Raw genomic sequence first — 54,487 nt, forward strand, 5'->3', positions numbered from 1 at the left:
GTATCTGGGGGGTGGCCGGGGGGGCCCCGGTGGGGTGTGGGGCTGGGGGGGCCGGCGTGGTGGCTTGGCGCGCTGTCCCCCGCGCCCCTGCGGCCTCGGGGGCGCGGGGAACTGCGCGAGCGACCACCCACAACCCGCAGACTGCGACACACAGACAGGGGCAACCCCTGCCCAGCAGCCACAGCACAGGACAACACACCTAGGCTTCCCCCGGAATCCGCACACCCCGTAGACCGACCGGTCCCCGACCTCAGGAGCGCACCACGTGTTCGAGCCCGCGCCGGAGCACCCGTACCCCGACAGCACCACGCCGGGCGGGAAGCCCGCACCGCACGAGCTGCTCACGCCCGTACTGGGCCTGCTGGGCACCTGGCACGGGCGGGGCGAGGGCACGTACCCGACGCTCGCGGAGGACTTCGCGTACGCGCAGGAGGTCACCTTCAGCCACGACGGCCGCCCCTTCCTCCGCTACGAGGCACGCGCGTGGCTGCTCGGCGCCGACGGCACGCCCCTGCGCCCCTCAGCCCGCGAGAGCGGCTGGTGGCGGATTCAGCCCGGCGGGCGCGTGGAGGCGCTGATCACCCAGCCGACCGGCGTCGCGGAGATCGCCGTCGGCGAGGCGGCCGACGGGACCGTGGACCTCGCGACGCACGAGGTCGCGCTCACGCCCACCGCCAAGGACGTCGAGGCGACCCGGCGCCGCTACACCCTGGAGGAGGACGGCGGGGCGCTCGCGTTCGCCCACGAACTCGCGGCGGTGGGCCAGCCGTTGCAGCGGCATCTCACGGCGAGTCTGCGCCGCGCGGCGTAACCGGCCGTCGGCCGGGGGCCGTTCGCCTCTCCCGCGCCACCCCCGGCACGGGGGACCCTGGCGGGGTGCGCCCTCTCTCCGACCGGCCCTCGTCGCCGGGCAAACGGTTCGCGCGGCTCGCTTACTCCCGTATGGCGTACGTGGACGAGGGCGCCGGGCCGCCGGTCCTGCTGCTGCACGGGTGCCCGTTCTCCTCGTCCGTCTGGCGCGGCGTGAGCGCGCGGCTGGCCGGGCGGTACCGCTGCCTCGCGCCCGATCTGCTGGGCGCCGGGGACACGGAGACGCATCCGCGCGGCGACTGGCGTCTGCCGGAACAGGCCCGCGCGGTGCGCGGACTGCTGGACGCGCTCGGTGTGGAGCGGGCCGCCGTGGTGGGGCACGGCCACGGGGGCGCGGTCGCGCAGCTCATCGCCCTCCGGTACCCGGAGCGGGTGAGCGCACTGGTGCTGGCGGGCTCCCAGGCGTACGACAACTGGCCGAGCACGATCGAGCGGCCCTTCTTCCACTTCGCCCAACAGCCCATGGTGGGACGGATGATGACGTGGAACTGGTCCCGGCGCCCGCTCTTCCGCCAGTGGCTCGTCAACCACCACCTCGTGCACGACACCCGCGCCCTCACCCCCGGACTCGTGGACGGCTGCGTCCGCGACAACCTCACCGGGTGGCGCCGCCGCGCCAGGACCCGCCGCCTGATGGGCGCCCAGCTCAACCGCGCCAACCAGGCCCACACCCGTACGGCCGCCGGGGAGCTGTCCGCCCTGACGCTGCCGACGTTGCTGCTGTGGGGCGAGGAGGACGCCCATTACCCGCCCCGCTGGGGCGAGCGGCTGCGCGCCGACATCCCCGGCGCCGTACGCCTGGAGCTCGTCCCCGGCGCCGGACACCTGCTGATGGCGGAGCGCCCCGACCACGTGGCGTCGGCCCTCGACGCGTTCCTGGGGGCCCACGGGGCGGACGGCGGCACGCGCTAGTTCACTCGATGCGCTGCACTTGTGCGTGCTTCGGCGAGTGCCGCGGGGGCCGGGGGTAGTGGGGAGCCGTACGAACGGAGCCGAGCGAACGGCGATCTGTGACTGCCTCCTTTTCCCCCGAACCCCCCGCATCCCCCGCGTCGGACGGCACCGGCGCCTTCGACCCCGAGGACCGGCGGCGGCTCGACCGGACCGTGGCCCGCGCGCGGGAGGCGCTGCGCGCCCGCCCCGGGGCGCTGTTCCCGCCCGCGCTGCGCGAGGGGCGGGCCGGGCGGCTGCTCGCGGAGCGCTGCCGCTTCGCGCACCACGCGCTGCTGCTCTTCCCCTCGACGGCGGAGGCGGCGCTCGCGTCGTTCACCGCCGCCGGGCTGGATCCGGTGCGCCCTGTGCCGAGCGTCGTGGTCAAGGCGCGGCTGGCGGCGCGGTACGGGCTCGATCCGGGGCGCTGCGAGGTGTGGGTGACGCGGCTGCGGCTCCGCGCGGAGGAGGCGGACGAGGCAGAGGAGGCCAGTCCCGCCGTGGAGGCGTTCCTCTTCCCCCGTTCCTGCCCGTCGCTCGACGCGCGCCTCGTCCGCGACGAGCGGCGGCTCGGGCTGGAGGATCACACGGCCCTCTCCGTCGCCGAGCCGACCGAACAGGTGCTGGCGGAGTTGCTGGACGCCCTGACCGGGGCCGGGCTCTGCTGGGAGGGCGGCGGGTTCAACCCGCACGAGGGCCCGTACGGCAGCACCGTCCTGTACTTCGCCGGTACGGAGCGTGGGGCGCTGCTGCGCTGGGAGCTGAGCTGCCCCGGCGACTTCCGCGCGCTGCTCTCCCGCCACCCGGTCGACGACGAGGCCGTGGCACGGGTCTACGCGGCTGCCGCCCGCGCCCGGTGAGCGGGTTCCCCCGGCGTCACTCGGCCGGGGGCCCACTCACCACCACAGGCCGACGAGGCAGCCGAGCAGCACGCACGGGGGCTGGAAGCTCGCGAGGTTGAACAGCCCGAGCGCCGTGGTGCCCGACGGCTCGCGCAGCAGCCGCACGGCGGGGGCCACGAGCAGCAGCACTCCGCTCAGCACGCCCGCCGCCACCCCGGCGGTCCCGAACGACGGCCGCGCGGCGAGGGTCAGCGCGACGCAGGACGCCGCCGCCACCAGCAGGCAGCCGCACGCGAACGCCGCGCTGCGGCGCTGTCCGTGCACGGTGGGCAGCGTGGTGATGCCGAGCCGCGTGTCCTCGTCGACGTCCGCCATGTCGTTCGGGACGTTGCGGCCGCCCATCTCCCACGCCGCCATCCACAGCGCGAACAGGGCCAGCCGCACGTCGACGGTGTCCGTGAACGCGAACCAGCCCGCGGCCGCGCCGCACGCCACCAGGACGCCGCTGAGGAAGACCTTGTACGGGCTGACCCGCGCGAGCGCGCAGTACGCGGTCTCCAGCAGCACCCCCGCGACGAAGAGCGCGAGCGCCGTCCAGCTGAGCGCCGCGAGCCCCACGGCGGCGACGGCGCCCAGTCCCGCGGCCCAGCACACCCCGGCCCGGAACGTCAGCCGTCCCCCGGCCAGCGGGTGCAGCCCCGCCCGCTCCAGGTCCCAGCCCTGCCCGGGACCGGCCTCGTCGCGGCGACGGCGGTCCAGCGGGGCGTCCAGCAGGTCGTTGAGCGCGAAGGCCGCGAAGAACCCCGCGACGATGGCCACCAGCGCCACGGCGAACCGCCCGGCGGGCGGCTGCGTGGTGGCCAGCAGCACCCCGAGCACGGGCTGCGCGATGCTCAGCGTCGCCTGCGTGCCCCGCGACAGCCGGTACAGGGCCTTCAACCGCTCGAACGCGACGCTCATGGACGGCCTCCCGCGAGCGGGCCGTGGCCCGCGTACTGGACGGCGAAGTCCATGGCGGCCTCGCCGGGTTCCGACAGACGGCGCAGCCGCTCCCGCTTCAGCCGCAGCCCGAACCGCCGCGCCCCCGCCGGGGCCGCCTGGTCGACGGTGAGCAGGTCCATGAGGCGGTCGGCGAACTCCTGGGTGCGCCAGATCTGTCCGGTCCGGTGCGCGCTGTAGGAGTCGAGGGCCGCGCTCTCGCCCGTACGGCAGAACGCGGTGAGCGCCTCGGCCAGGTGCGCGGCGTCGGCGACGGCCGCGTTCATGCCCTTCGCCGCCGCGGGGACGAGCCGGTGCGCCGCGTCGCCCGCCAGGAAGACGCGGCCGAAGCGGAGTTCGCGGCTGATGGTGCTGCCCATCCGCAGCACGCCGGTCTCCCGCAGCCGCCCCACGCGGGGCAGTCCGTGCCGGGCCGCGTCGAGCCGCCGCCGCAGCTCCGCGCGCAGCCGCGGCTCGGGCCACTCGGCGGCGGCGCCACCGGCGGGGATCTGGAGGTAGCAGCGCGCCACGCGGGCCGTGCGCGGCATCATCCCGGCGAAGCCGCGGTGGTGCAGCCCGTAGGTCACGCTCTCGGGCGGCCGGTCGACCTCGGCGAGCGCGGTGAGCCAGTCCGACGTACGGCGGACCGACAGGTCGCCGCGCACCCGCCACGGTACGGCCCGCCGGGTGACCCCCCGGTGCCCGTCGCACCCGGCGACGGCGTCCGCCTCGACGAGCAGGCCGTCGCAGCGCACCCGCGGCCGCCCCGACTCCGGCTCCTCGACGCCGCGCGCGGGCCGCGCGAAGTGGATGGTGCCGCCCCGCGCCTCGAACTCCCGGACGAGATCGGCGACGAGCAGGTGCTGCGGATAGACCCAGTGCGCGGCGCCGCCGGTGCGCGCGGCGTAGTCGATCCGGACGCGCTCGCCCTCGCACAGGAAGTCGCACCACCCGTGCCGTACGCCGTCGGCGAGCAGGCCGTGCGCGAGGCCGTGCGCGCGCAGATACGCGACGACGCGGTCCTCCACGAGCCCCGCACGGGCCCGCCGTTCGAGAGCCTCACGCGGCTGCCGCTCCACGACCTCGACGGCGACTCCGGCACTCAGCAGCACATTCGCCAGCACCAGCCCGGCGGGCCCCGCCCCGACCACCACCACGCGCACCCGCCGGTGCGCGACCGCCGGGGTCACCGGGCGTCCTGGGCGGGGGCCGGGTCCCGGTCCGGGGTCGCTGTCAGGGATACGGCGAGGTAGCCGGGGAGGCTGAAGCGGTGGCGGACGTGGAGTGGGGTCGGGCTCTGTCGGGCCAGGGCGGTCACGGCGCTCGCGCTGTAGACCTTTCGGAGGCTGATCAGTCCGTCGTGCGCCTGTGTGAGCCCGCCGGTCAGTACGAACAGCGGCACGATGCCGAGGAATCCGGGGTGCCGCCAGCCGTCGATCAGCAGCAGGCGCCGCGCGACGCGGGTCCCCTCCGTGATCAGCCGGACGACCTGGGCGGGAGCGAGGTGGTGGAGCGCGAAGCAGAAGACCGCCACGTCCCAGGTGCCGTCGGGCGCGTCGATACGGGTCCCGTCCACCACGCGCAGGTCCACGCGCGGCTCGTCGCCCAGCGGTCCGGCGCGCAGCGCGGCGACGGACTCGGCGCTGACGTCGCTGACCGTGACGCGTGCCGAGGGCCGGTCGGCGAGCAGCCGCCGGGTGAGCCTGCCGCGCCCGGCGCCCAGCTCCAGGATCCTCGGCGCCGCCAGGCCGTCGGTCTCCCCCAGGGTCAGCCGGCTGCACACCCGGTAGGCCCCGGTCAGCCGCTGGAAACGGTCGAGTCCGCGCAGCACCTTGGCCGCCTCGGCGGCCCGCGAGGGCTGGTCGATGTACTCCGGGCGGTCCGTCTCGTACAGCCGGTCCCACCACGCCGCGTCCGGTCCGCCGCGCGGCATCTTCACGTCCACGTGCCCGAGTGCCTTCCTGTTCATGAGAGTTCCTGGACCGCTCGCGTGCGGGCGGCCGCGGGGGCGCGCAGCGCCCACCAGGTGACGGCGGCCGTGAGCATGACGAGAGCGGCCGTGGCGTGGGCGGTCACGGAGAGGGCGTGGGTGAAGGAGTCCGCGACCACGGCCCGTACGGCCGGGGGCAGTTCGCCGAGGTGCGTCAGCGCGTGCAGGGTTCCGGCGGTGCCCTCCTGCCCCGGGGGCGGAGCGGCGCCCGACTGGTCGGTGAGGTGCCGCTCGAAGGCGGTCATCAGCACCGAGCCCAGCGCCGCGATGCCCAGCGCGGAGCCGACCTCGCGGGACGCGTCGTGCAGGGCCGAGCCCACGCCCGTACGGTGCTCGCCGACGGCGCCCAGGATCATCTCGTTGACCACCGTCGCCAGCAGCCCGGCGCCCGCGCCGCACAGCACCTGCACGACGGCGATCAGCCCGTACCCCGACTCCGGGCCGACCCTGCCGAGCAGCAGCAGTCCGGCGGCGACCAGGCCGAGCCCGGCGGCGGGGATCACGTGCAGCGGCCCCCGCTTCAGCAGGAACAGCGCCGCGCCCGCGCCCGGCAGCATCCCGGCGGTCATCGGCAGCGTCCGTACGCCCGCCTGCCAGGGCGTGCAGCCCAGCAGGCCCTGGAGGTAGAGGCTGATCAGGAAGAGCGTCCCGAAGACGGCCAGGCACATCACGACGCCGACCGCCACCGCGCAGCGCACCCCGACGTCGCCCCGCACCCGCCGCTCCAGCAGCGGCGCCGCCGCGCGCCCCTGCTGCCGCCAGAACGCCGCCAGCAGCAGTACGGCCAGCGCGTACGCGCCGAGCACCGGCCAGCTCAGCCAGCCGCGCGACGGGCTCTCGATCACCCCCCACACCAGCGCCAGGAGCCCTCCGGCCGACAGCAGGCAGCCGACGACGTCGACGCGCGGCGCGTCCGCCGAGCGGGACTCGGGCACGCACGCCCACACGGCCGCCGCCGCGAGCGCCGCGACGGGCAGGTTGATCCAGAACCCGGCCCGCCAGGAGTACGCCTCGACCAGCGCGCCGCCGATCACGGGCCCCGCGAGCCCGCCCGCGCCGACGACCACGGTCCACGCCAGGTACGCCCGCCGCCTCGACTCCCGTTCCCGGTAGAGGGTGGTGAGCACGGAGAGCGTCGCGGGCAGCACGATCGCCGCCCCGGCGCCCATCAGGCAGCGGGCCGCGATCACGGTGCCGGAGCTCTCGGCGGCGGCGCCGATCGCGGAGGTCGCGCCGCACAGCAGCACGCCGGTGACGAAGCAGCGCCGCCGCCCGAAGCGGTCCGCGACCGCGCCGCACGGCAGCACCGCCGTGGCCAGCACGAGCGGGAAGCCGTCGATGATCCACTGGACCTCGGCCATGCTCGGGTCCAGGTCGCGCTGGAGGTCGGGCACGGCCACGTTGAGGATCGTGGCGTCCATGCTCAGCAGGAACAGCCCGACGAGCACGGCGCTCGCCGCCACCCCGCGCGGCACGCGGACGCGCGCGGGTGCGGGCGCCGACAACTCGGCGCGATTCGTCGTCATGAGGGTTCTCGGCCCCTGTTCGTCCGTAGGGCGTTCGTCCGGAGGGCATTCGTCCGGAGGATCCCGGCGAGATCACCCACCCTCACTCAACGTACACACCCCGCCGCACGCGGTGACAGTCCGTCAAAAGGGTTACGGGGCACGCAGGTCAGGCTCACGGGCGGCGTGAACCGCGCTACCTTGCCTGTGTGTTCGAGACTGACGACGAGTCCCGCGACGGCATAACCGACCTGCCGACAGTGCGAGTTGAGACCGTGGATCTGGACTCACGCGGCGCGCGGCAGATCGGGGCGCGGCCCCGGGCCTCGGCCGCGCTGAGCGAACGGTCCGAGGACGTGCGGGCGGCGATCGTCCAGGCGTCGGAGATCGCCCAGCGGTCGGTGGCCGAAGTGCCGCGCCGCGACGGGTGGTCGGTGAGCACCATGGAGATCACGTTCGGGCTGACGCTCGCCGCCGAGGCGGGGGTGATCCTCTCCAAGGCGTCGGCGGAGGCGTCGTTCGAGATCACCCTCACGGTGGAACGGGACACGGGCCGCTCCGGTGACGCCCCCTCCGGCCCGCCGCCCCCGGACGCGGCGACGTGAGCGCCGCCGACTACTGGGTGCACATCCACGACGACGACCGCTATCTCGGCGCCGGGTTCCTCCTCACGCGCGGATTCGTCCTCACCGCGCTGCACTGCCTGGGCAGCCGCCCCTCGGACCAGTCGCTGCTGCGCCTCGAACTGCCCGACGGGCAGAGCGTCTCGGGCCGGGTGTGCGACGCCGTCAAGGAGTCGGACCTCGCCCTGATCGCGGTACGGAACGCGCACGCGCACGCGGCCTCCCTCCCCCAGGCCCCCGCGACGGACGCGCCACGGGCCGACGTCCGCTGGCACTGCCGCTACCTCCCGCCGAACGAGGACGCGGGCACCCGCCTCAGCGGCAACGTCACGCACGCGCCCGTCGACCACCGCTGCCTCGCGGGCGGCGTGGTCACGGCGCTGCAGCTCCAGGTGGACCAGTCGCTCGGCAGCTTCGCCGGGTACTCGGGCGGCCCCGTGGCGACGGAACCGGACCGTGCGGAGGAGGTCGAGGGCCCCGTCGTCGGCATCCTCCTGGAGGAGAAGCTCAACCGCCTCGACCCGGCACGGGGCAGCAACGTGCTCTTCGCCGCGACCGTGCGCCATGCCGTCGAGCGCTTCCCGCAGTTCGCGGTCGACCACCTCCGCGCCGTCGTCACGGACCCCGGCCGGGACCCGGCACGCCCCGCCGCTCCCCGCACGTCCGCCCGTGAGTCGGCGCTGAGCGGCATCACCGACATCCTCACCTCGCTGCGCCAGTGGGAGGAGAGCGGCCTCATCACGGCCGCCGAGGCCGAGGAGACCCGCGGCCGTACGCTGAAGCGGCTCACCGACGGCTCCCTCGACGGCCCCGGGGACGGCGGCCCGTGACCGGCCCCCACGGGGGCGGCGCCCCGTTCTGGACGGTGGCGGTCGAGGCCGCCGAGGCGGCCGTACGCGGCGACGCGCAGGCCCTCGCGCTGCTCGCCGACCCGGACGACCCCGTGCTCGCCGACGTGCTCAGGCATCCGGCGCTGCTGGACACCCCGGAGGACGCGGGGCGGTTCGCGTATCTGGTGGCGCTGCTGCGGGAGTCGGGGCGTACGCGCTCCCACGCACGGGCGCTGGACGAGGCCGAGGGACGCGTCGCGGCGGACGCGGTACCGGGGGCCGTGCGAGGTGCCGTGCACACCCGGGTGGCCGTGCTCCTCGACGAGGCCGGGCGGCACGAGGCGGCACAGGAGGCGCTCAGTTCCGCGCTCCCGGACGCGCTCGACGGCCCCGACGGCGCGCAGGCGCTCACGCTCCTCGGGGCCCTGGCGGGCCGGCGTCAGGACTGGAGGGCAGCGGCCTCGTACGCACGCCGGGCCACCCGCCACCTCTCCGCCGTGCCGGACGCCCGTGGCCGGCTGGAGATCCGGATGCGCTCCAGGTCCGTCCTCTTCCAGGCGGCGAGGGCCAAGGGTGACGGAGACGCCGCGCGGGAGCTGGCGGCCGAGCTGGAGTCCGTGTGCGAGGAGCTGATCGACGCGTGGGGCAGCGAACACCCGCGCGCGCTCACCGCGTTGGTGACGATGGCCTCGGCCCGGCGCGAGCTCGCCGTGCGGGACGGGGACGCCCGGAGCGCCGACCGGCTCACGCACGTACTGGCCGCCGCCGCGCAACGTGTCGCCGTCACGCTCGGCGCCCGGCATCCGCAGACCCACGCCGTGCGGGAGGCACTGGCCCGCGCGGAGGCTCCGGTGGCGGTACGGGCCGGCCACGAACCCGCGCCGCTGGACGTGCTCTCCCTGGAGCTGATCGTCCACGGCGTCGTCAACACCGACCCGGCGGAGATGCTGGGCGACACCCGTATCGAGCAGACGCAGGGCGACACCACCGCCGGGCTCTTCCGGCGTACGGAGGACGTGGACGCCGAGGAGCGCGGGGGCGAGGGTGAGGGGCCGCGGTCCGTCTCCGAGGCGTACACCTGGTCCAACGCCGTGACCGGCAGCCGCAGCCGCACCCTGTGGCTGCTCCTGCTGCCGTTCACGCTCATCAACCTCGCCCACTGGACGCGGCCCGCCGCGCGTGGCCACACGCGTACGGTGCGGCTGCACGGTGCGGTGGTGCGGACGCTGGCGCTCACCCTCACCGCGCTGACCGTCGCCGCCGTCTGCGCGGTGGCGATGGACGTCGTCGCGTGGCAGTGCGCGGGCACGTACGCGTGCGCGGACGACCGCTCCTGGCTGGCGTTCATGGCGACGGGGGCCGACGGCTCCGGGAGCTGGTGGAGCAGGCCGGGCTCGCGGCTGACGGTGGCCGCGCTGGTGCCGACGGGGCTGCTGGCGCTCGTGTGGTGGCTGGCGCAGCGCACCTGGCACGCGTACGAGAACAAGCCGCCGGTCAGGCCCTTCGAGGAGGAGCCGTCGGACGGCCCCCAACAGCCGCTCTCCCTGCCGGGCTTCTGGTACTCGGCGCGGCTGATCGCCCGGCTGCGCGCCGCGCACACCGCGCTGGGGCTGGTCGTCATCGCGATGTTCCTCGTGGTGGCACCCCGTCAGTACGACGGGAGGACGCCGGGCACGAGTGCCGGGCTGGAGGCGTTCGGGTGGGTGGTCCTGGGGCTGGCCACCGTGTGCGGGGTGCTGGCGGTCGGCGTCGCGGTCCGCAGGGGGCGCAGCGAGTTCCGGCTCGACGTGGAGCGCGACCGGGTCCCCGTCCGCGTGCTGCCCCTGCTCGCGCTCCTCACCCTGCTGCTCGCCGCCGCCTACGCCCTCTGGCCGCGTCCCGGCTGGGTGTCGGCGGGGAGGCTGGCCGGGGGCGAGGTCTTCGGGGCGCTCGCCACGCTGCAGTGCGTCGGCGTGGTCCTCCTCGCCCTCATCGGCCACCAGCTCCACCGGCGGCGGCCCGACCCCCGCGCCGCGCTGCGCGGGTTCGCGCCCGCTGCCGCCGCCACGCTCGCGTGCGGGCTCGCGATGGCGCTGGCGGCGGGGGCCGCGCAGGGCGTCACGGACTGGCTGTTCGGGCGGGGCGCGTTCGGCGGAGAGGGACTCCCGTTGCCCGGGCCGCCGCCCCAGCTCATCTGGACGGCGGCCACCATTCCGGTGCTGCTGGCGGTCGTCGTCGTCCTCTACTCCGCCCAGGCCCTGCGCCTCCACGCCGACGCCCGCCGCCTCACGCCGGAGATCCCCCACCTCTACCCCGAGTCGGTGCCGGAGGTCTCACGGACCCGGCTCATCACCCGGGCGATGGCGCGGGCCGACCTGCTGGACGCGGTGCCGCGGCTGCTGGCGGTCGCTGTCACGGCGTCCTATCTGCTCATGTACGCCACGGTGCTGGGCTCCCAGCTCACCGGAGCCTCCCCCAGGGGCCTGGGAGCCCCCCTCTCGGCGGTGCAGACCCTCGGCTCCTGGCTGATCGCGCTCGGCTTCGTCCTCTTCCTCAACCGGGGCCGGATCGCCTACCGCGACCCCGCCTCCCTCAGCGCCCTCGGCATCCTCTGGGACGTGGGCACCTTCTGGCCGCGCGCCGCGCACCCCTTCGCGCCGCCCTGCTACGCGGAGCGCGCCGTGCCCGACCTCGCCTGGCGGATGGCGACCTGGTCCCATCGCATGGGCCCCCGGGGGCGGTTGCTGGTCTCCGGGCACTCGCAGGGCAGCGTCCTCGCCGTGGCCGCGCTGCTCCAGCTCGACGCGCGCACCCGGTCCCGCGTGGCGCTGCTGACCTACGGTTCGCCCCTGGAGCGGATCTACGCCCGCTGGTTCCCCGCCCACTTCGGCCAGGAGGCTCTTGCCGCCCTCCACTACGAGGTCGGGAGCTGGCGCAATCTGTACCGGCTGACGGACCCGGTGGGCGGGCCGATGCGGCTGACCGGCGACGGGCCGGAGGTCGACGGAGCGCCGCTGCGCGACCCGCTCGCGTACGGCCGTACGCTCGAACACCCCCTCCCCCGCCCGGTCATGGGCCACGGCGACTACCGCGCCGACCCGTCCTTCGCGGAGGAACGGGCACGACTGCTGGCACCGCCCCCGACCGGCGGGCGCGGCTCAGGAGGACCGGGTCGGCCGTGAGCGCGTGAGGGCCACCCGGCCCAGCACCAGCGCGCCCGCGCCCACCAGCATCGCGACGAAGGCGCCGCCCAGGCCGTTGCCGGTGCCGAGGCCGCCGTCGGCGGTGGCCGCGACGAGGGTGCCGAGGGCGAGGGCCGCCGCCCCCGCCGTCAGGGCGACGACGGCACCGTGCCGTGCGCCGGCGCTGACGTGCGGGCGGGCCAGGGCGAGGACGCCGAAGGCGAGGCCGGTCAGGCCCAGCACGGCGGCCGTCACGGCGCCGAGCCGCCCGGCGCTCAGGGCGGTGGCGGAGGCGGCGCTCGGCTGGGCGGCGGCGTGCGCGGCGGCCGGTGCGGCGAGCACCAGCAGGGCGGCGAGGGCCGCGCCGGTCGCGGTGAGCGCCCGTCGGGCCGTGGGCAGGAGGGCTGTTGGCCTCATCTTCGTTCTCCTCTTGTGCGTGTCCGTCGAGCCTGGCGTCGCCCGGGCCGCCCGTCGTCCCGCGGGCGCGGACACTTCGCGCTGCCGTCGGCGCGGCACGCGCGTGCCGCGGACGCCGCAGCCGCGCGGCGCGTACCGCACGCGCGGTAGTCGAACGCTCGTCCCCTGGCGGGACCCGCCCAGCCTGCCGCGCGGCTAGGGTGCGGCCATGGGTACGGGACGACCCCGGGGGCGGGCGCCCGGTGCCGGGGACTGGGCGATCGCGGCCGGGGTGACGGCGGCGCTGCTGGTGACCGGGGTGGCCGGGGTGGCCGGGGAGTCCGCGCGGCACTCCGGCACCGGCACGCATCTCGACCCGCTCGGCCCGCTGCTGCTGGCGGCGGGTGGCCTGGCGCTGGCCGCGCGCCGGACGGCTCCGGTGCCTGTGCTGGCCGTGACCGGGGTGTGCGCGGCGGGGGCCCAGGCGGCGGGGTACGACGTGCCCGCCGTCGCCTACCTGTTCGCGGTGTACGCGGCCGTACGGGCGGGGCACCGGACCCTCACGGTGGTGGCGAGCGTGCTCATGCTGGCCGCCCTGCCGCTGGCGGCGCTGCTCTCCGGGACGCACGACGCGGGCGCGGCGTTCGCGCAGGCGCGGGGCGCGCTGGAGATCGCCTGGCTGATCGCGGCCGGGGCCGCGGGCGAGGCGCTGCGGCAGGCCGAACGGCGGGCCGACGAGGCCGAGCGCACGCGGGAGGAGACCGCGCGGCGCCGCGCGGACGAGGAACGGCTGCACATCGCGCGGGAGTTGCACGACTCGCTGACCCATCAGATCTCCATCGTCAAGGTGCAGGCGGAGGTCGCCGTCCGGGTGGCCCGCAAGCGCGGCGAGCCGGTGCCCGAGCCGCTGCGGGCCATCCGGGAGGCGGGGCGCGAGGCGGCCCGGGAGCTGCACGCGACGCTGGGGGCGCTGCGCGACGACGGCACGGCCCCGCCGCGCGGGCTCGACGACGTACCGGAACTGGTGGAGCAGGCGCGGGCGATCGGCCTGGAGGCGACGTTGACGATCGAGGGAGCGCGCCACGGCATGCCCGCGGCGGTGGACAGGACCGTCTACCGGATCGTTCAGGAGGCGCTGACGAACGTGGCCCGGCACGCGGCGGCGCGCACGGCGTCGGTCCGGATCGACTGTCGTCCGGACGCGCTCGCGATACGCGTGGACGACGACGGCCGGGGCGCGTCGCCGGGCGGCGACGGCGTCCCCGCGACCGCGACCGCGACCGGTGTCGGGCTGGCCGGGATGCGCGAGCGGGTCACCGCGCTCGGCGGGCGGCTGCGCGCCGGGCCGCGCGACGGGGGCGGCTTCTCGGTGCGGGCCGAACTCCCCGTGGACCGTACGCCGTGATCCGGGTCCTGCTGGTGGACGACCAGCCGCTGCTGCGCAGCGGGTTCCGCGCGCTGCTCGACCTGGAGGACGACATCGAGGTGGTCGCCGAGGCCGCCGACGGGCGGCAGGGCCTGGAGCTGGCGCGGGAACACCTGCCCGACATCGCGCTCGTGGACATCCGGATGCCGGTCGTGGACGGCATCGAGGCGACCCGGCGCATCGCCGCCGACCCGGCGCTGGCCGGGGTGCACGTCGTGATCCTGACGAACTACGGCTTCGACGAGTACGTCTTCCACGCGCTGCGCGCGGGCGCCGCCGGGTTCCTCGTGAAGACGATCCTGCCGGAGGACCTGCTGCACGGCGTACGGGTGGCCGCGCGCGGCGAGGCGCTGCTCGCCCCGTCGGTCACCCGCAAGCTGATCGACCGGTACGTCACCCAGCCGCTCCCGGGCGACGCCGCGCCCGGCCTGGAGGAGCTGACCAACCGCGAGCGCGAGGCCGTCGCCCTGGTCGCGCGGGGCCTGTCCAACGACGAGATCGCGCGGCAGATGGTCATCAGCACGCTCACCGCGAAGACCCACGTCAACCGGGCCATGGCCAAGCTCCACGCCCGCGACCGCGCCCAACTCGTGGTCCTCGCCTACGAGTCGGGCCTCGTGACACCCCGCGACCGCTGACGGGCCCGGGACTGCCGACGGGCGGCAGGCGCGGCCCCCGCCACGCTGCCGGGCGGACCCGTCACCCGGCAGGGGGCCGGGTGCCTAACCTCGGCGCACGAGGAGAGAACGGGAGGGGGCGGGCGGATGATGCTGGCGACTGTGGGGGCAGTGGCCCTGGTGATCGCGCTCGCGGTGACCGTCCTGGCGCGCCGGGAGCGGCGGCGCGCCAGGACGGGGGCGGCGCCCGGGGCGCGGCGGATCGAGGCCGCCGCGACGCGGGGCATGCGGGACGCGCGCCTCACGGCACGCGCGTACCGTTCCCACGGCTCGGCGGCCGGGGTGAGCGGACTCCGGGGGCGCGACCCGGGCCTCTGGCGGCTCTGACCTCCCCGGTCGTACACGGCGGTTCAGCCGAGGAAGTGGAAGCCCGGCCGGGGGTGCATGAGGAAGTCGTGGTGCGAGATGTTCCACGCGTAGGCGCCCGCGAGCGAGAACGCCACGCGGTCGCCCGCGCGCAGCCCCCGGGCCGGTACCGGTACGCCACGGGCCAGCACGTCCTTCGGGGTGCACAACTGGCCCGTGAGCGTGACCCGTTCCCCGGCGGCGGCCGGGCGGGGCCAGGGGTGCGGCCAGGACTCCACGGGGAGGACGGCGCAGGGCTGGTCGTGGGCCTTCGTCGCCGGGGTCCGGAGGTGGTGCGTGCCGCCCCGGACCACGGCGAACTCCTCCCCGTGGCTCCGCTTCACGTCCAGCACCTCGGTCGCGTACCAGCCGCAGTACGCGGTCAGGGCGCGTCCCGGCTCGACGCGCAGCGTGAACTGGGGGTGCGCCGCGGCGAGACGGCCGAGCGCTTCCCCGTACGCGGCCCAGTCGAAGCGGGTCTCCGGTGACGCGTAGTCGACGGCCATGCCGCCGCCGACGTTCACCTCCGCGAGCCGTACGCCGCACCGCGCGGCCAGCTCCGCCGCCCAGCGGACGACCGTCCCGGCGACCTCCGCCTGCGCGGCGGCGTCGAGTCCGCTGGCCAGGTGGGCGTGGACGCCGCGCAGTTCGAGGGGGCCGGTGACGAGTCCGGCGGCGGTCTCCACGTCCGCCGGGTCGAGGCCGAACGGCGTGGGTCCGCCCCCCATCGCGAGGGAGCTGCCCTCCAGCCGGCCGGCGGGGAGCGGCAGGTTGACGCGGAGCAGCACGCCCGCCCGTACGTCCGCGCGCCGGGCCAGCTCCGCGAGGACCCGTACTTCGTGCAGGCTCTCCACGTGGAAGCGGTCCACGCCCGCCGCCAGCGCCGCCGAGATCTCCGCCGGGGTCTTCCCCGGGCCGCCGAAGGCGAGCGGGCGGCCGGGCACGGCCTCGGCGACGTGGGCGAGTTCGCCGCCCGAGGAGACCTCGTAGCCGTCCACGTACGGCGCGAGCGCGGTCAGCAGCCCGGGCTCGGGGTTGGCCTTCGCGGCGTAGTACAGCTCGACGCCCCCGGGCAGCGCGGCGCGTACGCCGTCCGCGTGGGCGCGGAGTGCCGCGACGTCGTAGACGTACGCGGGGAGTTCGGTGCCGGCGAGGGAGAGCACGCGCTCCCGTACGGCGGGGGTCGGCGCGGTCATCGGGTCCTCCGGGTGGCGTCGGGGCGTCCGTCGGCGGGGCTCCGGCCCTCCGCGAGGGGGCTCGGGAGGCGGACGTAGGCGGCCCGGCGGTCGGCCTGGCGGGCCCAGCGGGTGAGCAGGTTGGCCTTCGCGGGCAGGGGCGCGCCCGCGAGGAGGTCCGCGAGGCGGGGCGGGCAGCCGTGCCGTTCGGCGTACGCGCGCAGCGTGGCCCGTACCTCGGCCCACAGCGCGCGCTCGGTCTCCGGGTGCAGGTCGGCGAGGGCGGCGAGCATCTCCGCGAGGTGGTTGACCAGCAGGCAGTAGACGACCCGGTCCCAGCCGCGCGCCGCGTCGTACGTCAGGGGGTCCGCGACGTCGGCGGGCAGCGCGGCGAGGGCCTCCGCGTGGTGCTCGGGGAGGAGCTTGGTGCCCTCCAGGTCGCGGAAGACGACCTGGGCCGGCATGCCGTCGTCGTCGACGCAGACGAGGACGTTCTGCAGGTGCGGCTCCAGGACGAGGCCGTGGTCGAAGTAGGCGGCCAGCACGGGCGGGACGAGCAGCCGCAGGTACGCCGACCACCAGGCGAGCGCGCCCTGCGGGCCCGCGCCGCGCAGGAGCCGGGAGAGGTGCGCGGGGCCCGTCGGGTACTCGTCGGCGACGGCCGCCGCGAGCAGCGGGGTCGTGCCGGGCAGCAGGCGCGCGGCCAGCCCCTCGCGGACGATCACCCCGAAGCCTTCGAGCAGTTCCGTGTCCGGCGTACCGTCGTCCGGCACCGGGAGGGCGAGGCTGCGGTAGGCGGGTTCGCGGAGCATGGCGCTGCCGGGGAAGCGGGCGGCGAGGCCGTCGAGGACCGGTTCCAGCAGCCGGGTGAGCGCGACGGCCCCGGACAGCTCGTAACGCGCGTTCTTGCGCAGGCAGTTGGTGAGGCGGACGTTGAGGCTGAACTTCAGGAACGTGTCCCCGTCGTAGAGCGTACGGACGGACGCGGTGGCGGCGAACGGCCGTCCGCCCGGCCCCAGGTCGAGCACGTCGCCCCGCGCGAGCGCTGCCCGCAGGGCGGGGTGGCCGCTCAGCATCTCGTACTGCCAGGGGTGCGCGGGCAGCAGCCGGTAGCCGTCCGGGAGGTCCGCCGGGGCGCGGAGGCGGTCCAGGGCCGCGTCGGCGCCCGGGTGCGCGGTCTCCCCCGCCAGTAGGTGGGCGCGGACGGCGAGATGGCGCAGCGGGAAGGAGGCCCCGGTCTCCGGCGCGTACGCCCGCCAGGTGGCGTGGTCGCCCGTACGGGCCTTCGGCGTGGGGTGGAAGCGGTGGCCGAACAGCAGCGACTGCTCGGAGGCGAGGTAGGTGCCCGCCGGGTCGGTGGGCTCGGGCACGGGGCGCGCGGCGCGGACGGCGAGCGCGGCGGCGACGGCCTGGTGGCTGGAGGCGACCTGGTCGAGGAACTCCTCGTTGCGCTCACCCGTACGGAGCGCCAGCTCGTCCCGGACGTACGCGCCGAGGCGCCGCCAGCCGACCCCCGTCCAGCGGCCGTCGCGCCCCCGCTCCTGGACGGGCCCGGCGAACCGGTGGGCGCCCAGCAGCGAGGTGCGGCGCAACGTGACGCGGAGCGGGACGCCCCGGCGGGGCAGCCGCAGCAGCAGCTGGTCCCCGTGGACGGCGGTCGTCCGCTCGGGGCCCGCGACCTCGCGCAGCAGGCAGTTGAGGAGGGTGTGCGCGACGGCGTCCTCGGCGGTGACGGAGAGTCCGGTGAGGGAACCGACCGCATCGGTCATGGGCATCGACGGCTCCAGCGGAGGTAGTTCGGGCCTGTGGTGTAGTGCTTGTTGACGTCGGCCGCGCCCGAGCGCTCCTTGGTGAGCAGCGTCCCGGCGGTGACCATGGCCTTGACCGGCAGTTCCGGCGCGTCCAGGACGCGGGAGCGCAGCAGCGCGCCCGGCTCCCCAGGTGCCGTGCCGAGCCGTTCGGCGGCCTCTTCGAGCCGCGCGCGGATCAGCCCGAGCAGCGTCGGCAGCGGGGCCCGGCCGTGCCGGGCCAGCGCGAACGCGGGCGCGGCGGCGCAGAGATGCACGGTGATGGTGGTGAACAGGTCGGCGAGCTGCCCGTCGTCCGCCGCGAGGATCCGCGCGTCGGCGAACTCGGACGGGTCCGGCGCCTCCGGGCCGAGGGAGGCCCGTACGCGGGCGGGGTTCAGGCGCGGCCCGTCGTTGTCCTTGAACAGCAGTCGCAGCCGCGTCCCGCGCACGGCCTCGTCCCGGTCCAGGACGAGGGAGACGTTCTGCTGGTGGGACTCCAGCGCGATGCCGTACCCGAGCAGCGTGGTCTGCCAGTCGAGGAGCGGAGTGAGGAAGGCGTCGAACAGGGCGACGGGATCGCCGCCGTAGAAGCGGTCCGCGAGGCGGTCGATCACCAGCGCCCGGTCCTGTGCCCCGTCCGGCGTTCCGCCCGGCGCCTCGCTCAGCAGCGCGGCCAGCGGCGTGATCACCGCGCCGTCGAGGCCGGGCGGGAGGCGGCGGCAGAGTACGGCGAGGAGTTCGTGCCCCGCGTGCGCGTACACGGTCTCGTCCGCGTGCAGCACCGTGTCCCGGAAGCGGGGCTCGCGGGCGGTCACGGCCTCCAGCAGCCGCTGGCAGACGGCGCCGTCCACGAGCGTCCCCGGCTTGATCGTCCGGCGGTTGCGCAGACCCAGGGTGGCGGTGGCGAGCGGCAGCTTGAGGTGGAGTCCTGGCGCGTCGGCGACGGCGACCGTCCGCATGGAGAGGGTCGGTACGACGTCCAGGTACGGGCGTTCGGCGAGCACCGCCCCCCGGTCCTGGAGGCCCGTGGCGCGCAGGGCCGCACGCAGGGGCGCGCCGAGGGTGAGCGGGTGGACGGGCAGCGCGAGACGACTCGCGTCGGGTTCGGGAAGGCCGAGTGCGGCGGGGGACGGCCACAGGCCCGGCAGGGCGTCCGTACCGCCCGGCACGGTGAGCGCGTCGCGCGGGACGGTGAGCCAGCGCAGCGCGAAGCGCGGGTGGAATTCCGGTGCGTACGCCCGGAGTTCGGAGTCGCCCAGTCCGGCGCGGCCCCGCCCGGTGGGGTAGACCGGGTGGTCGTGCCGGGCGGCGAGGGTGTCGTGGGCCAGCCCCTCGGCGGGGCCCGTCCAGCGGGCGGGGTCGGCGCCGTAGCGGTCCCGGAGCCGGGCGGTCACCTCGTCGCGCGTACGGGCGTGGAGGCGCCGGGCCGCGAGATCCTCGCGGCACTCCTCCGCGAAGGCGTCGAAGCCGGGCCGGTCGGCGGGGTCCGCGAGGGCCTTGAGGGCGGCGAGCACGACGCCGTACGAGGTCAGCCGCAGCTCCTCCGTTCCGTGCCGCGCGACGAGGTAGGGCGCGCGGGCGGCGTACGCGCACTGGAAGCCCTCCTCCGCGACGGGCAGCAGCAGCGCGTCCCCGTTCTCGTCCCCGTGTTCGCCGGTGGGGAGGCGCAGCCACCGGCCGTCCTCGCGTTCGAGCGGTACGGAGCGGGTGCGGAGCCCGGCGACGTCCTCGCGCAACAGCGCGTCCAGCACGCGGAGCAGCATCCCCCTGCCTGCGGGGGCGTGCGGGCTCACGGGGTGATCTCCCAGCGGTGCGCGCCGAGGAAGTCGTCGACGGCGCGGTCGACGGCCGTCTGGTCGGTGCCGGTGGCGCGGACGACGCCGAGGAAGTCGCGGTTCGTGCGGTGGAGCGCGTGCCGTTCGCCGAGCGCGCGCAGCGGCCGGTAGGCCAGCCGTACGCCGTCCACGGCCAGGTCCGTCGCCTCGGGCGCGGCGGTCAGCGTTCCGGCACGGTCGGCGCACGGGTACTCCAGCCGCGCTGCCCCGTCGGCGCGCGCCCCGAGGTCGGCGGGCAGCGGCTCGCCCAGATGGGTGCGGAGGACGTGCGCGAAGAGGGGGACGTCGAGGAGTTCGGCGAGCAGCAGGTCGCACTGGTCGCCGATGGCGCGGTAGTTGACCTCGATGAGGCGGGCCCGGCCGTCCGCGCCGACCACGAACTCGGTGTGGCAGGCGCCGAAGCCGACGCCGAGCGCGTCGAGCTGGGCGAGGACCTGCTCCGTGACGGCCTCGGGGTACGCCCGTACGAACGTCATCCGCTCCTCGATGAAGTGCGGCGGCGGTGACAGCTCCGTACGGAAGCCGCCGAGGACATGGCGGACGCGGCCGTCGCCGAGCGTCTCCAGGGTGAACAGCTGTCCGGACAGGTACTCCTCGACCACCAGCGCCTCGCCGGGCCGCCGGGCCCGGGTCTCCGCACAGTGCGCGACCAGTTCCTCCGGCCCGTCCGCGAGCACCACGTCCTCGCTGGCCACGCCCTCGCGGGGCTTGACGACGCACGGGTAGGGGACGCCGGAGGCGCGGGCAAGGACCGCGGGGTCCTGGGCCGGGCCCAGCTCGGCGGAGCGGACGGTGTCGGCCCCGGTCGCGGCGAGGTGACGGCGCATCTGCGCCTTGTCCTTGGCGCGCAGTGCGGCCTGCCACGGCTTGCCGGGCAGGCCGAAGTAGTCGGCTGCGAGCGCCGCCTGGGTCTGGAGGTGGTCGCTGTTGGTGAAGACCGCGTCGGGCGCGTGATGGGTGGCGATACGGCTGATGACGGCGCGGAAGTCACGTACGTCGCACTCCAGGACCTCGGCGTGCGGGACCGCTTGGCGATGGGCCTCCGGCCGGTCGGTGAGCAGCGTGACGGCGAGGCCGAGGCGGGCGGCGGCGGGCAGGAAGCCCTCGGTCACCGAGTCGGTGGGCTTGAGGGCGAGCAGGTACAGCCGCATGGGCGACGGCCCCTTCCGGGTCGAGGGGTACGGGCGCGCGGCGGCGACAGGGGTGACCTCCGGACTCGGCGCGATCCGCGATCCGCGATCACCCTGGTCACGGCAGCGGCGGCAGCTTAAGTTAGGTAAACCTAACTCCTCAACTCGCCCTGCGGCGCGCCGACATGCCGCACCCGGCCCGCGTGCGTACCCACCCCCTTCAAGGGGTTAAGGTAAGGCTCACCTTACCGACTTGATCGTTTGGAGTCGCAGTGCCACGCGCCGCAGCGCCCCGCGGGGAAGACCGCCGATGACCACGGCCGCCGCCCCCGCACCGCCCCTCAGCCCGACCGCACCCCTCGCCCGTACGTACGGGCGTGTCCTCTCCCTCTGCGAGGCGCTGGACGCGCGGCTCGTCGACGCGCACCCCCAAGGCCGCCCGGACGGCGCGTCGCTGGCCCGCGACGAGGAGGTCCTGGACGCCTGGATCGCGGCCGAGGCCGCCCGCGTCCGCGCCCGCCACGGGCACGAGCCCCGGCACGACGTCGCCGCCTCCCGCACCCTGCACACCTACCTCTGGTCCGTCAGCCTGCTGATCAGCGGCCCCTGGTACCTGGAACGGCGCGTCCCGCGCCTCGCCCCGCACGAGGTCGCCCTCGATCTCGCGGGGGACGTCCTGGAGATCGTCCCCGGCACGGACTTCGCCTGCCTCCCCGACGACCCTGCGGCCTCCGCGCCCGGCGCCCGCGTGGTGGCCCACGAGGAGGCGCTCCGCGCGGAGTTGCGCTCCGCCGTCGCCGACCACGTACGCCCCCTGCTCACCGCCGTCGGCCCCCGCGTACGCCGGGGAGCGCGCGCCCTGTGGGGCATGGTCTCCGACGACCTGGTCTCCGCGATCTGGCACGTGGGCCGCGTCCTCGGCGAGGAGCGGCACGCCGCCGGGGAGGCGACGCGCGTCCTGCCCGAGCCCGTACGCCCGTTCCCCGGCGGCGCCGCCTTCCGCGAACTCCCCGGCACCGAGGGCCGCAGCCACCTCACCCGCACCCGCCTCGGCTGCTGCATGTACTACACGCTCGCCGCCGCCGAGGCCTGCGTCACCTGCCCCCGCACGTGCGACACGGAGCGCCTGCGGAGGCTGGAGGAGACGGACTGACAATCGTGGCGGAGGCGAGGTCGTGCTCCAGCGCGTCCAGGGCGCGGCGGGCGGCATCGATCCGGGCACGGACGTCCGCGCCCGGAACCTCGTCACGGCTGCCGTGCTCGCCGTACTCGGCGCCGCGACGGTCGCCGTGGTCCCCACGGTCGGCCTCCCGCGCCTCGTCGAGGGAGTTGATGACGACGCCGATGAGCAGGTTGACCAGTACGAAGGAGCTGAGCAGCACGTAGGACGCGAAGTAGACGATGCTCCAGCGGGAGATCTCCAGCCCCGTACGGACCGCGTCGCCGAGCCCGTCCAGCGTCATCAGCAGGAAGAGCGTGAGCCCGGCGCGGCCCAGGGACCCGAAGTGCTCGGGGTCGCCCCCGGCGAAGAAGACCCAGCCCGCCATCGCGTAGACGTACAGCAGCAGCGCGCCCACGAGCAGGAAGCTCAGCGTCCCGGGCAGGCTCTTGCCGACGGCGACGAGCACGATGCGCAACTGCGGCAGGAACCGGGCGGCGCGCAGCACCCGCGCGAGCCGCAACAGGCGCAGCACGGTGGCGTTCTCGCGGGCGAACGGCAGATAGGCGACCAGGACGACGCCGAGGTCGAAGACGTTCCACGGATCGCGGAAGAACGCCTTCGGGCGGTCCGCGCAGGCCGCCAGGCGCAGCACGATCTCGGCGGTGAAGGCCGCCAGGAACACGTGCTCGACGGCCTTCAGTTCGTCGTGCCAGCGGCCCCGCGCCTCCGCGTACGTCTCGACGCCGAGCAGCAGCGCGTTGCCCAGGATCAACCCGAAGGCGAGCACCCCGAACCAGCCGGACTCGGTGACCCTCCGGCACCGCTCGGCCAGCTGCGACGCACGGTGACGGCGGCGGCGCCGCACGGGTAACGGAGGTACGGGGCTTGCGGGTTCGGGCATCGTGCTTCCTGGTGCGAGGGGCGGACGGGCGGACGCGCGTACCGACGGCGAAAACCTACAGGAGTGTAGAAGATGCCTGGTCGGCGCGGTCTCCGGCCGCCCCTGGCCACCGTTACGGCCGGTGGAACCGCACCTCCGGGTAGCGCGGCGACGGGCCGTCCAGCAGGGGCGCGGGACGGCCGCGCAGATGACGGTCCACGAAGGCCGTCACGTAGGCGCGGGTCAGTGTGTCGCAGCGGTCGCCGTCGAGGTCCTGCATCGGGAGCCCGACCTGCTTCCCGAGCGGCGCGTTGTCGGTGAACGAGCCGTGCTCCGTGCCGTCGATGCTCAGCCACCGCTTCCAGCCGGTCAGTTCACGCCACGTCTCGTCCCAGGACGGGTCGTCGGGGTCGCCGGGTACGTGGGTGGGCTGGCCCAGCATCAGCATCGGCCGGTTCAGCGGAACGTCGTTGGGATAGCGGAAGTTGCCGTCCATGTTGACCCCCGCCTTGATACGGGGATCCGCCAGCATGGCCGGAATCGTGCTGAAGCCCCCCGCCGAGTGGCCGACCATCGCGACGCGGTCGGTGTCGGCCAGCCCGCGGTGCCGCCACCCGGGGGCGCCGTCGGCGAGCGCGTCCAGCACGAGCGACATGTCGGCGGCACGCGCGTCCCCGGTCCTGGCGTACGGATCGGGGTCGTCGCACATGTCGCAGCCGGTGGTGTGCCCGTCGGGGAAGGTGATCCCCCACGCCTCGTGGTTGTGCCCGACCCCCGCCACCACGTACCCCCTGCTGGCCAGCTCCTCCGCGAGCCCGGTGAGCGTGGCGCGCGGCATCCCGTACCCCGGGGAGAGCAGCACGACGGGCCGCCCCGCACGGTCCTTGGGGCCGGTCTTCGGCCCGGCCTCCGGGGGCGCGTCGACGGTCGCGTGCGTACGGACCCGGCTCATGGTCTCCGGTGGCAGCGGGACCTCGTTGGCCTCCAGGTACTTCTTGGACTCCGCCTCCGTCATGTACGGGGCGGGGGTGCCGGAGGGCTTCCTCGCCGGGTACCAGACGGTGACCATCAACTCCCGGCGCTCGCCGGGCACCCACGGGTCGGCGCGGTCCCGGTCCACCAGGTGCAGCGTGGACCTCCCCACCGCGTGGTGCCCGCCGGGCTCGGCGAGCCGGGGCGGTTCCCCGGCGCCCGCCCCCGCCTGCGCCGCGGGGACGCACAGGCTCCCCGCCATCGCCAGGGCCGCGACCACCACGGCCCACGCGCGGCTGCTCTTCCTCTTCATCGGCGTCTCCTCACGCTCGCGCTCACGCTCCGGCCACGGCGCGGGCGTTGGCCCGGCCGTGGCCCGGAGCACTCACGCTAGGGAGCGGCGGAGGAGCGGCCGACACCCTGGAGAACCGGATCGGAGGGCGGCTGTACCGCCCCCGGGTTACCCCTGCGGAGCCAGCCGCATCAGCAGATGGCCGCGCCGGAACCGTTCGCCTTCCAGGGGCTCGCGCAGCATGCGGCCGGTCTCGGTGAACCCGGCCTCGCCCGCCAGCCCGGCCAGCGCGTCGACGGGCCACCGGTACGCCGTCGTCACCTTGTGGTCGAACTCCACCAGGGGGCCGCCCTCGGACTCGAAGAAGGCGAGCAGCAGCTGGCCGCCCGGAGCCAGGACGCGGCGGAACTCGGCGACGTACGCCGCCACGTCCTCCGGCGCGGCATGGATGACCGAGTACCAGGACACGACGCCGCTCAGCGTGCCGTCGGGTACGTCGAGCGCGTCCATCGAGCCGACCTCGAAGCGCAGCTCGGGGTACGCCTCACGGGCGAGGCCGATCATCGCCGGTGACAGGTCGATCCCGAACGCGTCCAGCCCCAGACCCCGCAGATGCGCGGTCAGATATCCGGGCCCGCACCCCAGCTCCGCCACGGGCCCGCCCCCGGCGTCCCGTACGGAGTCCGCGAACGCGGCGAGCAGGGCACGGTCCAGGGGGAGGCCGCCGAGGGAGTCCCGGGCGAGATCGGCGTAGAGCATGGCGACGGCGTCGTAGGCGTCGGCGGTCGCGCGGTGGTGGGTCGAGGGCTGAGGGGTCGCAGTCAGGTCGTCTGTCACGGGGCACGACCGTAGCGCCAGGCCTCACTCAGCGGGACGGCGGAGTCGGCGTCCACGGTCCGGCGGTAGATCTGGCGCGAACCGCCCTCCGGTCCCGGGTCGGTGGGCTCTGCCGGGGCGAACCCGAGGCGCTCGTAGAACACGCGCGCGCCGCTGGCGACGGCGCCCGGGTGGTCGGCCCCGAAGGTGACGACCTCGATGACGCCGGGCTCCCGTACGAACCTCCGGGCCGCCTCCGCCAGCAGCGCCCGCCCCACGCCCCGCCCGCGCCCCGCCTCCGCGACGACGAGCCAGTGCACGTGGTACGTCGGCGGCTCGGCCCCGAACAGCAGTGCGCCGAGCAGTTCCGGGCGGCCCGGCCGCGAACGGACGACGAGCGCGCTGGACCGGCGGACGTGCGCCCGTACGGCCTCGTGGAAACCCGGCTCGTCGACCATCGGGCCGAACCAGTGCTCGACCTGTGCGGCCAGCGCGAGGAATCCGGCCAGGTCTCGCTCGTGCGCGGCATCAACCTCCATACCCGGTGACATTAACCGCCTGCGGCCCCGGCGCCGCACAGCAGCCCTCGCCGTCGGATCCGCCGTCGGATCCGCCGTCGGATCCGCCGTCGGGTTCGTCGTAGAGGCCGGAGCCGCCGCACACGCCGGTCTCGGCGAGGACGAGTTCGACGCGGGCCGCGGCCTCGTGGTCCCCGGCGAGCGCGGCGGCGACGGAGCGGGCCTGCTCGTAGCCGGTCATGGCGAGGAAGGTGGGCGCGCGGCCGTAGCTCTTCATACCCAGCAGGTACACGTGCGGCTCGGGGTGGGCCAGCTCCTTGGCGCCGTGCGGGTAGACGGTGCCGCAGGAGTGGACGTTGGGGTCGATGAGGGGCGCCACGGCGGCGGGGGCCTGGAGGCGGGCGTCGAGGCCGAGGCGCAGCTCGTCCAGGAATGTCAGGTCGGGGCGCAGGCCGGTGAGCGCGATGATCTCGTCGACGGGTTCGAGGCGGCGCCCGTCATCGGCGACCAGGGCGAGCCGCCCGTCTTCGTCGCGTTCGATCGCCTGGGTGCGGAAGCCGGTGGTGGCGGTGGCGTGTCCGGCCTCGACGGCGGCCTTCGCGCGCAGCCCGAGCGCGCCGCGCGCGGGGAGCTGGTCGGCCTCGCCGCCGCCGAAGGTGTCGCTGCCGATGCCGCGCCGCAGCACCCAGGCGGCGTGCGTGCCGGGTTCGTCCTCGGCGAGGGCGGCGAGGGCTGCCAGCACGGTGAACGCGGAGGCGCCGGAGCCGACGACGGCGGTACGGCGGCCCGCGTAACGGGCGCGTACGGCCGGGTCGTTCAGGTCCGGGATGCGGTAGGTGATCCTGTCGGACGCCGCACGCTCCCCGAGGGCGGGGAGGCCGTCGCCGCCGAGCGGGCCTGGGCTGGACCAGGTGCCGGAGGCGTCGACGACCGCGCGGGCGAGGATCTGACCCTCGGTGCCGTCCTTCGCGGTCAGGCGGAGGACGAAGGGCTGCTCCTCGCGCCCCGCGTCCACGACGCGGTCGCGCCCGGCGCGGGAGACGCCGGTGACCCGTACGCCGTACCGCACCCGCTCCCCCAGCGCGTCGGCGAGCGGCTGGAGGTAGCGCTCGGCCCAGTCGGCGCCCGAGGGGTACGTACGCCCGTCGGGCCGCTCCCAACCGCCCGGCGCGAGCAGCTTCTCGGCGGCGGGCGCGATCACCTCGTCCCAGGTCGAGAAGAGCCGCACGTGCCCCCACTCCCGTACGGCCGTACCCGCCTGCGGTCCGGCCTCCAGGACCAGCGGCTCGATGCCGCGTTCCAGCAGGGAGGCCGCGGCGGCCAGGCCGACCGGCCCGGCGCCGATGACGGCGACGGGGAGGGACAGGGGGAGAGCGGGGTGCTGCTGGGTGGCCATGGAAGGTCCCTTTCCTTGATTCGACATGCATCGATTCAACGGATACCGAGCCTGGCACTCTGCATCGACAGATGTCAATATTGACCCATGGCGAAGCTGACAGACCGCACGGACGAGGCGTCCGAGGCCCCGGCCGCTCCCTGCTGCCCCCCGCTGACGGCGCCGGACCTGTCCGAGCAGGACGCGCAGACGATGGCCACGATGTTCAAGGCCCTCGGCGAACCGGTCCGGGTCCGGCTCTTCAACCGGGTCGCCGCGCACCCCGACGGCGAGATCTGCGTCTGCGACCTCGGCGACCTCGGCGTCGGCCAGCCCACCGTCTCCCACCACCTCAAGAAACTCCGCGACGCGGGCCTCGTCCTCTCCGAGCGGCGCGGGACGTGGGTCTACTACCGCGTCGCCCCTGGCGTACTGGCCCGGATGAGCGCGATCACCCACTGATCCCCTGATCCTCTCGCTCCGGCGGATCATGGCTGCCCTCGTCTCAGGGCTGGGCAGGGGCTGCCCCGTGTGGTGCCTTGCAGGCTGCGGCTGTCGTCGTGGCTTGTCGCGCAGTTCCCCGCGCCCCTTGAGGGCGCTCCTCGGAGCGCCCCGTCAGGGGCGCGGGGAACTGCGCGAGCAACCACCCACAACCCGCAGCCTGCGGCACACGGGCAGGGGCACCCCCTGCCCAGCAGCCACGGCACAGGGCACAGGGCACCCACGGGTCACCCCGCGGCCCCCGTCGCGGGGGCGCGGCACGTGCATCCTGGACCGCAGCCGCACGCGTCCGCCTCGGCGACGGAGGCTGAGGCCGGGGCGCAGCAGCCCTTGCCGCGCCAGGCGTTCCGGCCCTCCTTGAGCGCCAGGGCGGCGACGACCAGGGCGGCGAGGGGGTCGGCCCAGGTCCAGCCGAAGAGGCTGTTGGCGAGGAGCCCGACGAGCACGACCGCCGACAAGTACGTGCACAGCAAGGTCTGCTGGGAGTCGGCGACGGCCGTGGCCGAGCCGAGTTCACGACCCGCCCGGCGCTGGGCGGCGGACAGGAACGGCATGACCGCCAGGGAGAGCGCGGCGAGAACGATCCCCGGCGTGGAGTGCCCGGCCTCGCCGGGCCCGGTCAGCGCCCGTACCGAATCGACGGCGACGTAGGCGGCGAGGGCGAGGAAGGAGACGGCGACGATCCGCAGCGCCCGCTTCTCCCTGGCCTCGCGCACGGCATGGTCGCGGGCGGAGAACTGCCAGGCCACCGCGGCGGCGGACGAGACCTCGATGAGGGAGTCCAGCCCGAAGCCGATCAGCGCGCTGGAGGAGGCCAGCGAGCCCGCGGTGAGGGCGACGACGGCCTCGACGACGTTGTACGTGAGGGTGGCGGCGACCAGCAGCCGTATCCGGCGGGTGAGCACGTCACGCCGGGCCGGACCGGGCCCGAGGTCGAGCGCGGCCACTCAGCAGCACTCCTTCTCGGCCGCGTCGGGGCAGGTGGTCTCGGCGGCCACGGCCACCACGGCGGCACGCAGGTCGTCCAGCGCGTGCCCGAGGCGCTCGTCGGCGAGCTCGTACCGCGTACGGCGGCCGTCGGGCACGGCGACGGCCAGGCCGCAGTCCCGCAGACACGCCAGATGGTTCGACAGCCGGGTACGGGAGATCTCCAGCGCGTCGGCGAGGTCGGACGGATACGCGGGCGCCTCCCGCAGCGCGAGCAGAATCCGGCAACGGATCGGATCGGCCAGCGCCCGGCCGAACCGGGCGAGCACGTCGATGTCGGTGGCGACGGTGAGCATGCCGCCGACAGTACACATCTTCCTGAATTCAGAGAACAATGAACTGAGGTGGGGTCGTCCGGCGAGGCATCCGAGCCGGACGCCGCGGTACGGGTACGAATGGGGGCACCCGTCCCCGAGACGGGTCAGGGGCGGGGGTCAGGGACGGCTCCGGGACGGCCCCGGTGCCGCCGTGCCGCGCCCGGTCCGAGGATGACGCCATGACGCCTCCGGCACTCCGTCCCCTCACCCGGCATCTCGCCCCCGCCGTCCTGATCGCCATCGCCCTGGCCGTGAACGCGGCCCTGTGGTCCCCCATGGACACGGATCCCGGGCTGAGCCCGTTCGCCCTGACGGTCAGCGACTTCGCGGCCCTGGACCGCGGCGGTCCGATCGAGACGACCATGGCGCTGCTGGGCCTGGCCTCGCTGGCGCTGCTGGCGGGGGCGCGGCTACGGCAGGTGTCCGTACGCGGCGCGCCGAGCGCCCTGCTGGCGGTCTGGGGGCTGGGGCTCGTCCTCGCCGCCGTCGTACCGACCGATCCGCTGACCACGCACTTGAGCGGGCCCGGTCACGTCCACCGGTACGCCTCCGTCGCGGCGTTCGCCGCGCTCCCCGTCGCCGGACTCCTCCTCGCCCGCAGGTTCGACGCCGCCCCCGTCACCGGCACGGACCGCACGACCGCCCGCCGCCTGCGCGCCCTGTCCTGCGCCGCCCTGGCCGGAGCCGCGCTCATGGCCTGCTCCGCGGGCCTCGGCGGCCGCGAACTGATCGGCCTGATCGAACGCCTCCTCCTCGGCTGCGAAGTCGCCCTGCTCGCCGTCCTCGCCCTGCACGTCCACCGCCGCGCCGAGGCCGCTACCGCGGCTCCCTCGCGCTGAACTTGCGGCGCCACGCCAGCGAGACGTACACGAGCGCGATGAGGACCGGGACCTCGATCAACGGGCCGACCACACCCGACAGCGCCTGGCCGCTGGTGACGCCGAAGGTGGCGATGGCGACGGCGATGGCCAGCTCGAAGTTGTTGCCCGCCGCGGTGAACGCGAGCGTGGCCGTACGGTCGTAGGCCAGCCCGATGGCCTTGCCCAGGGCGAAGGTGCCGCACCACATCACGGCGAAGTACACGAGCAGCGGCAGGGCGATGCGGGCGACGTCCAGCGGCTGCGAGGTGATCGTCTTCCCCTGGAGGGCGAAGAGGATGACGATCGTGAACAGCAGCCCGTAGAGCGCGAACGGGCCGACCCTCGGAAGGAAACGGTTCTCGTACGCCTCGGTGCCGAGCTTCTTCTCGCCGATACGGCGCGTGAGGAACCCGGCGAGCAGCGGGATGCCCAGGAAGATGACGACGTTGAGCGCGATCTTCCCCATGGAGATGTCCAGGTGCTGCCCGTCCCCCAGGCCCAGCCAGCCCGGGAGCAGGTCGAGGTAGAACCAGCCGAGCAGGCCGAAGGCGACGACCTGGAAGACGGAGTTGAGCGCGACGAGCACGGCCGCCGCCTCGCGGTCGCCGCAGGCGAGGTCGTTCCAGATGATGACCATCGCGATGCAGCGGGCGAGGCCGACGATGATCAAGCCGGTGCGGTACTCGGGCAGATCGGGGAGGAAGATCCAGGCCAGCGCGAACATCACGGCCGGACCGATCAGCCAGTTGACCACCAGCGAGGAGGCCATCAGCTTGCGGTCTCCGGTGACGGCGTCCAGCCGGTCGTAACGGACCTTGGCCAGCACCGGGTACATCATGACCAGCAGGCCGAGCGCGATCGGCAGCGAGACGCCGCCGATCTCGACCTTGGACAGCACGCCGTTCAGCCCGGGGATCGCCCGGCCGAGCCCGAGCCCGACGGCCATGGCCACCAGGATCCACACCGCCAAATAACGGTCCAGGGTGGAGAGCTGCCGGGCGACACCGGACCCCGTATCCGGCCCGGCGTCCGTAGCCGGTTCCGTCTTGCTCACGGGCACGGCCTCTTCCGGTCGGTGGCGACGGTCTCCCGCGCGGTCTCGGCCAGTTCGGCAAATGCTCCGGCCAGCGACGTCAGCACCTCGGGCCGCAGCCTGTAGTACGTGAACCGGCCGCAGGGCTCGGTGTCGACGACGCCCGCCTCGCGCAGCACCCGCAGGTGATTGGAGAGGTTCGTCTGCCGCGCTCCCGTCTCCTCGACCAGGTGCGTGGTGCACAGCGTCTCGCGCGCGAGCAGCGTCACGATCTCGTACCGCAGCGGGTCCGCGATGACCCGGATGAGGTCGGCGCCCTCCGGAACCGGAATCACTTCAGTCTTGGCTGACATCATCATGCGCTGATACTGTCACATCATTCAAGACTGATGCCAGCGCCCACTGACACGAGAGGCGACCGCCGTGCCCCGGAAACCCTCCGTCCTCTTCGTCTGCGTGCACAACGCGGGCCGCTCCCAGATGGCAGCCGCCTGGCTCTCCCACCTCGCCGGGGACCGGATCGAGGTCCGCTCGGCCGGGTCGGCCCCCGCCGACTCCGTGAATCCGGCCGTGGCCGAGGCCATGCGCGAGGTCGGCGTCGACATCGCCGCCGAGACCCCGAAGGTACTGACCACCGACGCGGTCCGGGCGTCCGACGTGTGCGTGACCATGGGCTGCGGCGACGTCTGCCCCGCCTTCCCCGGGAAGCGCTACCTCGACTGGCAGCTCGATGACCCCGCCGGGCAGGGCGTGGAAGCCGTACGCCCCATCCGGGACGAGATCCGGTCCCATGTCGAGACGCTGATCGCCGAACTGCTCTCGGACCGACCGGCCCCCGAGGTGTGACGCACCCTCTCCGCGAGCCCTGTCCGGCCCCGGCGTCCGGCGCTAACGTCGGTCCCGGCAGACAGGGGGTGGGCGATGCCTCGGGACGGCTCCTCCGCGCGGCTGACCATCCACCTGGACGGCTCCTGCCTCTGGCACCACCGCCCCGCGTACGCAGAACTCGTCCACCGCGCCCGCCGGGACGGGCTCGCCGGGGCCAGCGTCTTCCGCGGCTTCTCCGGGCGTCTGCGGACGGAGGGGCCCTGCGCGCTCGTGATCGTGGACGACGCGGAGCGCCTGCGCCTCTTCGTCCGCGCCGTGGACGAGGTGCTGGAGCAGGCCCACGCCCTGGTCCTCCTGGAACCCGTGCAGATACGGCGACCGTGACCACCTACGCTTCGGCGCCCGCCGCCCGCTCGTACAGCGCCTTCAGCGCGTCGTCGATCGGGTGGGGCCGCGGTCTGCCGGAGGAGTCCGGCTTGTTCCACCGGGTGAGGTTCACCGCGACGGAGAAGCGCCGTCGACCGTCGGCGCTGATCAGGGACTGCGTTCCAGCGCCCCACACCGTGCCGTCGTGACCCCAGAAGGTGCCGCCGCCCGGCATCTCGACGCGGTGCAGGCCCAGTCCGTACTCGATCGTCTTCGTCCCCTCCTGGGTGCGGACCGGGACCGTGCGCTGCATCTGCGCCAGCGAGGCGGGCGAGACGATCTCGCCGTCGAGCAACTTGCCGTAGAAACGGTTGAGATCGGACATCGTCGAGACGAGGGCGGCGCCCGTGCCCGCCCAGGACATGTCGCAGACGCTGAAGTCGCGGGGCGGGTCGATCAGTCCGTACAGCGCCTCGTAGATCCGCGAGTGCGGGCCCTCGATCTCCGTCCCGGCCGGGAAGGCGGTGTGCCGGAGCCCGGCGGGGCGGATGACGGTGCGGGTGATGTGCTCCTCGGCGGGTGTGCCGGTGACGTGCTCCAGGAGCCGGCCCAGGAGCAGATAGTTGGTGTTGGAGTACGTCCCCTCGGGGGCGCCGGGCTCGCTCGCGGGAGGCGCCTCGACGCCCATCCCGATCAGCTCGGCCGGGCGGAACGTGCGGTACCGGTTCTCCTCCAGGCTCTTCCCCGAGAGGTCGGGCGAGGAGGGGAAGCCCTGGAGCGAGGGGAACGCGTACGGCAGGTACTCGGGGAGGCCGCTCGTGTGGTTGAGCAGCATCCGGACCGTGATCCTGCTGCCGCGCTCCCCCGGCACCGACTCCGGCAGCTGATCGCCGATCGGCGCGTCCAGCCCGATCCGTCCCCGCTCGGCCTCCCGCATGACCGCGGCGGCGGTGAAGGTCTTGGTGACGCTGCCGACGCGGTGCCGCAGCTCCGGGCCGACGGGACGGCCGGTCTCCGGATCGGCGACGCCCGAGGCGCCGCGCCAGGTCCCGTCCCCGTCGCCCACCTCGGCGAACACCCCCGGCATGCCCGCGCGGTGCACCTCGTCCAGCGCCGCCTGGAGCGCGACGGGGTCGAGACCGGCCGACGGGCCAGCGTCATGAGTCGGCGGGGTTGCCGCACGCCGGGTCTCGCTCTTCTCCATGACGCCTTCCTCTTCTGTGCTTGTACCTGTGCTTGTGTGCTTGCTTCTCGCTCGCCCCGCGCTCACGGGGCCAGTGCGCGGCGCAGGACCGCTCCCAGCTCCGCGTTCTGCCGCTGGGAGACCTCGGCCGACAAGATCGCCTGCGAGCCGTGGAACGTGCCCGGCCACTGGTGCAGTTCGACCGGAACGCCCGCCTGGAGGAGGCGCACGGCGTACGCGAGGTCCTCGTCCCGGTTCGGGCAGAACTCCGCGGTGGCCATATAGGCGGGCGGCAGGCCGGAGAGGTCGGTGGCGCGCGCCGGAGCCGCGTACGCCGTGGCCGTCGCGCCGCCCAGGTAGTGGTCCCATGTCCGGGCGATCTTCGCCGTGTCCATCCAGGGCGTGTCGGTGAAGTGCCGTGCCGACCAGGTCTCCTGGCGGTCGTCCAGCCCCGGCTGGTTGAGCAGTTGGAAGCGGATCGGCGGCCCGTCCTCGTCCCGCGTGCGCAGCGCCAGCGCCGCGGCGAGCCCTCCCCCGGCGCTGTGTCCGCCGACCGCTGTCCGCTCCGGGTCGGTCCCGAGCTCGTCCGCGTGCCCGGCGGTCCACTCCAGGACGGCTCGCGCGTCGTCCAGCGCCGCCGGGTACGGATCCTCGGGCGCCAGCCGGTATCCCACCGAGACCACCACGGCGCCGGAACTCTCCGCGATACGGCTCGCCCACGGGTCCTCGGTGTCCAGGCCGCCCATCACGAACCCTCCGCCGTGCAGCCAGACGAGGGCGCCCTGTGCCCGCTGCGGCCGGTATATCCGCACCGGCACGTCAGGACCGCCTCGCATGCCCGGGACCGCGCGGTCCTCGATCTCCATGCCCGGCACGTCGAGCGGCGGGATCGCGGCGGCCAGCGCGGCGAAGCTCTTCCGGGCGGCGACCGGATCTGCCAGGTCGGTGCGGGGAAACAGGGGGACGAAGACCTCAAGTTCGGGATCCATGTCGTCCATCCTCACGGCCCCCGGCACCGCGCGGCACCCGCCGATCGTCGGGCATTCCGCCTGGCCACCCCGCCGATCGGCGCCTACCCTCCGTTTCATGGAGGCACTGGCCGAACGCCTGTCGCATCTCGACTCCCAGGTCGAGGGCGCCATTCGCGTCGTCATGTTCTACGACACCCTGATGCGCCGCCGCGTGGACCTCCCGGCGCTCACCCGGGCCTCGGCCGGGCTCGCCGAGTGCGTCACGGGTCTCCGGCTGCACGGCACCGGGCAGGCGACCCGCGTCGGCCCCGACGGCCGCGCGGCCCCGGACCAGGCCCCAGCCCCGGACCCGGACCCGGACCCGGACCAAGGCCCCGCCCCCACGCCCTCCCTCACCGCGCCCGTCACCCTCGACGACGAGGAGATCGGCACGGTGTGGCTGGAGCGCACCGGCCCGCCCCGCACGCTCGATCCCGTGCTCCTGGACCGGTTCGCGCTCGCCGTGGCGGCCGTCGTCGAGCGGTACGGTCCCGCCCGTACGACCATGGCCGACCCCGCCCTCGTCGAGCTGGTCATCAGCTCCGGCAGCGACGAGGCCGCGCGGGCCAGGGCCCTGCGGCTGCTCGGCTTCGCCGGTGGCCTGCCCGTCCAGGTCCTCGCCGTGCGGACGCGGGTCCCGCTCGACCGCGTCGGCGGCCTGGTCTGCCCGTCCCGCCCGGTCAAGGCGGCGCCGGTCGGTGACGTCGGCGTCGTCCTCGCCACCACCGTCGACCGCGCCCGGCTCCCGGCCGGCGTACGCGCGGGCATCGGCGCCGCCGAGAGCCCCGACCGCTCCTGGCGGGAGGCCCGTACCGCGCTCCGCTTCACCACCGCGCGCCAACCGGTCGTCCACCACGCCGAACTGGGCGCGCTGGCGCTGCTCGCGCAGGTCCCGCCGGAGACCGCGCGGGCGAACCCCGACGTCGCCGCGCTCGCCCGCGTCGCGGCCGGAGCTCCAAAGGACGCGGCGGCCTCGGAGGCCCTCGAAACACTGGACGCCTACTGCGCCACGGGCTCCCTGCGCCGCGCCGCCGACCTCCTCCACCTGCATCACAGCAGCGTCGCCCGGCGCGTCGAACAGCTCGGCAAGGCCCTGGACTTCGACCTCACCGAGCCCACCGGCCTCCTGCGTGCCCGGCTCGCCCTCACGGCGTGGCGCCTGCTGGAGGAGTGAGAGCCTCACCGGATCGGTGCCGTCGGGTTGTAGGCTTGACGTTTGCCCTTCTTCCTGGGGACCGGTGATCAGCGATCATGGCCGACCACGACGCGCTCCTGGACGAGTTGGCGGCCGAGGCCGTCTCGGACTCCCCGCGCTTCGACCACCGCGCTCATCTGCGTCTGACCTGGCTCGCCGTCCACCGCGTCGGCATGCCCTCCGCCGTCGGCGTGGTGAGCGACGTGCTCAGGCGCACGGCCCGTTACGCGGGAGCGCCGCAGAAGTACCACGCCACGGTCAGCCGGGCCTGGGTCGAGCTGGTCGCCCACCACGTCGCGGAGGAACCGCGGCTGGGCTTCGCCGCCTTCGTCGACCGGAACCCGGCACTCCGGGACAAGCGCCTGCTGACCCGCTTCTACCGTCCGGCCACCCTGGCCGCCCCCGAGGCCCGCACCGCCTGGGTCACCCCCGACCTGACCCCGTTCCCGTGGAAAGAGGCGTGAGCCGTACGGCCTCGCACCCCCGCTCCGCCCTGGCGGCGGGCGCGCTCGGCGTGTCCGCCTCGTCCATCCTGCTGGACCTGTCGGGCACGGCGGCGGGCACCGCCTCGTTCTACCGCTGCCTGCTGTCGCTGCCCGTACTGGTGCTGCTGGCCGTTCCGGAGCGCCGTGCGGCGGGGCCGCCGCCGCGCCGCGAACGGCGCACCGCCCTGCTCGCGGGCGCCGCCTTCGCCGGGGACATGCTGCTGTGGACGCAGGCCATCCCCGAGGTGGGCGCCGGGCTCTCGACCGTGCTCGTCAATGTGCAGGTGGTCCTCGTACCGCTGCTGGCGTGGCTCGTGGACCGCGAGACCGTCAGCCGCCGCTTCCTGGTCACGCTGCCGGTCCTCGGCGTCGGCATCGTCCTCACCGGCGGCGTGGTGGGCGGCGCCTCGGTCGGGCGCGACCCCGCGCTCGGCACCGTGCACGCCGTGCTCGCCGCCGTCTGCTACTCGCTCTTCCTCTTCCTGCTGCGCAGGGGCGGCGGCACCGGCCACGTCAGGCAGACGTACGTCCTGGTCATCGCCTCCGCCACGGTGGTCTCGCTCGTCCTCGGAGCGGTCCGCTACGGCTTGGACCTCGCGCCCGGCCTGCCCGCCCTCGGCTGGCTGCTCGCGGTGGCCCTCAGCAGCCAGGTGGTGGGCTGGCTGCTGGTCGCCCAGTCCTCCCCGCACCTTCCCAGCCACATGGGCGCGACGCTGCTCCTGCTGACGCCCGCGGGGGCGGTGGTCCTGGGCGCCGCCGTCCTCGGCGAACACCCCGCGCCGCTCCAGCTCGCCGGATGCGCGACGCTCCTGGCGGGCGCGGCCTTCGCCACCCGCGCCGCCACCGGCCCGGCGCGGAAACGGAAACGGAAGCGGCAGCCGCAGCCGCAGCCGCAGCGACACGGCTGACGCCTCCTCACACCGCCTCCGCCTCCGCCTCGATCACCGAGGACATCGAACGGGTCGGGAGGACGCGGGTGAGGCGGAAGCCCGCGTCGGCGAGCAGGGCGGCGAACTCGTCGGCCGTACGTTCGCGGCCGCGCAGGACCATCAGCATCACGAGGTCCAGCGCGACGGCGGGGTGGGAGGTGCCGTCGTCCGGGAGGACGGCGTCGATGACGAGGAGCCGGGTGCCGGGGGCCGCCGCGCGGCGGACGGTACGGAGGATGCGGAGGCAGTCGGCGTCGGGCCAGTCGTGCAGGATGTTCTTGAGTACGTACAGGTCACCGCCCTCGGGCACGGCCGTGAAGAAGTCGCCGCCCTCCGCCCGCCACCGGCCGTCGAGGGCCTCGGTGGTGCTCAGCAGGTTCTCGGCGACCGTCTCCGGGCGGTCGTGGAGGACGCCGGTCAGGCCCGGTGCGTCGGTGAGGATCTGCCGCAGCAGCCCGCCCCGGCCGCCGCCGACGTCGACGACCGTGCCGCTGCCGGGGAACGGGTAGACCTCGGTGATGTGCGCGTTCACCGTCCCGGCGCGCGAGGTCATCGCGGCGTCGAAGAGGCGGCTCTTCTCGGGCGTCTCCTCCAGGTACGCGAAGAACGGGCGGCCGTACGCGGCGTCGAAGCCCGGTTCGCCCGTGCGCAGCGTCTCGGGGATCCCGGCGGCGGCGCGGCGGAACATCTCGTCGGTGAACATCAGGACCGGCGCCCGCTGGGACCCCGGCACGTCCGTCCGCAGGGCGGCGCCCTCCTCGGTCAGCGCGACCGTTCCCCGCTCCTCCCGGAACAGTCCGCGCGAGGCGAGCAGCCGCAGCACCCGGCGCAGCGGCTCCGGCCGGGTCCCGGAGCGTTCGGCCAGCTCCTCCACCGTGCGGGGGCCGTCGGCGAGCAGGTCCGCGATGCCGTGCTCGGCGACGGCGCGCAGCGCTGAGGCGTAGATGTGGCCGTACATCAGGTCGTACAACGGCCCGCCGGGCGCCCGCCCGTCGGCACCCGGGGGAACAGGGCTCGGCCGGGCGTCACGAGGAGAGGAGGGCAAGGGTTCACTCCTGTCGTACGAGGACGGGGCAAGCCTCCATCCTCGCAAAGACGCCCAGGTCACGGCCGTTCGAGCACGCTCAGGTGAGTCCCCTCACCCGTACGCCCGCCCCGTGCGCGGAATGCGGGCCGAGGGTGCCCGGCCGACACCCCGCCCACCGGCGCCTCCTACAGTGCCGTCATGCGAGCTGTGGTGATCGGCCCCGAGGGGCGGTTCCAGTGGGGGCGGCGGCCCGATCCGGTGGCGGGGCCCGAGGACGTGGTGGTGCGCGTGTGCGCGGCGGGGCTCAACGCCGCCGATCTGCAACAGGCGCGCGGGGACTATCCCGCGCCCCCGGGATGGCCGGCCGACGTGCCCGGGCTGGAGGTCGCCGGGGAGGTCGAGCGGGTGGGGAGCGGGGTGACGGGCTTCTCCGCCGGGGACCGGGTCATGGCGCTGGTCGGCGGCGGCGGGCACGCCGAACGGATCGCGATCCCCGCCGATCTGCTGCTGCCCGTACCGGACGGACTGCCCTGGCGGGAGGCCGCCGGGTTCCCGGAGGCGTTCAGCACCGCCTGGGACGCCCTCGTCACCCAGGCCCGGGTGCACGCGGGCGCCCGGGTGCTGGTCACCGGCGCGGCGGGCGGCGTCGGAACGGCCATGGTGCAGGTCGCCGCCGCCTCCGGGGCGCGTACGGTCGCGAGCGTGCGGCGTCCCGAACTCCACGAGAAGGTACGCGCGTTGGCCCCGGACGGCGCGCGGATCGGGGTCGTCAATCCCGCCGACGAGGAGCGCCACGGGCCGTACGACGTGGTCGTGGAGCTGGTCGGCGGGGAGGAGTGCCTGCGCCGGGTCAGCCTGCTGCGCAGCCGCGGCACGATCCTCGTCGTCGGCGTCCAGGCGGGCGCGACGGTCCCGCTGCGGATGTTCGACCTCATGCTGGTGCGCGGCCGGTTGATCGGCACGACGATCCGGGGCCGCGCCCACCCCGAGAAGGCGCTGCTCGCGGAGCTCGTCCGCACCTCGGTCGTCCCGCTGCTCGCCGACGGGCGGCTGCGCGTGCCGGTGGACGCGGACTTCCCCCTCGACCGGTACGCCGAGGCGTACGCCCGTCTCGCAGCGCCGGGCAAGTTCGGCAAGGTCGTCCTGACGTGCGAGGGGAGGTGAGGTGACCGTGGAGGGCCTGCTGCCCGTGGCCGTCGGGGCCGCGATCGGGCTGCTGGGGGTCGTGTTCGGTGCGTGGTTCACCGCGCGCCGCCAGGACCGCATGTGGCTGCGCGAGCAGAAGCTCAAGGCCGGGGTCGGCTTCAACACCGCCGTGGTCGAGCTGATCGACCATCTCCGCGAGACCCGGCTGAGTGACGACGGCGCGGGGCGGAACGAGCTGGCGGGCCGCATGCAGGAGGCCCGTTCGGCGCTCTACCTGCTCTGCGCGGACGGCACCGTCGAACTCGCCGACGCCCTCGTGCGCCGGGTCTGGAAGTCCCGGCCCAGCGAGGGCCGGGACGACCGCAGGGCCGAGCACCGGGAGACGGTGGACCTGCTGCGCCGCTTCACGCAGCGGCTCCGGGAGGAGATCGCCCGTACGTGAGGTCACGTAGACCCGCGCCCCGGCGCTACGCGTCCAGCTCCAGGCCGAGCGTGGCGCGCAGATGGGCGCGGGCGGCGCTCTCCAGCGGGCCGGGCCACGCCAGGCCGCAGCGCGCGTACAGGTCCCGGGCCAGGGGCAGGAAGGCGCGGGCGCAGGCGAGGTGTCCGGCGACGGCGGAGGCGCGCGTCGCCTCGATCGGGGGCAGCGCGGCGAGGGTCCGCAGCCGCTCCGGCGGCAGCAGCCCCTCCAGGCGGAGCGCCCCGCCCCGGTCCTCCACGGCGACGTCCTCCCGCATGAGCTGGATCAGCGTCTGCCGCAGCAGCCCGGTGCCGGACGCGGCGACCACGTACTCCCCTCTCCCGAGCGCGACCGGCAGCAGGCCCAGGACGCGCAGGAACTCGGCCGTCAGCGCGGCGACCCTGGCCGGGTCGGGCGTCAGCGGCTCGCCCTCGGGCCCGAGCCGGGCGGTCAGGTCCGCGCGGTCGAAGAGCGGCTCCAGCGTGGAGCGGCTGCGGGACGGCACGTCCTCGGGCGTACCGACGGCGAGGTCGAAGCGGAGCCATTCCGGGGTGACGGCCGTGAACACCGGTGCCGTGCCCACCTGTTGGCGCAGCACGGTCGGCGTGATCCGGTCGCACAGCGCGGGCCAGTCCTGGACGAAGCCCGGCAGTTCACCGGCGGGCACCACGAGCCAGACGTCGATGTCGCTGTACGCGTCGGCCTCACCGCGGCCCCGGCTGCCGCTCAGCCATGCGGCCCGTACGCGCGGATCGTCCCGGAGCACCTGGGCGATCCGCTCGATGAGCTGGGCGGGCTCCCGCGCCGGAGCCGCCTGTTCCGTGCGCCGCGTCGTCATCGCGGCACCCTACGCCAGTGACGTCAGCGCCTCGCGCGTGTCGCGCAGCAGGGCTGGCGCGACGCTGCGGTGCTTGGCCGACAGGGGTGTCCAGACGCGGGCCGCGACGGGACGGTCGTAGCGGAGGAAGGTCGCGAGCGAGACCTGCCGCCGCTCGCCGTCGACGTGGACCACGAGGTGCCCGGTGAGCATCCAGGAGCGGGCCTCGACGCGGATCCAGTCCTCGCCGCGCCCGGCGATCCGCCAGCCGGCGATGTGCGTGGGGCTGGAGCGTCGGCGGCGCGCGAGCCGGAGCCCGAGGAGCACCCGCCAGATGAACTGGCCCCCGAGCCCCGCGACATCCTCGAACGCCACGCGGGCCCAGCGCTCGGGCGGGACGTCCGTCGGCTCGGGCGTGGTGAGGGTGAAGAGATCGATGTAGTCGGGCGCGGCGAGCGGGCTGAGCGCCCTGATCGTCGCGGGGATCTCGTGCTGCTGGACGACGGCGGGTTCGGATACGTGCTCGGGTACGTGCGTCACGTGCGGACTCCCCTGCGCAAGCGGCGGGAACGCGCGGGCCGTGCGGCCGGCACTCCGCCTGACATACGGTTGCGTACATCAGCAGGTTACCCCCGTTTATACGCCTGCGTATAAACGGGGCATGTGACGGGAGGCACACCGTGGGCGCGACGCGCACGCCGAGGAGCAGGTGGATCGACGAAGGGCTGCGGGCCCTGGCCGAGGGCGGCCCGGACGCGGTGCGGGTCGAGGCGCTCGCCAAGGCACTGGGCGTCACGAAGGGCGGCTTCTACGGCTACTTCGCCGACCGCGACGCGCTCCTGGAGGCCATGCTCGACACCTGGGAGCGCGACAGCGTCGACGCCGTGCTCGACCGCGTCGCGTACGAGGGGGGCGACGCGCGCACCCAGATCGTGCGGGCCGGAGCGCTCACCCTCTCCCCCGAACTGCTCCCGATCGACCTCGCGATCCGCGACTGGGCCCGCCGCGACGCCGCCGTGGCCGCGCGGCTGCGCCGCGTGGACAACCGCCGGATGGACCTGCTGCGGGAGAAGATCGGCACGTTCTGCTCGGACCCCGCCGAGGTCGAGGCCCGCAGCATGCTCGCCTTCTGCCTCCGGATCGGCGAGCACTTCCTCGCCGTGGAGCACGGGGACCGGTCCCGCGAGGAGGTACGGACGCACGCCGCCGACCTCGTGCTGAAGCGCCCGCCCTACGACGGCGACGGGGACGGGGACGGGGACGGCCGCTGAACCAGGGGGGCACGGCTCAGGTCTTGCTGTACGAGGTGAAGGCGCGGTCCTGGTAGCCGGTGTAGCCCGTGATCAGGTACCGCTCCCCCTTGCAGCGCGGCTCCTCGTAGACCCAGTAGTTGTAGTGCCTGCCGTTGACGACGGAGACGAAGCCGGGGTCGCCGGACGGGAAGCTGTAGCAGGTGTCGCCCGAAGTGCCCTCCGGGGCGCGGAAGTCATGCCTCCCCTGGTGCCCGGCGCGGCGGTACCCGCAGAGGGAGTACGGCCCGCACCGTGCGCCCCCGACGATCTCCGGGCCGAGGTCGCTCGTCGTCTCGTAGTGGGCGAAGGGCGCCTTCTTCTCCGCCTTCTCCTCGGCCTCGTCCGAACGGCCGCGCCGCTCGGAGCCGGAACCGGAGTCCGCCCCGGCGTCCGCGCCGGGCTCGCGCACCGCGTCCCCGGCGGGCCCGGACTCCGCGTGCGGCTCCGCGTCCCGCTCGCGCGGGGGCGGCGGGAGCGGGGTCGCGGACGCGCGCGGCGACGTCCCCGGCTCCCCCTGCCCGGGTCGCTCCGACCCCGCGTGCGCGGCCACTTGGGCCCGCCGGTCCCCGCCCTTGCCGTCGTCCTCGCCGCCGCCGGACGACGCGGACGTGCCGTCGGTGTGCACGGAGAGCGCGACGAGGAGGACGCCCGCCACTGCCAGTGCCGCTGCGGCCGCCAGGAGCCACCGCACCCGCCGGGACGCCAGGACCCCCTGGATGTGGAGCGTGCCGATCGATCCGGCCTGGACGATCTGCTCGCCGTTCGCGTCCGAGAGGTCGTTCTTCACGTCCCCGGACGACGTCCCGTCACCGGCCGGCGACTTCTCTTCGTTCACTTGTGCCCCGTGCTTTCCCTGTTGTCCCGTTCGCGGGCGTTCATGCTAGGGGGACTGCGGAGGGGGTCCCGTACGCGCGGGCGTCCGGCGACCGAAAGTGTCCGGGAGTGACCGGGTCCTGATCACGCGGGACCGGCAGGGCCGCTACGCGAGACCGGCACCGCGTCGAGGGCGTCGCCCGCCCGTTCGGCCACCGGCAGGCCCGCGCCCTCCGGCCGCGCGTCGGCGAGGGCGTGGCGCGCGGCGGCGGGCCGGAGCGGAGCCCCGGTCTCCAGATCGGCGAGCAGGCGGCGGAGCGCCGCGTGGCCGCGCGGGACCGGCAGCACGGGGTCGAGCGAGTCCAGGGCCCGGCGCGCGCGGCGCCAGGCGCTGGCCGTACGGCCGAGGCGGCGGTCGGCCTCGGCGCGGGCGTAACGGGCGACGAGCGTGGCCCAGGCGTCGTCGCGGATCCCGACACGGGCCAGGGCGCGGCGGGCGCTGAGGCGTGCGGCGGCGGGGGCGAAGTCGGCCTGGGCGAGGGCGAGCGCGGCCTCGCCGACGGCGGGCGACGGGCCGCCCAGCGCGTGGTCGGGGATGGTGGCGGCGGCCTCCTGGAAGTGCCCCGCGGCGGCCCGGGGGTCGTCCCGGTGCAGCGCGAGGACGCCCTCGACGTAGGCGATACGGCCGACGGCCGCGTCGTCCCCGGCGAGCACGGCGGCCGGCCAGGCGCGGCCGAGCAGCGCGCGGGCGGTGGAGGGGTCGCTCGCCGCGCCGAGCCAGGCGGCCAGCCACTGCACGCGCACGGCGGACCTGCTCTCGTCCGGGCACAGCGGCAGCAGCCGCAGCAGCAGTTCGCGGCCCTCCTCGGCGCGGTCGTGCACCGTCCACCAGAACCAGAGGCCGAGCACGATCTCCAGCGCGGCCTCGACGTGTTCGGGCTCCTCGACGGCGTGCCGCACGGTGGCGGTGAGGTTGTCGTGCTCGCCGAGGAGGAAGCGGACGGCCTGGTCCTGGTTTCCGGTGTGCCACAGGTTCTCGATGACGGCGGCCATGCGGCGGCAGTGGCTCTTGCGGCGTTCGGCGGCGACGGGGAACTCGCCCGCCTCCCGCAGCCGTTCGAGCCCGAAGTCGCGTGCGGCGCGCGTCATCCGGTAGCGGGGCTCGTGGACGCCGCCGGGGTCGCCCAGCGGCTCCAGCACGCCACAGGCGGCGAGCTGGGCGAGGCACCCCGCCACGTCGCGGGGCTCGACGCCGTTGCCGCCGCACACGAAGCCGCCCGTGCCCTCCGCGAAGGTGCCGGGCAGGATGCTGGCGCGGGCCCACACGATCCGCTCCTCGCGGTCGCACAGCACATAGCTGGCGCCGACGGCCTCGCGCAGCGAGCGGTGCCGCCGCAGCACGGGGCGCGGGCTGTTCAGCCAGCCCTGGTCCCGTTCCAGCAGCGCGGCCAGTTCGCCGACGGGGCGGCACACCGTCTGCGCGGCGGCCAGTTCGACGGCGAGCGGCACGCCCTCCAGCAGCCCGCACACGCGCGCCGCGGCGTCCAGGTCCGCCTCGTCGGCGCACGCGCCGGGCGTCACGGCCCGTGCCCGTTCGACGAACAGCTCCACGGCCGGGGCCGTACCGCCGTCCGGGAACGGCGCCTCGGTGGCCAGCGGCGCGAGCCGCAGCACGTGCTCGTCCCCCAGGCCCAGCGCCCGGCGCGAGGTGACCAGCACCCGCACGTCCGGCACCGTCATCAGCAGCCGCTGCACGAGGCCCACGCACTCGCCGTGCACGGGATCGACGTCGTCGAGGAACAGCAGCGCTCCCGAGGGCAGTTCAGCGGCGACGGTCGTGGCGTCGGCCGGTTCCCTGCCGGGCCGCGTGCCGTCCAGGGCGGCGGCGACCGCCGAGGCCAGGCTGCCGTGGTCGCCCGCGCCGCTGCCGTGCCGCCGTACCGGGACGAGATGCCGCCACGGCCCGTCGCCCGTCGCCGCCACCACCGTCGCCGCCAGGCGGCTCTTGCCCACCCCGGCCGCGCCGGTGACGGTCACCACCCGGCATCCGGCCAGCAGTTCGCGCAGCTCCTCCGTCTCGCGCTCGCGGCCGACCAGGCCGGGCTCCCAGCCCTGGTCCCACCCCTGCGAGCCGGGCGGGGCCTCGGGATCGCCGATGCGTGTCCACACTCTCGCCACTCTCCAGACCGTGCTCGTGACACCGTGCCCGCCGGGCACGGCATCCGGAGCGGCGCCCTCGTCCCGGGGCCGCTGCCCCGGTGCAGAACCGTCACTGCCACCGCACCACGGCTACCCCAACGCCCCACACCCGCGCCAAGTGGCGCCCCAGCCACGCGAATCACACCCCGAAACGACCACTCGAACCCCCGCACGGCACAACAGGCCTGCGAAACGGACAGTTCGAGCACCGTGCGGCTGCGCGTTCCGGCCCGGCGGTAGCAAGGTGTGGGCGGGGGACTTCCGTCCCCCGCTCCCCCGTTCCCCCATCGAGGAGGCGTGGTCATGCAGATCCCCGGTCCCGAGCCCCGCGCGGACGGCGGCGTGGGCGCCGTCACCGCCGCGGGCGGGCTGCACACGTACCAGCTGCGGCTGCACGAGCAGTACGGCCCCGTCGTACGGTTCCAACTCCCCGGCGCCGAGACGGCGGTCTCCGTCGCCGACCCCGTGCTGCTGGAGGCCACGGCGCATCTCGACGAGCGGCCGGACGAGCTGTTCGCGTTCCTCGCGCCGCTGTGCGAGGCGGAGAACCTCCAGACGTTCGCCCCCGAGCAGCACACCCCCTGGCGCCGGACGCTGCTCTCGGTGCTCGCCGGACGCCCGTCCCACGAGCGGCACTTCCCGGGCTTCACCGCGCTGGCGACGGAGCTGGCGGACCGCTGGGCGGCGGAGGGGAAGGCGGCGCCCGTCGCCTCGCAGAAGGACCTGACGGCGCTGACGCTGCGGATGATCTGCCAGTACGCGCTGGGCGGCGACGCTCCGGACCCGGAGCGGGTGATCCACGCCTTCGAGGAGGTCCTCACCGAGTACCTGGGGCGGCTCTACCAGGTGCCCGTCCCCGGCACCCCGGAGGAGCGCGCCGCACGCGCCGACCGCGCCCTCGCGTATCTGCGCGCGACGGTCGACGAGGTCGTCGCGGCGCACCGCCACGACGACGGCCGTACGGACGCCCGTACCGACGCCCGTACGGACGCCCGTACCGACAGGAGCGATCTGATCGGGGCGCTCGTCGAGGCGGGCGAGAGCCCCGTGCGGATCCGCGACACCGTGATGGTGACGCTGCTGGCCGCGCACCACACCACGGGCGTGGCCGTCTCCTGGACGCTGCACCTGCTCAGCCGCCACCCGGAGGTCGCGGCGCGCGTCGCGGAGGAGCTGGACAGGGAGCTGGGCGACCGGGCGGCGCCCACGTACGCGGAGCTGCGGCGGCTCACTTACCTGGAGATGGTCCTCAAGGAGGCGATGCGGCTCTACCCGCCCGGCCCGTACGGCGCGCGGGAGACGGCCGAGCCGCTGGCCGTGGGCGCGTACGAGATCCCGGCGGGGGCGACGGTCTTCTACCCGTTCTGGGCCCTCCACATGAACCCCGAGCACTGGCCGGAGCCCGAGCGGTTCCGGCCCGAGCGGTTCGCGCCGGAGGAGGCGGCCGGGCGGCACCGGCTGGCGTACGTCCCCTTCGGCCTCGGGCCCCGCAGCTGCGAGGGCGCGGCGCTGGCCATGGTCGAGGCGGAGCTGGTCCTCGCCGTCCTGCTCAAGCGCTTCCGCTTCCGGCCGGTGCCGGGGCACGAGGTCGTGCCGGTCGAACGGTTCGTGCTCTGGGCCGCGCACGACATCCCCCTGCACGTCACCCCGCGCACGGAGGGTGCCGTCTCCAACCAGGGATAGAGACGGCGCTCGCCCTCTGGCGGGAGGACCGGACCCCGGGCCGGGGCCTAACCTGAATGACCTCATGGAACGAACTGACGACCGGTTCCTCCCGGTCCTGCTGCTCGCTGCCCAGGCCCTGGTGTGGCCCGGCGCCGCGCTGCTGCGCGGCGCCACGCCCTCGGCCGCCGAGCTGCTCGCGGCCGTCCTGGTGTACGGGCTGGTGACCGTCGCGCTCGCCGTCCGCCGCGCCCGGCCCGTGCCGGTGCTCGTGCTGGTCGCCGCCGCGTGCGCGCTCGGCGCCGCGCCGCTGCCCACCGGGGCGCTGGCGGTGCTCGGCACGGCGGGCGTCGCCCTGGCCCTGCTCACGGTGGCCCTGGAACGGGACACCGCGACCACGCTGCTGTGCGTCGGGACGCTCGCCCTCTGGCAGCTCCTGCACGAGCTGAGCCTGCACGGGCTCGGGCTCGGATCCGGCGACGGCGAGGGCCTGGCCCTCGTCCTCACGGCCCTGCTCTACGCGGCGGCCACCGGCGGCGGCCTGTGGCTGCGGCGGCGGCGCGAGGCGCGGCGGACCGCCGAGCGGCGGCTGCACCGGGCCGAGGCCGAGCGCCACCGGCTCCCCGCCGCCGAGCGGCGTCGTATGGAGCGGGAGCTGCACGACGTCAGCGCGCACCATCTGACGGCGGTCGTCGTCACGGTGGAGGCCGCGGTGGGGCTGCGCGAGCGGCGTCCGGAGATGGCCGGGGAGGCGCTGGAGTTCGCCGCCTCGGCGGGCCGCGAGGTGACGCGCGCGCTGAGCGCGGTCAAGGCCCCCGCGCCCTCCGCCGAGGACCTTCCGGCCCCCGAGGAGCGGCTGCGGGAGCTGGTCGCCGGTTTCCGCGCCCTGGGCCAGCCGGTCACCTGCGAGATCGACGCGCTGCCGGACGGCGCCGTGGCCGACGCCGCGTACGGGATCGTGCGCGAGGCCCTCACCAACGTCGTACGGCACGCCTCGGGCGCCGCCACCACCGTGCGCTGCGCGTACGGCGACGCGCACACCGAGGTCGTGGTCCGCAACGAGCCCGCAGCCGGAGCGGAGCCCTCCGGCCTCGGCGGCGGACGCGGCCAGAACCTGCTGCGCGGCCGGGCCCGCGAGGCGGGCGGCACCCTCGCCACCGGGCCGACCGCCGACGGCGGCTGGGAGGTACGGGCGCTGCTCCCGGGCCGTACGGCCGCGGCCCCTTCGGCGTCCGTGCCCCGCTCGTACCGCCTCGCCCAGGCCCTCACGGCGGCGGGGCTCTGCTTCCAGCCGCTGCTCCCGGTGCTCGTGCTGCGGGACGACGCCGTCTCCTCCGGCTCCGGCGTCCCGGCCGGGGTCCTCTTCACGCTCCTGGCCACGGCCCAGGCGCTCGCCCTCCTCCGGCTCCGCCGGGCCCCGCGCGCCACGCTCGGCGTCGAGCTCGCCCTCGCCGCACTCTGGCCCGCCGCCGTGGCGGCAAGCGGCTACGCAGGGCCCGCCGTCCTGCCCCCCGTGCTCAGCGCCCTCGCCACCTGCCTCGCCCTCGCGGGGTGCGCGGCCCGCGCGGCGGAGGAGGGGGACGCCCGTTCCGGCCTGGCCGTGCCCGGGGCGGCGGCTCTCGTCCATGCCGCGGCGGCGACCGCGTCCGTGGCCCTGGTGGACGACGGACCGGGGCCCCTGTGGGCCGTGGCCGCCGGTGCCGCCGCCGCGTCGGCGGGGGCCGCCGGTGCGGCCTGGTGGGCCGGGGCGCGGTACGGCGTACGGCGGCGCGGCGCCCGCGAGGCGCACGAGGGGCGGCTCGCGGCGTGGACGGAGGAGGCCGTACGGGACGCGTGGGCCGAGCGGCGCCGTATCACCGCCGGGCTGGAGACGACGGTGCTCGCGCGGACCGCCGAGGTCGTCGAGGCCGCCGAGGGCGGCGAGCTGTCGCGCACCGCAGAGCGGGCCCGCGAGGCGCTCGCCGCGATGCGCGCGCTGCTCGACACCGTGCGGGACGGGGAGGACCGCGCGGAGCTGCGGCCGCAGCCCACCCTCCAGGCCCTCGACCTCCTCGTCCACCAGTGGCGGGCCACGGGCCGCGAGGTCGAGGTGCGGGTCACCGAGCGGGTGCCGGAGCGGCTGTCGGCGGAGGTGGACCTCGCCGCGTACCGCGCCGCCGAACTCGTCCTGGAGGCGGGGAACGACGAGCCCGCCACGCTCGTGCTCGACGCCGACGGCGGCGAGCTGACCCTGACCGCCACCGGGGTCCCGGGTGCGGCCCACCGCGCGGCGCGCGAGAGGCTGGCGGCGCGGGCCGCCGCGCTCGGCGGCACGCTGACCGCCGACCGGCCGGACGCCGTACTGCTGCGCCTGCCCCTGACCACCCCCGCGAACCCCGCGACCCCCGCGCTTCCCCAGGAGGAGAACCGGTGACCGTCTCCGTGCTGGTCGTCGACGACCAGAGCGTCGTCCGGTCCGCCTTCGCCGCCATCATCGACGGCGAACCGGACATGACCGTGGTCGGCGAGGCCGGTGACGGCGCGGCGGCGGTGAGCCTCGCCGAACGGCTGGAACCGGACGTGGTGCTCATGGACGTACGGATGCCCGAGCTGGACGGCATCGCGGCCACCCGGATCCTCACGGGGCGCGAGAACGCGCCGCGCGTCCTGGTCCTCACCACCTTCGACCTCGACGCCTACGTCTTCAACGCGCTGCGCGCGGGCGCCTCCGGCTTCCTCCTCAAGGACGTCCAGACCTCCGAACTCCTCGACGGCATCCGGACCGTGGCCGCCGGAGAGGGCGTCCTCGCACCGTCCGCGACCCGCCGCCTCATCGGCCACTACGCGTCGGGACCGCAGGCCGGGAAGGGAAAGGGGAAGCGGCGCAAGGGCGGGAGCGGGGACGACGGCGAGGCCCCGTCCCTGGACCAGCTCACCGCGCGGGAGCGCTTCGTCCTCACCCTGATCGCCTCGGGCCTGAACAACGCGGAGATCGCCGAGGAGCTGGACATCACCGTCGGCACCGTCAAGTCGCACGTCAACGCGCTGCTGCGCAAGCTCGGCCTGCGCGACCGGGTGCAGGCCACGATCCTCGCGTACGACCTGGGGCTGGCCCGCGTGAACCCGCCCGAGGCCCACTTCTGACCAGCGCCGCGCGCTGAGCAGCGTCTTCGCCCTCGCGTACCTCGTCATCTGCGCGGGGCTGCTGGTCTGGGCGCTGGTGGTCTCCTCCCTCGACAACCCCGACGCCTCCATGGCGGGCGTCATCCCGCTCTTCGCCACCGCGCCGGTCAGCCTCGTGCTGCTCGTACTGCCGGACCACGTCTCGATGCTCTTCGTCGCCGTCGGCCTCGGGGCCCTGGTGAACGCCCTGTTCATCGGCTGGTGCGCCCGCACCCTGAGCCGGACGGATTGACCGGGACCGGCGGATCGCTGAGGATCAAGCTCTCCTGCCCGGAAGGACGGTCCGCCATGACCCAGCCCGCCACCGCCAGCAGCCCCTGGACCGTCGCCGTGCTCGGCCCCGGAGGCGTGGGCGGCCTGCTGGCCGCCGTGCTCTCCCGCGCCGGGCACCGGGTGATCTGCGTGGCGGGCGAGGAGACCGCGCGGGTGCTGCGCGAGGACGGGATCCGGGTGCGCAGCGGCGTGTTCGGCGACTTCCACGCCGCCGTCGAGGCGGACACCGCGCTGCGGGAGCCCGTCGACCTGTGCCTGGTCACCGTCAAACAGACCGCGCTGGACGCGGCGTTGGAGCGGATACCGCCCGAGGTGCTGGGCGACGGCCTGGTGCTGCCCCTCCTCAACGGCGTCGAGCACCCGGACGTGCTGCGCGCCCGCTACGGCGCGCGGAGCGTCGTTCCGGCCACCGTCACCGTCGAGTCGACGCGTACGGCGCCCGGAGTCGTCGAGCACGGCAGCCCGTTCGCGCGGATCGCCCTCGCACAGCCGGGCCCCGCCGCGCCGCCGGAGGGCTTCGGCCCCCTGGCCGCGCTGCTCACGGAGGCGGGGGTGGCCACGGAGGTGGCGGGCGAGGAGAGCGCCGTCCTCTGGGCCAAGCTGGTCTTCCTGGGCCCCGTCGCGCTGATCACCACCCGCTACGGAATCCCGCTCGGCGAGGCCCGGTCCGGGTCGGGGCGTCGCGAGGAGCTGGCCGCGCTCGTCGCGGAGACCGCCGCCGTGAGCCGCGCCTGCGGCGCCCCCGCCGACGCCGCCGACGTCCTCGCCCGTTACGACGCGTTCCCCGCGGCCACCAAGTCGTCCATGCAGCGCGACGCGGAGGCGGGCCGCCCCCTGGAACTCGACGCCATCGGCGGCGCCGTGCTCCGCGCGGCGGCCCGGCACGACGTCCCGGTCCCGGTCCTCACCCGCCTGATGACGGAGCTGGCGACTCGGTGACCCGGTCCCGGCTCCGTTCGTGAATACGGGAGGCGACGACGAGGTCCTGCCACGCCATGCCGACCGACTTGAAGAACCGGGGCCCGGCGGGCGGTTCGAAGCGGCCCGTGACGAGGTCGGCGAGCGTGTGCAGCCGTTCCCGGGGCAGCAGCCCCGCGCGGTGCGGGATCACGATGTCCCCGGCCTCGCGCAGGGCCGCGCCCACGTCCTCGACCACGACGGTCGCGCGCCGCACCGTCGCGTCGTCCGTCTCCCGCGCGTCCGGGGTGTGCGAACCCATCGCGACGACGGTGGCGTGCTCCTCCAGTTCCGCGCCGTCGAAGAGCGGCCCGGTGGCGGACGTGCAGCAGACGACGAGGTCCGCGCCGCGCGGGGAGGCGGAGTCGGCGGCCCGCGCTGGCAGGCCGAGCGCCGCGCAGGCACGGACGAACTCCGCGACGGCCTCGGGCCGCCTGCCCACCACGTCGAGGCGGCGCAGCGGGCGTACGGCGTGGACGGCGGCGGCGTGGGCCAGCGCCTGCGGGCCCGTGCCGTGCACCAGCATCCGGTCGGCGTCCGGCGCGGCCAGGTGGTCGACGGCGAGGGCCGAGACGGCGGACGTCCGGGTGAGCGTGAGCTGCGGACCGTCGAGCAGCGCGAGGGGGCGCAGCGTGGCCGCGTCGAGGAGGAGGTAGAGGCCGGTGATGCGGGGCAGTCCGAGGGCGGGGTTGCCGGGGGCGACCCCGGCGATCTTCACCCCGGCGTAGGAGCCGTGCTCGGCGGGCATCAGCAGCAGCTGCCCCGCGCTCGTCGGAACGTGCGTACGGGGCGGGGCCGTCGAGGGGTCCAGGCCCGAACGCAGCGCCTCGCGGAGCGGGTCGATCGCGGCGGCGGGCGGACACAGCGCCCGGAGTGCGTCCCCGCCGAGCAGTGGTGGCAGGTCTTCGGTCGGTTGCATGCCCCCAGTCCACCGCACCGCGTGCCGTGCGCACAGGTGGCTGCTGGGCAGGGGTTGCCCCGTCTGTGCATTGCAGGCTGCGGCCGCGTCGTGGCTTGTCGCGCAGTTCCCCGCGCCCCTGACGGGGCGCTCCGAGGAGCGCCGCGTACCTCTAGGGGCGCGGGGAACTGCGCGCGCAACCGTCCACAACCCGCGGTCTGCGACGGACAGGCAGGGGCAGCCCCTGCCCAGCGGCCACGAGAGAGGGCAACCCTTATACGGCGGACAGGCGTACGCTCCGGCGAGCGGTGACCGCAAACGTGGCGTACCGCATCGTGAAGCCGCCGCCGCGCGCGTCGATCACGGAGCCGACGCCCTCCAGGATCTCCGCCAGCCTCTCCGGCGGGAGCCGGGTGAACGCGCCCTGGGTCGGCATCTGGTCGAGCCAGGCGTCGCGCGTGTACGTCCACTCCCACGCGTACCGCCAGGTGCTGGTGCCGGTGGCGTCGAAGCCGCCCGCCTCGTCGATCCCGTCGGCCACGGTGGCGAGGAGCGGCGGGTGCGCGTCCAGGCCCGCCGTCGCCACGGCGCGGAAGTCGAACGGCGCGTCGGGCAGGGCCCGTTGGCAGACGTCGGCGATCTCCTCGCCCAGCTCGGCGGGGAACGCGAAGACGTTCCAGAACGGCGCCAGCAGGCCCCCGGGCCGCAGCACCCGCGCGGCCTGGCGCGCGCCCGCGACGGGGTCGATCCAGTGCCACGCCTGCCCGGCCACGACCGCGTCGAACGTCCGGCCCGCGGGGTCCCACTCCTCGAACGCCGCCACCTCGACCTCGTCCCCCGCCCGCCGGGCCGCCTCCGCCATCCGCGCGTCGGGCTCGACCCCGAGCACCCGGCATCCGGCGCCCCTGAGCTGCCGGGCGGCGATGCCCGTACCGGTGCCGACGTCGAGCACCTCGGGCCCGGGTGCCTCGGCGGCGATCCGCTCGACCAGCGCCTCGGGATAGCGCGGCCGGGCCCTGTCGTACCGCGCGGCGTCGGCGCCGAACGACTCGGCCATGGCCCGCTGTTCGTGCGGCTTCTCGGTCCAGCGTGGAGTGGGCATGCGCCCACTATGATGGGCACATGCCCACTCGTCAACCGAAGGTCGCGGCTGCCGCTCGGTCCACCCCGGCCTACTTCGGGTCGCGGTCGAACAGGGCCCTGGACCAGACGTAGCCGAGGACCGTGAGGCCCACGCACCAGGCGAGCGCCAGCCAGCCGTTGTGGCCGATCCCGCTGCCCAGCAGCAGGCCGCGCAGGGTCTCGATGGCCGGGGTGAAGGGCTGGTACTCGGCGATCGGCCGGATCCAGCCCGGCATCGTCTCCGCCGGGATGAACGCGCTGGAGATCAGCGGCAGCAGGATCAGCGGCATGGCGCTGTTGCTGGCCGCCTCGGCGTTCGGGCTGGACAGGCCCACCCCGACCGCGATCCACGTCAGCGCCAGGGAGAAGAACGCGACCAGCCCGAAGGCCGCCAGCCACTCCAGGACGGTGGCGTCGGTGGAGCGGAAGCCGATCGCCACGCCGACGGCCCCGACCAGCACCACGCTCATGACCGCCTGCAGCACGCTGCCGACGACGTGCCCGATGAGCACCGAGCCGCGGTGGATCGCCATCGTGCGGAAACGGGCGATGATGCCCTCGGTCATATCCATGGCCATGTGCACCGCGGAGCCGATCGTGGTGCTTCCGACGGTCATCAGCAGGATGCCGGGGACGATGTAGGCGACATAGTCGGCACGGTCCGCGCCACCGCCACCGCCACCGATGCCCGCGCTCATCGCGTCGCCGAAGATGTAGACGAAGAGGAGCAGGAGCATGACGGGCGTCAGCAGCAGGTTGAGCGTCGCGGACGGGTAGCGGCGCGCGTGCAGCAGGTTGCGCCGCAGCATCGTGGACGAGTCGCGTACGGCGAGGGGCAGGGCACTCATCGGACGGCCTCCTCAGGCCGGCTCGTCAGGGCGAAGAACACATCGTCCAGATCGGGCGTGTGCACGGTCAGTTCGTCCGCCTCGACACCGGCGGAGTCCAGCCCGTCGAGGATCACGCGCAGTTCGCGCTGGCCGCCGTCGCTGGGGACCTGCAGCACCAGTGCCTCGTCGTCCGGCGTCGCCCCGCGCAGCACGGTGGCGGCGCTCCGGTAGGCGGCCGGATCGGTGAAGCGCAGGCTGATGTGCCCGCCGGGGATCATCCGCTTGAGCTCCTCGGCGCTGCCCTCGGCGGCGATCCCGCCGTCGTTCAGCACGGCGATACGGTCGGCGAGTTCGTCGGCCTCGTCCAGGTACTGGGTGGTGAGGAAGACGGTGACGCCGCCCGCCACCAGCTCCCGGATCACGCCCCACATCGAGTGCCGGGAACGGGGATCGAGGCCGGTCGTCGGCTCGTCGAGGAAGATGATGCGCGGGCCGCCCATCAGGGTCATGGCGAGGTCGAGGCGGCGCTTCATGCCGCCGGAGTAGCTCTGCACCGGCTTGCCCGCGGCCTCGACGAGGTCGAAGCGCTCCAGCAGTTCGGCGGCGGCCCGCCTGCCCTCGCTCCGCGAGAGGTGGTTCAGGTCCGCCACGAGGCGCATGTTCTCCTCGCCTGTGATCAGTCCGTCCACGGCGGAGAACTGACCGGTGACCCCGATCGCGGCCCGTACCCCGTCCGGAGCCGTGGCCACGTCGTGGCCCGCGACCTGGGCCTGTCCGCCGTCGGCGCGGATGAGGGTGGAGAGGATCTTCACGGCGGTGGTCTTCCCCGCTCCGTTCGGACCGAGCAGCGCGAAGACGGACCCCTCCGGGATGTGCAGGTCGATGCCGTCGAGGACGGTCTTGTCGCCGTACGCCTTGCGCAGGCCGACGGCGGAGACGGCGGGCGGCGCCGGGAGGGCGCCGCCTTCACCGTTTTTGGACATGGGCATGGGCATGACAGATGAAGCCATCAGGGGTTCCCCCTCGAAACTGAAGGCTTAGGTGAGGTGAGGTGACGTGAGGTGAGGAGTGGGCGGCCCGGGCCGTCACTCGCAGTAGACGCGCACGGTGGAGCTGGGGTCGTTGACGTCGATGATCATGTCGTCGAGGTGCTCGACCAGGTCCTCAAGGTGCTGCGGCTTCAGCTCGGCGAGGTCGATCGGCACACCGGCCTTGTCCAGCTGCGCGTTGACCTTGGTGATGGCCACCGGCGGGAGCAGGGCGGTGAGTCGGACGCCCGCGCGCAGCAGCTGCAGCGGGATACGGATGTTCAGCCGACTGGCGCCGTCGGGGCCGGTCTCGTCCTCCGCGTCCATCACCACGCGCAGGTACTTGGGACGGCCCTTCGTGCGGGACGTCGCCCCCGCCTGCGCCCCCGCCCGCGCCCCGGACTCGACCCCGGATCCGGTCCCGGCACCGGGCTGTTCGCGCTGCAAGGCGTCGATCAGCCGCTCGGCCTCGTCCGCGGTGATCTTCCCCTCGGCCAGCATCTCCAGGATCTGGCGGCGCTGCTCGTTCATGGCATGCTCCTGCTTCTCTCAAGTCATCTGACGCTGACCAGCGCGGCCGAACGGCCCT

The 54,487-nt window shown here is 75.1% G+C and carries 56 protein-coding genes (1 of these 56 only partly in view); 25 read left to right on the forward strand and 31 right to left on the reverse strand.

Annotation, left to right across the window (positions count from 1 at the left end):
- Positions 1-265: 265 nt before the first annotated feature.
- From ACGF3A_RS34645 to ACGF3A_RS34655, 3 genes are all read left to right on the forward strand, one after another.
- Complete coding sequence (locus tag ACGF3A_RS34645; protein WP_393734422.1) at positions 266-811, forward strand: FABP family protein; 546 nt, start codon at positions 266-268, stop codon at positions 809-811.
- Between the two features lie 65 nt (positions 812-876).
- Positions 877-1,782 carry an alpha/beta fold hydrolase gene (locus tag ACGF3A_RS34650; RefSeq protein WP_393734423.1) on the forward strand — a complete coding sequence of 302 codons (906 nt, stop codon included), beginning with the start codon at positions 877-879 and terminating at the stop codon, positions 1,780-1,782.
- 98 nt (positions 1,783-1,880) lie between these two features.
- Positions 1,881-2,660, forward strand: coding sequence for a hypothetical protein (locus ACGF3A_RS34655; protein ID WP_393734424.1), 780 nt, complete (start codon positions 1,881-1,883; stop codon positions 2,658-2,660).
- A gap of 36 nt (positions 2,661-2,696) precedes the next feature.
- Here the strand turns inward: ACGF3A_RS34655 and ACGF3A_RS34660 are convergent, their stop codons facing one another.
- From ACGF3A_RS34660 to ACGF3A_RS34675, 4 genes are read right to left on the reverse strand one after another with little or no spacing between them, the layout of a single operon-like run.
- Positions 2,697-3,602, reverse strand: a complete 906-nt coding sequence (locus ACGF3A_RS34660; protein WP_393734425.1) for a UbiA prenyltransferase family protein — start codon at positions 3,600-3,602, stop codon at positions 2,697-2,699.
- Positions 3,599-4,810, reverse strand: coding sequence for an FAD-dependent monooxygenase (locus ACGF3A_RS34665; RefSeq protein WP_393734426.1), 1,212 nt, complete (start codon positions 4,808-4,810; stop codon positions 3,599-3,601). The genes ACGF3A_RS34660 and ACGF3A_RS34665 overlap by 4 nt, the downstream gene beginning before the upstream one ends.
- Positions 4,807-5,589 (reverse strand): class I SAM-dependent methyltransferase, encoded by a 783-nt coding sequence (locus ACGF3A_RS34670; RefSeq protein WP_393734427.1) that lies wholly within the window; start codon positions 5,587-5,589, stop codon positions 4,807-4,809. Before ACGF3A_RS34670 ends, ACGF3A_RS34665 begins: the two co-directional genes overlap by 4 nt.
- A complete protein-coding gene (locus ACGF3A_RS34675) occupies positions 5,586-7,136 on the reverse strand; it encodes an MFS transporter (RefSeq protein ID WP_393734428.1) in 1,551 nt (516 codons plus the stop codon). Before ACGF3A_RS34675 ends, ACGF3A_RS34670 begins: the two co-directional genes overlap by 4 nt.
- A 188-nt stretch (positions 7,137-7,324) precedes the next feature.
- Here ACGF3A_RS34675 and ACGF3A_RS34680 point away from each other — a divergent pair, with 188 nt between their 5' ends.
- The 3 genes from ACGF3A_RS34680 to ACGF3A_RS34690 are packed head-to-tail and all read left to right on the forward strand — an operon-like array spanning position 7,325 to position 11,729.
- Positions 7,325-7,720 carry a CU044_2847 family protein gene (locus ACGF3A_RS34680; RefSeq protein ID WP_393734429.1) on the forward strand — a complete coding sequence of 132 codons (396 nt, stop codon included), beginning with the start codon at positions 7,325-7,327 and terminating at the stop codon, positions 7,718-7,720.
- Positions 7,717-8,568 (forward strand): trypsin-like peptidase domain-containing protein, encoded by an 852-nt coding sequence (locus ACGF3A_RS34685; RefSeq protein ID WP_393734430.1) that lies wholly within the window; start codon positions 7,717-7,719, stop codon positions 8,566-8,568. Before ACGF3A_RS34680 ends, ACGF3A_RS34685 begins: the two co-directional genes overlap by 4 nt.
- A complete protein-coding gene (locus ACGF3A_RS34690) occupies positions 8,565-11,729 on the forward strand; it encodes a hypothetical protein (protein WP_393734431.1) in 3,165 nt (1,054 codons plus the stop codon). The genes ACGF3A_RS34685 and ACGF3A_RS34690 overlap by 4 nt, the downstream gene beginning before the upstream one ends.
- Here ACGF3A_RS34690 and ACGF3A_RS34695 read toward each other — a convergent pair.
- Positions 11,706-12,146 (reverse strand): DUF6223 family protein, encoded by a 441-nt coding sequence (locus ACGF3A_RS34695; protein ID WP_393734432.1) that lies wholly within the window; start codon positions 12,144-12,146, stop codon positions 11,706-11,708. The two genes, ACGF3A_RS34690 and ACGF3A_RS34695, sit on opposite strands and share 24 nt — an antisense overlap.
- A gap of 208 nt (positions 12,147-12,354) precedes the next feature.
- On the opposite strand from ACGF3A_RS34695, the gene ACGF3A_RS34700 reads away from it, so the two are divergent.
- From ACGF3A_RS34700 to ACGF3A_RS34710, 3 genes are all read left to right on the forward strand, one after another.
- Positions 12,355-13,530, forward strand: a complete 1,176-nt coding sequence (locus ACGF3A_RS34700) for a sensor histidine kinase (protein ID WP_393734433.1) — start codon at positions 12,355-12,357, stop codon at positions 13,528-13,530.
- Positions 13,527-14,189 (forward strand): response regulator, encoded by a 663-nt coding sequence (locus ACGF3A_RS34705; RefSeq protein WP_393734434.1) that lies wholly within the window; start codon positions 13,527-13,529, stop codon positions 14,187-14,189. The genes ACGF3A_RS34700 and ACGF3A_RS34705 overlap by 4 nt, the downstream gene beginning before the upstream one ends.
- 126 nt (positions 14,190-14,315) lie before the next feature.
- Positions 14,316-14,555 carry a hypothetical protein gene (locus tag ACGF3A_RS34710; RefSeq protein ID WP_393734435.1) on the forward strand — a complete coding sequence of 80 codons (240 nt, stop codon included), beginning with the start codon at positions 14,316-14,318 and terminating at the stop codon, positions 14,553-14,555.
- Positions 14,556-14,578: 23 nt separating this feature from the next.
- Here the strand turns inward: ACGF3A_RS34710 and ACGF3A_RS34715 are convergent, their stop codons facing one another.
- Genes ACGF3A_RS34715 through ACGF3A_RS34730 form a run of 4 tightly spaced genes read right to left on the reverse strand, consistent with a single transcriptional unit; the run spans position 14,579 to position 20,524 of the window.
- Positions 14,579-15,769, reverse strand: a complete 1,191-nt coding sequence (locus tag ACGF3A_RS34715; RefSeq protein ID WP_393734436.1) for a type III PLP-dependent enzyme — start codon at positions 15,767-15,769, stop codon at positions 14,579-14,581.
- Positions 15,766-17,523 carry an IucA/IucC family protein gene (locus ACGF3A_RS34720; protein WP_393734437.1) on the reverse strand — a complete coding sequence of 586 codons (1,758 nt, stop codon included), beginning with the start codon at positions 17,521-17,523 and terminating at the stop codon, positions 15,766-15,768. The genes ACGF3A_RS34715 and ACGF3A_RS34720 overlap by 4 nt, the downstream gene beginning before the upstream one ends.
- Positions 17,514-19,301, reverse strand: a complete 1,788-nt coding sequence (locus ACGF3A_RS34725) for an IucA/IucC family protein (RefSeq protein ID WP_393734665.1) — start codon at positions 19,299-19,301, stop codon at positions 17,514-17,516. Before ACGF3A_RS34725 ends, ACGF3A_RS34720 begins: the two co-directional genes overlap by 10 nt.
- A gap of 26 nt (positions 19,302-19,327) precedes the next feature.
- Positions 19,328-20,524: an acetyl-CoA carboxylase biotin carboxylase subunit family protein gene (locus ACGF3A_RS34730; protein WP_393734438.1), complete on the reverse strand. Its 1,197-nt coding sequence runs from the start codon at positions 20,522-20,524 to the stop codon at positions 19,328-19,330.
- Positions 20,525-20,813: 289 nt separating this feature from the next.
- Here ACGF3A_RS34730 and ACGF3A_RS34735 point away from each other — a divergent pair, with 289 nt between their 5' ends.
- A complete protein-coding gene (locus ACGF3A_RS34735) occupies positions 20,814-21,656 on the forward strand; it encodes a (2Fe-2S)-binding protein (protein ID WP_393734439.1) in 843 nt (280 codons plus the stop codon).
- On the opposite strand, the gene ACGF3A_RS34740 is transcribed toward ACGF3A_RS34735, so the two are convergent.
- The 5 genes from ACGF3A_RS34740 to ACGF3A_RS34760 all read right to left on the reverse strand — a co-directional run bounded on the left by ACGF3A_RS34740 (position 21,598) and on the right by ACGF3A_RS34760 (position 26,539).
- Positions 21,598-22,566, reverse strand: coding sequence for an ion transporter (locus ACGF3A_RS34740; RefSeq protein ID WP_393734440.1), 969 nt, complete (start codon positions 22,564-22,566; stop codon positions 21,598-21,600). The genes ACGF3A_RS34735 and ACGF3A_RS34740 overlap by 59 nt on opposite strands.
- 112 nt (positions 22,567-22,678) lie before the next feature.
- A complete protein-coding gene (locus tag ACGF3A_RS34745) occupies positions 22,679-23,830 on the reverse strand; it encodes an alpha/beta hydrolase family protein (RefSeq protein ID WP_393734441.1) in 1,152 nt (383 codons plus the stop codon).
- 147 nt (positions 23,831-23,977) lie between these two features.
- Positions 23,978-24,568 (reverse strand): class I SAM-dependent methyltransferase, encoded by a 591-nt coding sequence (locus tag ACGF3A_RS34750; RefSeq protein ID WP_393734666.1) that lies wholly within the window; start codon positions 24,566-24,568, stop codon positions 23,978-23,980.
- 74 nt (positions 24,569-24,642) lie between these two features.
- Positions 24,643-25,164 carry a GNAT family N-acetyltransferase gene (locus ACGF3A_RS34755; protein WP_393734442.1) on the reverse strand — a complete coding sequence of 174 codons (522 nt, stop codon included), beginning with the start codon at positions 25,162-25,164 and terminating at the stop codon, positions 24,643-24,645.
- Complete coding sequence (locus ACGF3A_RS34760) at positions 25,154-26,539, reverse strand: NAD(P)-binding domain-containing protein (protein WP_393734443.1); 1,386 nt, start codon at positions 26,537-26,539, stop codon at positions 25,154-25,156. The genes ACGF3A_RS34755 and ACGF3A_RS34760 overlap by 11 nt, the downstream gene beginning before the upstream one ends.
- 87 nt (positions 26,540-26,626) lie before the next feature.
- Here ACGF3A_RS34760 and ACGF3A_RS34765 point away from each other — a divergent pair, with 87 nt between their 5' ends.
- Positions 26,627-26,980: an ArsR/SmtB family transcription factor gene (locus ACGF3A_RS34765; RefSeq protein ID WP_393734444.1), complete on the forward strand. Its 354-nt coding sequence runs from the start codon at positions 26,627-26,629 to the stop codon at positions 26,978-26,980.
- 266 nt (positions 26,981-27,246) lie between these two features.
- Here the strand turns inward: ACGF3A_RS34765 and ACGF3A_RS34770 are convergent, their stop codons facing one another.
- Together ACGF3A_RS34770 and ACGF3A_RS34775 are read right to left on the reverse strand one after the other, a co-directional pair.
- A complete protein-coding gene (locus ACGF3A_RS34770) occupies positions 27,247-27,966 on the reverse strand; it encodes a cation transporter (RefSeq protein ID WP_393734445.1) in 720 nt (239 codons plus the stop codon).
- Positions 27,967-28,302, reverse strand: coding sequence for an ArsR/SmtB family transcription factor (locus ACGF3A_RS34775; protein WP_393734446.1), 336 nt, complete (start codon positions 28,300-28,302; stop codon positions 27,967-27,969).
- A 200-nt stretch (positions 28,303-28,502) separates the two neighbouring features.
- On the opposite strand from ACGF3A_RS34775, the gene ACGF3A_RS34780 reads away from it, so the two are divergent.
- The gene (locus ACGF3A_RS34780) at positions 28,503-29,162 is read left to right on the forward strand and encodes a DUF998 domain-containing protein (RefSeq protein WP_393734447.1); all 660 of its coding nucleotides are present in this window, start codon (positions 28,503-28,505) and stop codon (positions 29,160-29,162) included.
- Here the strand turns inward: ACGF3A_RS34780 and arsB are convergent.
- Together arsB and ACGF3A_RS34790 are read right to left on the reverse strand one after the other, a co-directional pair.
- Positions 29,140-30,237, reverse strand: coding sequence for an ACR3 family arsenite efflux transporter (gene arsB, locus ACGF3A_RS34785; RefSeq protein WP_393734448.1), 1,098 nt, complete (start codon positions 30,235-30,237; stop codon positions 29,140-29,142). The two genes, ACGF3A_RS34780 and arsB, sit on opposite strands and share 23 nt — an antisense overlap.
- Positions 30,234-30,569, reverse strand: coding sequence for an ArsR/SmtB family transcription factor (locus ACGF3A_RS34790; RefSeq protein ID WP_393734667.1), 336 nt, complete (start codon positions 30,567-30,569; stop codon positions 30,234-30,236). Before ACGF3A_RS34790 ends, arsB begins: the two co-directional genes overlap by 4 nt.
- Before the next feature lie 70 nt (positions 30,570-30,639).
- Between ACGF3A_RS34790 and ACGF3A_RS34795 the strand changes: the two genes are divergently transcribed.
- Both ACGF3A_RS34795 and ACGF3A_RS34800 read left to right on the forward strand, forming a co-directional pair.
- Positions 30,640-31,062, forward strand: coding sequence for an arsenate reductase ArsC (locus tag ACGF3A_RS34795; protein WP_393734449.1), 423 nt, complete (start codon positions 30,640-30,642; stop codon positions 31,060-31,062).
- A 75-nt stretch (positions 31,063-31,137) separates the two neighbouring features.
- A complete protein-coding gene (locus ACGF3A_RS34800) occupies positions 31,138-31,428 on the forward strand; it encodes a DUF190 domain-containing protein (protein WP_393734450.1) in 291 nt (96 codons plus the stop codon).
- Between the two features lie 4 nt (positions 31,429-31,432).
- Here ACGF3A_RS34800 and ACGF3A_RS34805 read toward each other — a convergent pair whose 3' ends face one another.
- Positions 31,433-32,614, reverse strand: coding sequence for a serine hydrolase domain-containing protein (locus ACGF3A_RS34805; RefSeq protein WP_393734451.1), 1,182 nt, complete (start codon positions 32,612-32,614; stop codon positions 31,433-31,435).
- A gap of 62 nt (positions 32,615-32,676) precedes the next feature.
- The gene (locus tag ACGF3A_RS34810; protein ID WP_393734452.1) at positions 32,677-33,582 is read right to left on the reverse strand and encodes an alpha/beta hydrolase; all 906 of its coding nucleotides are present in this window, start codon (positions 33,580-33,582) and stop codon (positions 32,677-32,679) included.
- Between the two features lie 97 nt (positions 33,583-33,679).
- Here ACGF3A_RS34810 and ACGF3A_RS34815 point away from each other — a divergent pair, with 97 nt between their 5' ends.
- The 3 genes from ACGF3A_RS34815 to ACGF3A_RS34825 all read left to right on the forward strand — a co-directional run bounded on the left by ACGF3A_RS34815 (position 33,680) and on the right by ACGF3A_RS34825 (position 36,191).
- Complete coding sequence (locus tag ACGF3A_RS34815; protein WP_393734453.1) at positions 33,680-34,777, forward strand: helix-turn-helix domain-containing protein; 1,098 nt, start codon at positions 33,680-33,682, stop codon at positions 34,775-34,777.
- Positions 34,778-34,854: 77 nt separating this feature from the next.
- Positions 34,855-35,262 (forward strand): hypothetical protein, encoded by a 408-nt coding sequence (locus tag ACGF3A_RS34820; RefSeq protein ID WP_393734454.1) that lies wholly within the window; start codon positions 34,855-34,857, stop codon positions 35,260-35,262.
- Positions 35,259-36,191, forward strand: a complete 933-nt coding sequence (locus ACGF3A_RS34825) for a DMT family transporter (protein ID WP_393734455.1) — start codon at positions 35,259-35,261, stop codon at positions 36,189-36,191. The genes ACGF3A_RS34820 and ACGF3A_RS34825 overlap by 4 nt, the downstream gene beginning before the upstream one ends.
- 7 nt (positions 36,192-36,198) lie before the next feature.
- Here the strand turns inward: ACGF3A_RS34825 and ACGF3A_RS34830 are convergent, their stop codons facing one another.
- Complete coding sequence (locus tag ACGF3A_RS34830; RefSeq protein WP_393734456.1) at positions 36,199-37,257, reverse strand: methyltransferase; 1,059 nt, start codon at positions 37,255-37,257, stop codon at positions 36,199-36,201.
- A gap of 180 nt (positions 37,258-37,437) precedes the next feature.
- On the opposite strand from ACGF3A_RS34830, the gene ACGF3A_RS34835 reads away from it, so the two are divergent.
- Both ACGF3A_RS34835 and ACGF3A_RS34840 read left to right on the forward strand, forming a co-directional pair.
- Positions 37,438-38,403: an alcohol dehydrogenase catalytic domain-containing protein gene (locus ACGF3A_RS34835; RefSeq protein ID WP_393734457.1), complete on the forward strand. Its 966-nt coding sequence runs from the start codon at positions 37,438-37,440 to the stop codon at positions 38,401-38,403.
- Positions 38,404-38,410: 7 nt separating this feature from the next.
- On the forward strand, positions 38,411-38,827 hold the full coding sequence (locus ACGF3A_RS34840; RefSeq protein WP_393734668.1) for a hypothetical protein: 417 nt from the start codon (positions 38,411-38,413) through the stop codon (positions 38,825-38,827).
- Positions 38,828-38,852: 25 nt separating this feature from the next.
- Here ACGF3A_RS34840 and ACGF3A_RS34845 read toward each other — a convergent pair whose 3' ends face one another.
- Together ACGF3A_RS34845 and ACGF3A_RS34850 are read right to left on the reverse strand one after the other, a co-directional pair.
- Positions 38,853-39,683, reverse strand: a complete 831-nt coding sequence (locus ACGF3A_RS34845; RefSeq protein WP_393734458.1) for an aminoglycoside 6-adenylyltransferase — start codon at positions 39,681-39,683, stop codon at positions 38,853-38,855.
- Between the two features lie 9 nt (positions 39,684-39,692).
- Positions 39,693-40,202, reverse strand: a complete 510-nt coding sequence (locus tag ACGF3A_RS34850) for a hypothetical protein (RefSeq protein ID WP_393734459.1) — start codon at positions 40,200-40,202, stop codon at positions 39,693-39,695.
- A gap of 140 nt (positions 40,203-40,342) precedes the next feature.
- On the opposite strand from ACGF3A_RS34850, the gene ACGF3A_RS34855 reads away from it, so the two are divergent.
- The gene (locus tag ACGF3A_RS34855; RefSeq protein WP_393734460.1) at positions 40,343-40,933 is read left to right on the forward strand and encodes a TetR/AcrR family transcriptional regulator; all 591 of its coding nucleotides are present in this window, start codon (positions 40,343-40,345) and stop codon (positions 40,931-40,933) included.
- A gap of 16 nt (positions 40,934-40,949) precedes the next feature.
- Here the strand turns inward: ACGF3A_RS34855 and ACGF3A_RS34860 are convergent, their stop codons facing one another.
- Entirely contained in the window at positions 40,950-41,789 is an 840-nt protein-coding gene (locus ACGF3A_RS34860; protein ID WP_393734461.1) for a hypothetical protein, read from the reverse strand.
- A 122-nt stretch (positions 41,790-41,911) separates the two neighbouring features.
- Positions 41,912-43,936 carry an ATP-binding protein gene (locus ACGF3A_RS34865; RefSeq protein WP_393734462.1) on the reverse strand — a complete coding sequence of 675 codons (2,025 nt, stop codon included), beginning with the start codon at positions 43,934-43,936 and terminating at the stop codon, positions 41,912-41,914.
- A gap of 333 nt (positions 43,937-44,269) precedes the next feature.
- Here ACGF3A_RS34865 and ACGF3A_RS34870 point away from each other — a divergent pair, with 333 nt between their 5' ends.
- The 5 genes from ACGF3A_RS34870 to ACGF3A_RS34890 all read left to right on the forward strand — a co-directional run bounded on the left by ACGF3A_RS34870 (position 44,270) and on the right by ACGF3A_RS34890 (position 50,002).
- The gene (locus ACGF3A_RS34870; RefSeq protein WP_393734463.1) at positions 44,270-45,649 is read left to right on the forward strand and encodes a cytochrome P450; all 1,380 of its coding nucleotides are present in this window, start codon (positions 44,270-44,272) and stop codon (positions 45,647-45,649) included.
- 64 nt (positions 45,650-45,713) lie between these two features.
- The gene (locus tag ACGF3A_RS34875) at positions 45,714-48,041 is read left to right on the forward strand and encodes a sensor histidine kinase (protein ID WP_393734464.1); all 2,328 of its coding nucleotides are present in this window, start codon (positions 45,714-45,716) and stop codon (positions 48,039-48,041) included.
- On the forward strand, positions 48,038-48,751 hold the full coding sequence (locus tag ACGF3A_RS34880) for a response regulator (RefSeq protein ID WP_393734465.1): 714 nt from the start codon (positions 48,038-48,040) through the stop codon (positions 48,749-48,751). Before ACGF3A_RS34875 ends, ACGF3A_RS34880 begins: the two co-directional genes overlap by 4 nt.
- A gap of 61 nt (positions 48,752-48,812) precedes the next feature.
- Positions 48,813-49,022 carry an SCO4225 family membrane protein gene (locus tag ACGF3A_RS34885; protein WP_393734669.1) on the forward strand — a complete coding sequence of 70 codons (210 nt, stop codon included), beginning with the start codon at positions 48,813-48,815 and terminating at the stop codon, positions 49,020-49,022.
- A gap of 56 nt (positions 49,023-49,078) precedes the next feature.
- Positions 49,079-50,002: a ketopantoate reductase family protein gene (locus ACGF3A_RS34890; RefSeq protein ID WP_393734466.1), complete on the forward strand. Its 924-nt coding sequence runs from the start codon at positions 49,079-49,081 to the stop codon at positions 50,000-50,002.
- On the opposite strand, the gene ACGF3A_RS34895 is transcribed toward ACGF3A_RS34890, so the two are convergent.
- The 6 genes from ACGF3A_RS34895 to ACGF3A_RS34920 form a co-directional block, all read right to left on the reverse strand.
- Complete coding sequence (locus tag ACGF3A_RS34895; protein WP_393734467.1) at positions 49,968-50,939, reverse strand: ornithine cyclodeaminase family protein; 972 nt, start codon at positions 50,937-50,939, stop codon at positions 49,968-49,970. The genes ACGF3A_RS34890 and ACGF3A_RS34895 overlap by 35 nt on opposite strands.
- Positions 50,940-51,192: 253 nt before the next feature.
- Positions 51,193-52,020, reverse strand: coding sequence for a class I SAM-dependent methyltransferase (locus ACGF3A_RS34900; protein WP_393734468.1), 828 nt, complete (start codon positions 52,018-52,020; stop codon positions 51,193-51,195).
- 70 nt (positions 52,021-52,090) lie between these two features.
- The gene (locus tag ACGF3A_RS34905) at positions 52,091-52,888 is read right to left on the reverse strand and encodes an ABC transporter permease (protein WP_393734469.1); all 798 of its coding nucleotides are present in this window, start codon (positions 52,886-52,888) and stop codon (positions 52,091-52,093) included.
- Positions 52,885-53,859, reverse strand: coding sequence for an ATP-binding cassette domain-containing protein (locus ACGF3A_RS34910; protein WP_393734670.1), 975 nt, complete (start codon positions 53,857-53,859; stop codon positions 52,885-52,887). Before ACGF3A_RS34910 ends, ACGF3A_RS34905 begins: the two co-directional genes overlap by 4 nt.
- 96 nt (positions 53,860-53,955) lie before the next feature.
- Entirely contained in the window at positions 53,956-54,429 is a 474-nt protein-coding gene (locus ACGF3A_RS34915) for a hypothetical protein (RefSeq protein WP_393734470.1), read from the reverse strand.
- 23 nt (positions 54,430-54,452) lie between these two features.
- Positions 54,453-54,487 carry the end of a hypothetical protein gene (locus tag ACGF3A_RS34920; protein ID WP_393734471.1) on the reverse strand. It continues 226 nt past the right edge of the window, so 35 of the gene's 261 nt are visible here — the last part of the coding sequence; the start codon falls outside the window, past its right edge; the stop codon is at positions 54,453-54,455.

Origin of the sequence: Streptomyces sp. NPDC048172 (genome assembly GCF_043202595.1) — a bacterium.
Lineage (GTDB): Bacteria > Actinomycetota > Actinomycetes > Streptomycetales > Streptomycetaceae > Streptomyces.

Coding starts and splice junctions, on each gene's coding strand:
- ACGF3A_RS34810 (WP_393734452.1), bottom strand. CDS start 33,582: ATGGATCCCGAACTTGAGGTCTTCGTCCCCCTGTTTCCCCGCACCGAC.
- ACGF3A_RS34765 (WP_393734444.1), top strand. CDS start 26,627: ATGGCGAAGCTGACAGACCGCACGGACGAGGCGTCCGAGGCCCCGGCC.
- ACGF3A_RS34760 (WP_393734443.1), bottom strand. CDS start 26,539: ATGGCCACCCAGCAGCACCCCGCTCTCCCCCTGTCCCTCCCCGTCGCC.
- ACGF3A_RS34915 (WP_393734470.1), bottom strand. CDS start 54,429: ATGAACGAGCAGCGCCGCCAGATCCTGGAGATGCTGGCCGAGGGGAAG.
- ACGF3A_RS34900 (WP_393734468.1), bottom strand. CDS start 52,020: ATGCCCACTCCACGCTGGACCGAGAAGCCGCACGAACAGCGGGCCATG.
- ACGF3A_RS34755 (WP_393734442.1), bottom strand. CDS start 25,164: ATGGAGGTTGATGCCGCGCACGAGCGAGACCTGGCCGGATTCCTCGCG.
- ACGF3A_RS34740 (WP_393734440.1), bottom strand. CDS start 22,566: ATGCCCGAACCCGCAAGCCCCGTACCTCCGTTACCCGTGCGGCGCCGC.
- ACGF3A_RS34845 (WP_393734458.1), bottom strand. CDS start 39,683: ATGACGACGCGGCGCACGGAACAGGCGGCTCCGGCGCGGGAGCCCGCC.
- ACGF3A_RS34720 (WP_393734437.1), bottom strand. CDS start 17,523: ATGCCCATGACCGATGCGGTCGGTTCCCTCACCGGACTCTCCGTCACC.
- ACGF3A_RS34695 (WP_393734432.1), bottom strand. CDS start 12,146: ATGAGGCCAACAGCCCTCCTGCCCACGGCCCGACGGGCGCTCACCGCG.
- ACGF3A_RS34910 (WP_393734670.1), bottom strand. CDS start 53,859: ATGCCCATGTCCAAAAACGGTGAAGGCGGCGCCCTCCCGGCGCCGCCC.
- ACGF3A_RS34790 (WP_393734667.1), bottom strand. CDS start 30,569: ATGTCAGCCAAGACTGAAGTGATTCCGGTTCCGGAGGGCGCCGACCTC.
- ACGF3A_RS34750 (WP_393734666.1), bottom strand. CDS start 24,568: ATGCTCTACGCCGATCTCGCCCGGGACTCCCTCGGCGGCCTCCCCCTG.
- ACGF3A_RS34875 (WP_393734464.1), top strand. CDS start 45,714: ATGGAACGAACTGACGACCGGTTCCTCCCGGTCCTGCTGCTCGCTGCC.
- ACGF3A_RS34815 (WP_393734453.1), top strand. CDS start 33,680: ATGGAGGCACTGGCCGAACGCCTGTCGCATCTCGACTCCCAGGTCGAG.
- ACGF3A_RS34890 (WP_393734466.1), top strand. CDS start 49,079: ATGACCCAGCCCGCCACCGCCAGCAGCCCCTGGACCGTCGCCGTGCTC.
- ACGF3A_RS34730 (WP_393734438.1), bottom strand. CDS start 20,524: ATGCGGCTGTACCTGCTCGCCCTCAAGCCCACCGACTCGGTGACCGAG.
- ACGF3A_RS34895 (WP_393734467.1), bottom strand. CDS start 50,939: ATGCAACCGACCGAAGACCTGCCACCACTGCTCGGCGGGGACGCACTC.
- ACGF3A_RS34700 (WP_393734433.1), top strand. CDS start 12,355: ATGGGTACGGGACGACCCCGGGGGCGGGCGCCCGGTGCCGGGGACTGG.
- ACGF3A_RS34835 (WP_393734457.1), top strand. CDS start 37,438: ATGCGAGCTGTGGTGATCGGCCCCGAGGGGCGGTTCCAGTGGGGGCGG.
- ACGF3A_RS34905 (WP_393734469.1), bottom strand. CDS start 52,888: ATGAGTGCCCTGCCCCTCGCCGTACGCGACTCGTCCACGATGCTGCGG.
- ACGF3A_RS34715 (WP_393734436.1), bottom strand. CDS start 15,769: ATGACCGCGCCGACCCCCGCCGTACGGGAGCGCGTGCTCTCCCTCGCC.
- ACGF3A_RS34800 (WP_393734450.1), top strand. CDS start 31,138: ATGCCTCGGGACGGCTCCTCCGCGCGGCTGACCATCCACCTGGACGGC.
- ACGF3A_RS34775 (WP_393734446.1), bottom strand. CDS start 28,302: ATGCTCACCGTCGCCACCGACATCGACGTGCTCGCCCGGTTCGGCCGG.
- ACGF3A_RS34805 (WP_393734451.1), bottom strand. CDS start 32,614: ATGGAGAAGAGCGAGACCCGGCGTGCGGCAACCCCGCCGACTCATGAC.
- ACGF3A_RS34710 (WP_393734435.1), top strand. CDS start 14,316: ATGATGCTGGCGACTGTGGGGGCAGTGGCCCTGGTGATCGCGCTCGCG.
- ACGF3A_RS34675 (WP_393734428.1), bottom strand. CDS start 7,136: ATGACGACGAATCGCGCCGAGTTGTCGGCGCCCGCACCCGCGCGCGTC.
- ACGF3A_RS34670 (WP_393734427.1), bottom strand. CDS start 5,589: ATGAACAGGAAGGCACTCGGGCACGTGGACGTGAAGATGCCGCGCGGC.
- ACGF3A_RS34725 (WP_393734665.1), bottom strand. CDS start 19,301: ATGCTGCTCCGCGTGCTGGACGCGCTGTTGCGCGAGGACGTCGCCGGG.
- ACGF3A_RS34660 (WP_393734425.1), bottom strand. CDS start 3,602: ATGAGCGTCGCGTTCGAGCGGTTGAAGGCCCTGTACCGGCTGTCGCGG.
- ACGF3A_RS34780 (WP_393734447.1), top strand. CDS start 28,503: ATGACGCCTCCGGCACTCCGTCCCCTCACCCGGCATCTCGCCCCCGCC.
- ACGF3A_RS34745 (WP_393734441.1), bottom strand. CDS start 23,830: ATGAAGAGGAAGAGCAGCCGCGCGTGGGCCGTGGTGGTCGCGGCCCTG.
- ACGF3A_RS34820 (WP_393734454.1), top strand. CDS start 34,855: ATGGCCGACCACGACGCGCTCCTGGACGAGTTGGCGGCCGAGGCCGTC.
- ACGF3A_RS34870 (WP_393734463.1), top strand. CDS start 44,270: ATGCAGATCCCCGGTCCCGAGCCCCGCGCGGACGGCGGCGTGGGCGCC.
- ACGF3A_RS34735 (WP_393734439.1), top strand. CDS start 20,814: ATGACCACGGCCGCCGCCCCCGCACCGCCCCTCAGCCCGACCGCACCC.